This window comes from Streptomyces sp. NPDC039609 (genome assembly GCF_055596705.1).
The window spans coordinates 224,544-282,214 of the sequence record NZ_JBVIUJ010000003.1; the positions used below are offsets into that span (position 1 = coordinate 224,544).

General features: G+C 70.1%; 47 protein-coding genes (2 of these 47 cut by a window edge). 24 read left to right on the forward strand and 23 right to left on the reverse strand.

Going from position 1 to position 57,671, the window contains the following annotated elements:
• Positions 1–7, forward strand: the 3' end of a protein-coding gene (locus tag ACZ561_RS10185) for a hypothetical protein (RefSeq protein ID WP_470991906.1). The gene continues 245 nt to the left of window position 1, outside the view; the window shows 7 of its 252 coding nt (coding positions 246–252); its start codon lies off the left edge, out of view; its stop codon occupies positions 5–7.
• A 602-nt stretch (positions 8–609) separates the two neighbouring features.
• On the opposite strand, the gene ACZ561_RS10190 is transcribed toward ACZ561_RS10185, so the two are convergent.
• Positions 610–4,242 (reverse strand): CHAT domain-containing protein, encoded by a 3,633-nt coding sequence (locus tag ACZ561_RS10190; protein WP_470991909.1) that lies wholly within the window; start codon positions 4,240–4,242, stop codon positions 610–612.
• A gap of 286 nt (positions 4,243–4,528) precedes the next feature.
• Here ACZ561_RS10190 and ACZ561_RS10195 point away from each other — a divergent pair, with 286 nt between their 5' ends.
• From ACZ561_RS10195 to ACZ561_RS10205, 3 genes are all read left to right on the forward strand, one after another.
• Positions 4,529–4,867 carry a hypothetical protein gene (locus tag ACZ561_RS10195; RefSeq protein ID WP_470991912.1) on the forward strand — a complete coding sequence of 113 codons (339 nt, stop codon included), beginning with the start codon at positions 4,529–4,531 and terminating at the stop codon, positions 4,865–4,867.
• A complete protein-coding gene (locus ACZ561_RS10200; protein ID WP_470991915.1) occupies positions 4,867–5,787 on the forward strand; it encodes a hypothetical protein in 921 nt (306 codons plus the stop codon). Before ACZ561_RS10195 ends, ACZ561_RS10200 begins: the two co-directional genes overlap by 1 nt.
• A 372-nt stretch (positions 5,788–6,159) precedes the next feature.
• Positions 6,160–6,564, forward strand: coding sequence for an FKBP-type peptidyl-prolyl cis-trans isomerase (locus ACZ561_RS10205; RefSeq protein WP_470991918.1), 405 nt, complete (start codon positions 6,160–6,162; stop codon positions 6,562–6,564).
• Positions 6,565–7,236: 672 nt separating this feature from the next.
• Here the strand turns inward: ACZ561_RS10205 and ACZ561_RS10210 are convergent.
• The 9 genes from ACZ561_RS10210 to ACZ561_RS10250 all read right to left on the reverse strand — a co-directional run bounded on the left by ACZ561_RS10210 (position 7,237) and on the right by ACZ561_RS10250 (position 17,059).
• Positions 7,237–8,421: a M6 family metalloprotease domain-containing protein gene (locus ACZ561_RS10210; protein ID WP_470991921.1), complete on the reverse strand. Its 1,185-nt coding sequence runs from the start codon at positions 8,419–8,421 to the stop codon at positions 7,237–7,239.
• Positions 8,422–8,467: 46 nt separating this feature from the next.
• The gene (locus tag ACZ561_RS10215) at positions 8,468–9,730 is read right to left on the reverse strand and encodes an alpha/beta fold hydrolase (RefSeq protein WP_470991924.1); all 1,263 of its coding nucleotides are present in this window, start codon (positions 9,728–9,730) and stop codon (positions 8,468–8,470) included.
• A gap of 110 nt (positions 9,731–9,840) precedes the next feature.
• A complete protein-coding gene (locus ACZ561_RS10220) occupies positions 9,841–10,521 on the reverse strand; it encodes a GntR family transcriptional regulator (RefSeq protein WP_470991927.1) in 681 nt (226 codons plus the stop codon).
• Positions 10,522–10,576: 55 nt separating this feature from the next.
• Positions 10,577–11,950 (reverse strand): aldehyde dehydrogenase family protein, encoded by a 1,374-nt coding sequence (locus ACZ561_RS10225; RefSeq protein ID WP_470991930.1) that lies wholly within the window; start codon positions 11,948–11,950, stop codon positions 10,577–10,579.
• Complete coding sequence (locus tag ACZ561_RS10230; RefSeq protein WP_470991934.1) at positions 11,947–12,951, reverse strand: proline racemase family protein; 1,005 nt, start codon at positions 12,949–12,951, stop codon at positions 11,947–11,949. Before ACZ561_RS10230 ends, ACZ561_RS10225 begins: the two co-directional genes overlap by 4 nt.
• 113 nt (positions 12,952–13,064) lie before the next feature.
• Positions 13,065–13,973: a dihydrodipicolinate synthase family protein gene (locus tag ACZ561_RS10235; protein ID WP_470991937.1), complete on the reverse strand. Its 909-nt coding sequence runs from the start codon at positions 13,971–13,973 to the stop codon at positions 13,065–13,067.
• Between the two features lie 109 nt (positions 13,974–14,082).
• On the reverse strand, positions 14,083–15,561 hold the full coding sequence (locus ACZ561_RS10240; protein ID WP_470991940.1) for an FAD-dependent oxidoreductase: 1,479 nt from the start codon (positions 15,559–15,561) through the stop codon (positions 14,083–14,085).
• Positions 15,542–15,856, reverse strand: a complete 315-nt coding sequence (locus tag ACZ561_RS10245; protein ID WP_470991943.1) for a (2Fe-2S)-binding protein — start codon at positions 15,854–15,856, stop codon at positions 15,542–15,544. The genes ACZ561_RS10240 and ACZ561_RS10245 overlap by 20 nt, the downstream gene beginning before the upstream one ends.
• Before the next feature lie 45 nt (positions 15,857–15,901).
• Positions 15,902–17,059, reverse strand: a complete 1,158-nt coding sequence (locus ACZ561_RS10250; protein ID WP_470991946.1) for an NAD(P)/FAD-dependent oxidoreductase — start codon at positions 17,057–17,059, stop codon at positions 15,902–15,904.
• A 205-nt stretch (positions 17,060–17,264) separates the two neighbouring features.
• Here ACZ561_RS10250 and ACZ561_RS10255 point away from each other — a divergent pair, with 205 nt between their 5' ends.
• Genes ACZ561_RS10255 through ACZ561_RS10275 form a run of 5 tightly spaced genes read left to right on the forward strand, consistent with a single transcriptional unit; the run spans position 17,265 to position 22,902 of the window.
• On the forward strand, positions 17,265–19,016 hold the full coding sequence (locus ACZ561_RS10255; protein ID WP_470991948.1) for an ABC transporter substrate-binding protein: 1,752 nt from the start codon (positions 17,265–17,267) through the stop codon (positions 19,014–19,016).
• 13 nt (positions 19,017–19,029) lie between these two features.
• Positions 19,030–19,956, forward strand: coding sequence for an ABC transporter permease (locus tag ACZ561_RS10260; RefSeq protein WP_470991951.1), 927 nt, complete (start codon positions 19,030–19,032; stop codon positions 19,954–19,956).
• A complete protein-coding gene (locus ACZ561_RS10265; protein ID WP_470991954.1) occupies positions 19,953–20,939 on the forward strand; it encodes an ABC transporter permease in 987 nt (328 codons plus the stop codon). The genes ACZ561_RS10260 and ACZ561_RS10265 overlap by 4 nt, the downstream gene beginning before the upstream one ends.
• Positions 20,939–21,934 carry an ABC transporter ATP-binding protein gene (locus ACZ561_RS10270; RefSeq protein WP_470991957.1) on the forward strand — a complete coding sequence of 332 codons (996 nt, stop codon included), beginning with the start codon at positions 20,939–20,941 and terminating at the stop codon, positions 21,932–21,934. Before ACZ561_RS10265 ends, ACZ561_RS10270 begins: the two co-directional genes overlap by 1 nt.
• Positions 21,931–22,902 carry an ABC transporter ATP-binding protein gene (locus ACZ561_RS10275; protein ID WP_470991960.1) on the forward strand — a complete coding sequence of 324 codons (972 nt, stop codon included), beginning with the start codon at positions 21,931–21,933 and terminating at the stop codon, positions 22,900–22,902. The genes ACZ561_RS10270 and ACZ561_RS10275 overlap by 4 nt, the downstream gene beginning before the upstream one ends.
• A gap of 63 nt (positions 22,903–22,965) precedes the next feature.
• Here ACZ561_RS10275 and ACZ561_RS10280 read toward each other — a convergent pair whose 3' ends face one another.
• Entirely contained in the window at positions 22,966–24,159 is a 1,194-nt protein-coding gene (locus ACZ561_RS10280) for a metallopeptidase domain-containing protein (protein WP_470991961.1), read from the reverse strand.
• Between the two features lie 101 nt (positions 24,160–24,260).
• On the opposite strand from ACZ561_RS10280, the gene ACZ561_RS10285 reads away from it, so the two are divergent.
• From ACZ561_RS10285 to ACZ561_RS10300, 4 genes are all read left to right on the forward strand, one after another.
• Complete coding sequence (locus tag ACZ561_RS10285; protein WP_470991963.1) at positions 24,261–25,229, forward strand: LysR family transcriptional regulator; 969 nt, start codon at positions 24,261–24,263, stop codon at positions 25,227–25,229.
• A gap of 72 nt (positions 25,230–25,301) precedes the next feature.
• Positions 25,302–25,457, forward strand: a complete 156-nt coding sequence (locus tag ACZ561_RS10290) for a hypothetical protein (protein WP_470991966.1) — start codon at positions 25,302–25,304, stop codon at positions 25,455–25,457.
• Between the two features lie 528 nt (positions 25,458–25,985).
• The gene (locus ACZ561_RS10295; RefSeq protein ID WP_470992963.1) at positions 25,986–26,432 is read left to right on the forward strand and encodes an FAD:protein FMN transferase; all 447 of its coding nucleotides are present in this window, start codon (positions 25,986–25,988) and stop codon (positions 26,430–26,432) included.
• The gene (locus ACZ561_RS10300; protein WP_470991968.1) at positions 26,429–27,847 is read left to right on the forward strand and encodes a DUF2252 domain-containing protein; all 1,419 of its coding nucleotides are present in this window, start codon (positions 26,429–26,431) and stop codon (positions 27,845–27,847) included. The genes ACZ561_RS10295 and ACZ561_RS10300 overlap by 4 nt, the downstream gene beginning before the upstream one ends.
• Before the next feature lie 483 nt (positions 27,848–28,330).
• Here the strand turns inward: ACZ561_RS10300 and ACZ561_RS10305 are convergent, their stop codons facing one another.
• The 6 genes from ACZ561_RS10305 to ACZ561_RS10330 form a co-directional block, all read right to left on the reverse strand.
• Positions 28,331–28,660, reverse strand: a complete 330-nt coding sequence (locus ACZ561_RS10305) for a hypothetical protein (protein WP_470991970.1) — start codon at positions 28,658–28,660, stop codon at positions 28,331–28,333.
• 313 nt (positions 28,661–28,973) lie between these two features.
• On the reverse strand, positions 28,974–29,378 hold the full coding sequence (locus ACZ561_RS10310) for a DUF7144 family membrane protein (protein WP_470991973.1): 405 nt from the start codon (positions 29,376–29,378) through the stop codon (positions 28,974–28,976).
• A 262-nt stretch (positions 29,379–29,640) separates the two neighbouring features.
• Positions 29,641–29,922, reverse strand: a complete 282-nt coding sequence (locus ACZ561_RS10315) for an SHOCT domain-containing protein (protein WP_470991976.1) — start codon at positions 29,920–29,922, stop codon at positions 29,641–29,643.
• Between the two features lie 6 nt (positions 29,923–29,928).
• Entirely contained in the window at positions 29,929–30,360 is a 432-nt protein-coding gene (locus tag ACZ561_RS10320) for a DUF6325 family protein (RefSeq protein WP_470992966.1), read from the reverse strand.
• Positions 30,361–30,540: 180 nt separating this feature from the next.
• A complete protein-coding gene (locus ACZ561_RS10325; protein ID WP_470991979.1) occupies positions 30,541–31,896 on the reverse strand; it encodes a hypothetical protein in 1,356 nt (451 codons plus the stop codon).
• A gap of 144 nt (positions 31,897–32,040) precedes the next feature.
• Positions 32,041–32,460: an SRPBCC family protein gene (locus tag ACZ561_RS10330; RefSeq protein ID WP_470991981.1), complete on the reverse strand. Its 420-nt coding sequence runs from the start codon at positions 32,458–32,460 to the stop codon at positions 32,041–32,043.
• A 116-nt stretch (positions 32,461–32,576) separates the two neighbouring features.
• Here ACZ561_RS10330 and ACZ561_RS10335 point away from each other — a divergent pair, with 116 nt between their 5' ends.
• Together ACZ561_RS10335 and ACZ561_RS10340 are read left to right on the forward strand one after the other, a co-directional pair.
• A complete protein-coding gene (locus ACZ561_RS10335; protein WP_470991984.1) occupies positions 32,577–34,538 on the forward strand; it encodes a sulfatase-like hydrolase/transferase in 1,962 nt (653 codons plus the stop codon).
• Between the two features lie 415 nt (positions 34,539–34,953).
• A complete protein-coding gene (locus tag ACZ561_RS10340) occupies positions 34,954–35,331 on the forward strand; it encodes an FKBP-type peptidyl-prolyl cis-trans isomerase (protein ID WP_470991986.1) in 378 nt (125 codons plus the stop codon).
• A 236-nt stretch (positions 35,332–35,567) separates the two neighbouring features.
• Here ACZ561_RS10340 and ACZ561_RS10345 read toward each other — a convergent pair whose 3' ends face one another.
• The 3 genes from ACZ561_RS10345 to ACZ561_RS10355 form a co-directional block, all read right to left on the reverse strand.
• Positions 35,568–37,067, reverse strand: coding sequence for a DHA2 family efflux MFS transporter permease subunit (locus tag ACZ561_RS10345; protein WP_470991989.1), 1,500 nt, complete (start codon positions 37,065–37,067; stop codon positions 35,568–35,570).
• A gap of 277 nt (positions 37,068–37,344) precedes the next feature.
• A complete protein-coding gene (locus ACZ561_RS10350) occupies positions 37,345–39,516 on the reverse strand; it encodes a SpoIIE family protein phosphatase (protein ID WP_470991990.1) in 2,172 nt (723 codons plus the stop codon).
• Between the two features lie 458 nt (positions 39,517–39,974).
• Positions 39,975–40,388, reverse strand: coding sequence for a VOC family protein (locus ACZ561_RS10355; protein WP_470991992.1), 414 nt, complete (start codon positions 40,386–40,388; stop codon positions 39,975–39,977).
• Positions 40,389–41,054: 666 nt separating this feature from the next.
• Here ACZ561_RS10355 and ACZ561_RS10360 point away from each other — a divergent pair.
• Complete coding sequence (locus tag ACZ561_RS10360) at positions 41,055–41,420, forward strand: hypothetical protein (protein ID WP_470991994.1); 366 nt, start codon at positions 41,055–41,057, stop codon at positions 41,418–41,420.
• 26 nt (positions 41,421–41,446) lie between these two features.
• On the opposite strand, the gene ACZ561_RS10365 is transcribed toward ACZ561_RS10360, so the two are convergent.
• On the reverse strand, positions 41,447–42,445 hold the full coding sequence (locus tag ACZ561_RS10365) for a TrmB family transcriptional regulator (RefSeq protein ID WP_470991997.1): 999 nt from the start codon (positions 42,443–42,445) through the stop codon (positions 41,447–41,449).
• Positions 42,446–42,582: 137 nt separating this feature from the next.
• The gene (locus tag ACZ561_RS10370; RefSeq protein WP_470992000.1) at positions 42,583–46,317 is read right to left on the reverse strand and encodes a S8 family serine peptidase; all 3,735 of its coding nucleotides are present in this window, start codon (positions 46,315–46,317) and stop codon (positions 42,583–42,585) included.
• 317 nt (positions 46,318–46,634) lie between these two features.
• Between ACZ561_RS10370 and ACZ561_RS10375 the strand changes: the two genes are divergently transcribed.
• From ACZ561_RS10375 to ACZ561_RS10410, 8 genes are all read left to right on the forward strand, one after another.
• Complete coding sequence (locus tag ACZ561_RS10375) at positions 46,635–47,048, forward strand: DUF7144 family membrane protein (protein WP_470992002.1); 414 nt, start codon at positions 46,635–46,637, stop codon at positions 47,046–47,048.
• 18 nt (positions 47,049–47,066) lie between these two features.
• Positions 47,067–48,584 (forward strand): gluconokinase, GntK/IdnK-type, encoded by a 1,518-nt coding sequence (locus ACZ561_RS10380; protein ID WP_470992005.1) that lies wholly within the window; start codon positions 47,067–47,069, stop codon positions 48,582–48,584.
• Between the two features lie 32 nt (positions 48,585–48,616).
• Positions 48,617–49,534, forward strand: coding sequence for a cyclase family protein (locus ACZ561_RS10385; RefSeq protein WP_470992008.1), 918 nt, complete (start codon positions 48,617–48,619; stop codon positions 49,532–49,534).
• 148 nt (positions 49,535–49,682) lie between these two features.
• Complete coding sequence (locus ACZ561_RS10390) at positions 49,683–51,287, forward strand: GMC oxidoreductase (RefSeq protein ID WP_470992011.1); 1,605 nt, start codon at positions 49,683–49,685, stop codon at positions 51,285–51,287.
• A gap of 162 nt (positions 51,288–51,449) precedes the next feature.
• Complete coding sequence (locus ACZ561_RS10395) at positions 51,450–52,292, forward strand: SDR family oxidoreductase (protein ID WP_470992014.1); 843 nt, start codon at positions 51,450–51,452, stop codon at positions 52,290–52,292.
• A 36-nt stretch (positions 52,293–52,328) separates the two neighbouring features.
• Complete coding sequence (locus ACZ561_RS10400) at positions 52,329–53,807, forward strand: cytochrome ubiquinol oxidase subunit I (protein ID WP_470992016.1); 1,479 nt, start codon at positions 52,329–52,331, stop codon at positions 53,805–53,807.
• On the forward strand, positions 53,804–54,862 hold the full coding sequence (locus ACZ561_RS10405) for a cytochrome d ubiquinol oxidase subunit II (protein WP_470992018.1): 1,059 nt from the start codon (positions 53,804–53,806) through the stop codon (positions 54,860–54,862). The genes ACZ561_RS10400 and ACZ561_RS10405 overlap by 4 nt, the downstream gene beginning before the upstream one ends.
• A gap of 56 nt (positions 54,863–54,918) precedes the next feature.
• On the forward strand, positions 54,919–56,694 hold the full coding sequence (locus tag ACZ561_RS10410) for a cation:proton antiporter (protein ID WP_470992020.1): 1,776 nt from the start codon (positions 54,919–54,921) through the stop codon (positions 56,692–56,694).
• A 19-nt stretch (positions 56,695–56,713) separates the two neighbouring features.
• On the opposite strand, the gene ACZ561_RS10415 is transcribed toward ACZ561_RS10410, so the two are convergent.
• A protein-coding gene (locus ACZ561_RS10415) for a glycoside hydrolase family 15 protein (protein WP_470992023.1) crosses the window boundary here: on the reverse strand, positions 56,714–57,671 show its 3' portion. 890 nt of this gene lie beyond the right edge of the window; only the last 958 of its 1,848 coding nucleotides appear in the window; its start codon lies off the right edge, out of view; its stop codon occupies positions 56,714–56,716.

Below are 57,671 nucleotides of genomic sequence, written 5' to 3' on the forward strand. Positions count from 1 at the left end.
CCCGTAACCCACGACCAAGATCCGGGCCAGTCGCGGGCCAGCACTGGCCCACCGAAGGCGTATCCCTTCAGTTTGCCTGGTCAGGAGCTATGTGGCGCTTGTACCACCAGCACTCGAAGAACGTTTTGGTCAGCTACTCGCCGAAGCAGCTGGGCTTCTTCTAGCAGCACGACAGAAAGCGCCTGACCTGGGGTTTTCCCCGGGTCAGGAACCTTCTTGGAGCACCTGACCCTCCCCATGGGGGAGGCGTCGAAATACTCCTCTTCTTCCAGTTCATCCCACCCGTATCCCAGTCCTGACCAGCAGTTCCGGGCCATACACGGGCCAGATTGCGGCTCAGCCCTTGGGGCTGCTGTCCTCGCTGCGCCGGCTCCAGTCCTGCATCGACTCCTCGATGAGCCGGTGGGAATGCTCCTGAAGACCGTCCAGGAACTTGGCGTAGTACTGGAAAGGCACTTGGATGCTCTGGCCAGCCCGGCGCGCGCATTCGGCAGGATCCACGCCGGAGTGCAGCCAGAACGAGATCCCGGCATGCCGGAGGTCTCAAGCGGGCTCGGTCTGCGGCGTCGTGAGGCAAGGCGGACAAGGACCCGTGCCGGTCGCGGCGGTTCAGATACCGGTGTGGGTATGGGCGGCCCAGTAGGTGGGGGTCGCAGGGTAACGGTCCCGGAGGCGTCGTACGGCCTGGTGCAGGGCCTCGGCAGAGCGGCTGACGTCGGGCAGGTTGGTGCCGTCGTCGGTCAGGTGGCTGTAGAAGCTCTCGGCGATGTCCAGGGCAGCGTGGTCGACGACGCGCCACAGGGTGCCGATCACGTGGGGGTAGCCTGCGAGGTGGAAGGCACCGGTGATGTGGACGGCTTCGTCCGCGAGCCGAGGGCTGCTGATGGTGGTGTCACAGGCCGACAGGAAGGCGAGGCCACCCTTCAGGCGCACGGCGCCGATGTCGGTAACGGTCAGCGGAGCCGTCAAGTGGTCGTAGAGGGCAAGGCGGCTGCGGGCCGGATCGGTCCGCAGCGCCCAACCGTGGCAGGCAAAATGCGCCACCTGATGGTGGGGCAGTGCGGCGAGCACAGCCTCCCGTACAGGGCGGGGCATCAGGTGCGCGCCCGGAATCAGTGCCTCCAGGGTCGCGGCCTCGTCGCTCACCCCCTCCAGCGGCGGAATGTCAGGAGCATCGGGTACCGCCACGATCACCGTCGAGGCCCTGGCCTCGCTCGCCGGTTGGGTCGATTGCGCGCGGGCGTAGGCCAGGCCGCGGACCGTGGGGGTGTAGGACGAAACGACCCGGTCCATTACGGTCCGCGGCGCCGCCCCGTGAGCGTGATGGTCGGAAAGGAGGTCTGCGTGGTAGCCGGCGGCGTGCAGTGGGAGCCCGCTGAGGATCCCCACAGGGCACCACCACAGGCGCGGCCACGTGATGCCCTGTGGCGGGGCAGAGGTCATTCCCGCTGCGGTCAGAACCGGTTCGGTCACGGTGTCCCACAACCATGCGAGCACCTCCAGGATCTCGCCCTGCGCCGCCCTGCGGGACACAGGGTCGGTCTCCGGGTCGGCCGTGGCACGCTGAGCGTCCAGGAGCCTGTTGGTCTGGCCGACGGCGTCGTCCTGCGTGAATCGGTCGAGGGGAACAACGCGCACCGGGGCCGCTGGGTCGCCGGTGAGGATGAGGGCGTCGCTGCGGGAGGGGCTCGTGTAGACGAACACCACCGGCCCGTCGTGCGCCTGTGCCGTGAGCTCGTCGATGCCCGGAACGGTGAGGAAGTCCGCGAAACCGTCCACGGCCCGGATGCGGCCGATCAGGGCCTCCCACGCGCCCTGCGCGTCGCGACGGGCGTCAGCGAGATGTGTGCCTGTCCGGCCAGCCTGCCCCACCTGGACGGCGTCGTCGAGATACACAGCAGGCATGCCGACCGCATCGGTAGCCGCACGGCTGCGCTCGTCGAGGTCCTCTCGGCGGGCCCTCAGCGCCTCGAATTCCTTCGCCAGTTCGGGGGCTGTCTCCTGCAGCCGGGACAGGTCGGTGCTGCGGGCCCCGATCGTGTCGGCGACGAGCACCCCTCGCGTCTGCTCCAGCAGCTCGACCGCCCGCTCTGCGTGACCGGCAGCGAGCGCCGAAGCAGCCACCACCCCCGCCAACGCCACCACCTGGACCAGCTGATGCTCCTGGTCACTGCGGGTCAGAGAGCCGGGTGCGATCTGTGGCAGCAGAGCGGCCACCTCCTCCGCCGCCGCCAGTGCCTCCTGAACATCCAACGCATGACGGCTGCTCAAGATCGCAACCTCCCCGTAGGCACGGATGCGCAACCCGATCCCAGCGGCAGCACTCTCGCCCACCTGCCTGAGGCAGCGAACCGCTTCGGCCACCGGGCCAGACTCGCCGGCTTGCTCGGACAGCATCCGCAAACCGATTCCATGGTTGGCCAGGAGCACGGCACGGACCGGGGCGTCGACGGGGGTGACGGCGACCATGGCCCGCCCAAGGTCGACCGATTCGACCAGCGGCGCGATCTCCCCCGTCCGCTCGGACAACATCTGCAGGGCGACCGCGAGGTTCACGCCGGCAGTCGGGTTCGGGCTCCAGAAGGGGCCGGCGACCATGGCCCGCCCGGTGTCGACTGCTTCAACCAGCCACGCAGTCTCACCCGTCAGCCTGAACAGGCTGAGCAACGCGGCCACGAGGTTGTTCTGGTTCGAAGCGTGGCTGGGGTAGCCGATGGTGGCTGCGACCGCGGCCCGCCCGAAGTCGACCGCCTCGACAGCCCACTTGGCCTCGCGAGTCCGCCCGAGCAACCTCAGCAGGACGAGCACCATGGTGTTCAGGGCCACCCCGTGGTCCGGGTGACCGGGTGAGGTGGCGGCGACTGTGGCCCTCCCGACACCGACCGCCTCGACCAACAGCTCGGTCTCCCCCGTGCGCTCGAACAGCGCCCATAGGACAAGCGCGAGGACGTTGAGGGAATACACGTGTCCAGGATGGTCGGACGGGGTGGCGGCGAGCGCGGCCCGTCCGAGGTCGACCGCTTCGACCAGCGGCTCGGTCTCTCCCTTCCATTCCGACAGCCTGAACAGCGCGGATGCCAGATTGCTCCTGCTACGGGCGCATTCGGGATGGTCGGACGATGTGGCGTCGACCGTGACCCTCCCGGCACCGATCGCTCTGTCCAGCCAGTCGGTCTCCCCTGTCTGCTCGAACAGCATCCGCAGCGCGATGGCAAGGTCGTTCACACGTTCAATGAATTCGGGGTGGTCAGTGGGGAGGTCTGCGACCGAAGCCCGCCCCATCTCAACCGATTCGACCAGCAGCTCGAGCTGCCCGGTCCGCTCGAACGACCGGCGCAGGATGCCGGCATAGATGTTCAGGCTCGCAGCGTGGCCGGGGTGATCGTCGGGGGTGGCGTCGACCGCGGCCCGCGCGATGTCGAAGGCTTCGGCCAGCCGCTCGGTCTCCCCCGTCCGCTCGAACAGCATCCGCAGCCCGACGGCGAGACGATCCAGCCGATAGGACCGTTCGGGGTGGCCAGTGGGGGTGGCCTCGACCGCGGCCCGCGCGACGTCGACCGCTTCGACCAGCACCTCGATCTCCCCCGTCCGCTCGAACAACATGCGCAGCCCGAGGGCGAGGTTGCTCAGGCGGTCGGCGGCTCCGGGGTGGCCAGTGGGGGTGGCCTCGACCGCGGCCCGCCCGAGGTCGACCGCTTCGACCAGCACCTCTGTCTCCCCCGTCCGCTCGAACACCGTCTGCAACACGACCGCCAGATTGCTCAGATGCGCAGGGCGGTCGGGATGGGCGGCTGGACTGGCAGCCGTCAGACTGCGAAAGAGGGTGAGGGCCTGGAGCAGCAGGGTTAATTCTCCGGTGCGGCCATGGGCGCTGAGCAGTTCGGCGGCCTGGACCTGCATGCGCACGGCATCAAAGTCCGCTGGAGCCCCGTCGCCCAGTGCAAAGTGCCGGCGCAGGGGGCCCGGGACGGCGTCGGGTTGTTCACGATGGACGGGGGCGAGGAAGCGGGCGGCCTCAGTGAAGTCGTGTTGGGTCCGGCCGGGCCGGGCCTGGTGGCGGAGCCAGTGGAACATGCCGAGCAGGTACGCGGCGGTGAGGTCGGTATCAGGGTCCGTGGCCGCGGCTAGTTCCATGGCGTGGCGCAGCGCGTCATTGGTGAACAGGGCCTCCGCGCCTTGGGTGTCGGCAGCCTCATTGAGGTAGTGCTGGACGGCGGCGAGCGCCGCGTCGCGGTTGCGCATCCTGGATCCCCCGTTGTCGCGGACGGTCCCCGAACCGACGCGTTCCCGCCCTTCGCCCGGACAGCGTCGCGGGTGCGTTCAGACACGTGGCTCTTGTGCGGATCGTAGCCCGGTGGGCACCTTCCGCACCTACGCTTCTTACTCAGACGGCTCGTACCGAGGCGGTAGGGCCACGGGCCGCCAGGGCGGCGGCCCTTCATCCAATCGTTCTGGGGCGGTGGAAGCGATGCGTAGCGTGCGAAACCGGTGGGGTGTCCTGTGCGACCAGCTCAGTCGACACGACTCGATGAAGCAGGAGATCCGCAACGCCGGGGCAGGCAATGAGCTGGACGAGTTGCTGGCCATGCCGAGCGGGGGCACCGAAGTCGATGCGAAGCGCGCGAAGGCGCTCCTGGACGCGATCGATGACGCCTGCGCCCGCTACGGCTTGGCCGCGGTGACCGTCCGCAGCTACGGCGACGCGCAGCTCCCCGCGGGGTTCGGCTGGCCCCCGGCAACGGTGGAACAGGACAAGTGGATATGCCCGCAGGGCGTCTGCGGTCGGGTCGTCTTCTCTGAGGAGGCGCCAACGCCGCCGGCGTGCGCGGCGGGCGGCACCCCGATGACACCATTTCGGCTGCGTTGATGACCGGATTCCTGGCCGCGATCGGCACGAAGCTGGCGGACCGATGGGTACAGGGTCTGGTCCTGCCCGGTCTCCTCTGGGTCGCCACGCTCGCCGTCGCGGCGAGACTCGGCCAAGACCACCCGTTCGACGTGGACCGCCTGACCACTTGGCTGGATCGACTCGCGGCGCAGCCGACCGGACGCAGCTCCGCCACTGTTCTGCTCATGGCCACCGCAGTCCTTCTCGGCTCCAGCGCCGCCGGATTGGCGGCCGGAGCCCTCGGTGGCCTTCTTCAGCGCCTGTGGGGTGCCTCAGGTGCGCACCCTCCACTGGCCTGGGCCGTGCGCTGGCGGCGCCGCCGGCACATCACCGAGCGGGCACGGCGAGCGATCTCGCGGGCGGCCGACCCCCACCTACGCGGCGGGGCACTCGCCCGCGCCTTTGTCCGAGCCGTCGCCGCGCGTACGGAGCGCCGCCGGATGGCGTTGATCAGGGGAGGGCGCATGCCGGAGGCCCCTACGCGACCCACATGGATCGGCAACCGGTTCCAAAACGCCGCCACGCGTGCGCACACGCTCTACGACCTCGAACTGGAATTGGCCTGGCCACGGTTGTGGGCAGTGTTGCCCGACAGCCTTCGCGGCGATGTGACCGGTGCCCGCGACTCCTACACAACGGCCGCACGCTTGACCGCGTGGGGACTCCTGTACGGCGCGCTGGCCACAGGATGGTGGCCCGCCGCGCCGATCGGTGCCTGCCTCGTGGTCGCCGGCGTCGTACGGGCCCGCAGCAGTGCCGAAGTTCTCGCCAGCCTGATCGAGACCGCGGTCGATCTCCACGTGATCGATCTCGCTGACAAACTCGGTATCCCCGCCGGCGCACCACCGACCGTCGAGACGGGCCGAGCCATCTCCAGTCGGCTGCAAGGCCCCCTGTGACGGAGGTTCGTGATCTTGGCCGTGGTCCACCTTCTTGGTGAAGCGGTCCTGGTCGAGGCCCGCAGCAAACGCACCGACGTACCGTGCCCGGACTGCGGGACCGCCAGGAGGAGAGTGCACAGCACGTACGCACGCCGGTTCGCGGCCCCGGCCACGTGCTCGCAAGCGCGTCGGGGGGACCGGCTTCGCCACCTGTCGGCAGGGCCTCACTGCACGGCGTCACGTCGACGGCCAAGAGCTGCGAAAGATCATCACGTGTGGCCGGGGCTCCGGGGATCGGCATTCTCGGTAGCGTGACCTTCTGCTGCATGGAGTGTCCACGCGTCCGGCTGGTCCATGCGAGGGCTTCCGATGAAGAGCGAAGAGGCGGCAATGAGTGAACTGACGAAGCCCGAGGTCGACGTTCCGGAGGGTGACGCTCCCACCGAGCTGACCATGCGCGACCTGGTCGTCGGGGGCGGGCCCGAGGCGAAGCCGGGCATGGTGGTCAGGGTTCACTATGTCGGGGTCACCTTCGAGTCCGGGAAGGAGTTCGATTCCTCCTGGGACCGGGGCCAGCCGTTCAAGTTCGCCCTGGGCGGTGGCAGGGTCATCAAGGGCTGGGACCGGGGGGTGAGGGGGATGAAGGTCGGTGGCCGGCGCGAGATCATCGTTCCCCCGCGTCTCGGCTACGGCAAGCAGTCGCCCTCGCCGTTGATCCCGGCGGGCTCGACCCTGGTCTTCGTGGTGGACCTGCTCGAGTCGTACTCCGGCACAGCCGGGTGGAGCAACGCCTAGCGACCCTGACCGCTCCTCCCCTGCGCAGTGCTGCGTCGTCACCCTCTCCTCGCTTCCGCTTCCGCAGCGTCCGAACAGTTCCGCCGCCGCCGAAGCACTGCGTGAACGGGCCTCACTGGTTTCACGAGCCTCCACCGTTGTTCGTGAGGTGCAGCCAGACGGGGCTTTCAGGGCCGGCACGCTCCCAACTAGCAACAAGCGGCGGTGACCAGCAGGGGACGGCCGGCCCTTCGGCGATTGGTGTTGTCGTGGGTTCTCATGCGTCCACCGACGGCTACGGCCACGAAACAACAGCCCCCTCACTCCCCCACGACCAAGATCCGGGCCAGTTACGGGCCAACACCGCGCCACCGAAGGACAGTACCTTCATTTTGCCTGGTCAGGAGCAGTGTGGCCTGTGTACCACCAGCAGACGAAGAACATCCTCCAGAGTTACAGCCCCAAGAAGCTCGGGTTCTTCTGAGCGACCTCGGCGGGAGGCCGCGCCGTGAGGTGCTGAGGCGGCTGCTTGGTCGTAGGACGCGACCGCAAGAAAGGTAGGTGTTCCCAGAAGCTGTCAGGTCCTCAGATGACACCGACCGCCTGCTCCGGGCCTCGGCCGCCCGGCCGGGCGGACCTTGGAGGTCTCGCCGTCCGTGACCGGCCAGGGGAGCCTCGCAGGTCAGGGTCCTCTCAGGTGTTGCTGAGCCTGACCACATCCCCCGCCGGTCCGCCTGCGCGGACCGCGATCCGGACGCCGGTGTCCGGGTCGGTGAAGGTCTGGCCCGGCAGGAACGCCGCGAGGTCGAGCTGCGTGCAGCCGGCGGGCGGCGTCGTGGACGGGTTGGTGCGCATGACGCGCACCGGGCCCTCGCCGGTCGGGGTCGCGGAGTCGATCCGGTAGATGAGGACACCGCTGGAACAGGCGGAGTCGTCGTCTCGTTCGGGGCGGCGGGACTCGGCGACGTACGCCGTGGTCTCACCGGTGCGCAGTACGGCGATCTTGGTGCCTCCGGGGCGTTCCACGGGAGTCAGGCGTACGGTGCGGTGACCGGGGCCCGCGAGGCAGGCGACCTGTCGGTCACGAGTCCAGCCCAGCTTCCACGAGTGCCAGCCGAGGAACTGCGGGGCGGCCCCTGAGATGTCGCCCATGATGTCCCAGCCGCCCGCGTACTGGTGGGTGGGGCCGGTGAAGGAGTAGAGGTCGGGCAGGCCGAAGGTGTGGCCGGTCTCGTGGGCGACGACCTTGTGCCCCCAGCGCCACATGTCCTGACCGAAGGTCACGGCCCACTTGAGCCGGGTGCCGTCGGCGATCACACCGGGGGTGGCGGGGTCGTAGAGGTAGGTCGGGGAGAACGGAATCGCGGCCGCCGTCCGGGTGGGAACGATGTAGACCATGTCGTAGCGGGAGAAGTCCGCGTACGGGTCGGCGGCGGCGATCGCGTCGCGCACGTACTTCTCGTGGGCCTCGAAGGTGAGCCCGCGCGCGAAACCGTACGAGGTCGAGTCCGCCGGCATGCGGACCCACCGGTACAAGGAGGTGACGGAGAGGCGGAGGCGGCCGTAGCTGGCCGTGCGCATCCAGTCGGCGGCGGGGGCGAGATGGGCGGCGTACGGCTCGGTGGTGTCGGTGGCCGGTGCGTCGGGGAAGTCGACGTACACGGTGAGGACACGGCGGGTTCCGGTGGCCGGCTGGAACTGGACGCGGTCGGTGTCGTGACCTTCGTCCGTCCAGCCGGTCCGGCCGGGCAGCGCGCAGTCGGCGGACCGGAGTGGCGCGACGGACGAGGCGGTCGCGTGCGCCGCCGGCACGGTGATCAGGCACGGGGTGAGGGCGACGGCGGCGGCGAGGGAACGCAGGCGGGGCAGGGCGGACATGGCTCTCCTGTCGCGGGCGGAGGGAGGGGCAGAAGACGGCGAGGGGTTACGCGCGGCCTGCGGCCAGGTCCATCAGACGGGCGAGGACGCGTCCGCCGGAGCTGGAGACGCCGTCGTGTTCCCACTCGTTGGTGACCCAGACGCGGGTGGATCCGACCTCGCGTGCCGTGCGCAGCGAGAGGCCGGCGTCGACGTACATGTCGTCGTGGTAGACGATCGCGGCGAGCGGGATCGCGTTGGCGGCGAGGCGGTGCGGGTCGTAGAGGGGTGGCCAGTCGGTGCGGGCGGCCAGGAGGTCGGCGGCGTCGGCGAAGGGGCGAAGGCCCGTGATCTCGCGGAACATCCAGGGGTAGATCATCTCGCCGGTGAGCAGCAGGGGGTCGGCGTCCGCGGCGAACTCGCCGCATGTGGTGAGGGTTCGGGAGGCCGACCAGCCGGTGGGGCCGGAGCCCTGCCCGTACAGGGTCTCCTGCATGACGGCGAAGAGCGGGTTGTCGGTGAAGCCCGTCAGCGTCATGACCTGATGGAGGAAGGTGTCGGTCGGTGCGCCGTCCGGGTCGAGGGCTTCGTCGAGCAGCCAGTGCAGGCGCTCGAATCCGTCACCCATGCCGAGCAGGAGACCGAGCGTACGGAGGCGGTGCGGGGTGAGCCGGTCCCCGTTCGGCAGGCGGACGTCGCCGGCCGTGAGGAGGTCTGCGATCTTCCGCAGGCGGGGGGCGTCCTCGGGGTAGCGGGCGTAGAAGTCGAGGACCCGGTCGCGGACGCGGGGGTAGGTACGGGCGTAGACGTCGTCGGCGGTGGCGGTGAGGCCGGGCAGGCCGCCGGTGACATAGCAGGCCCGCAGGCCCTCGGGGGCCTGGGAGAGGTAGGTGAGGGTGATGAAGCCGCCGTAGCTCTGGCCGAGGGTCTCCCATGGGGCGTCTCCGCACAGTTGCCGGCGGATCAGTTCCGCGTCGGCGACGATCGCGTCGGCGCGGAAGCAGGACAGGTGGGCGGCGAGCCGGTCCGGGGAGTGCCGGGCGGCAAAGCGGGCGGTGACGGGGGTGGAGCGGCCGGTGCCACGCTGGTCGAGCAGCAGGACACGATGGGTCTTGAGCGCCTGGTCCAGCCAGCCGGGCGAACCGGTGGACGGACGCGGCGATTTGCCGCCCGGGCCGCCCTGGAGGTACAGCAGCCAGGGCAGTTCCGCGTTCGCACGGGCGGGGTCGACGACTTCGCGGGCGAAGACCTCGATCGTGGGGCCGCCGGGAGTCCTGTGGTCCAGGGGGACGGTGAACGTGTGGTCGACGGTGGCGTAGGCGGGGTTCATGGATCCCTTTCACGGCCGGGAGAAGGCCGAGCCAGTGGGATGTGACATTGCATAGCAGTGTGACGCCACGCCGCACGGCGGGGGAGCCCCCAGCCGCCCATAACCCCGTGCTATGCCTCGGCCGCCCCTTCACCCTTGGCCCACAGGGAACGGACATGACCCAGGTGCCGGGTCATGCACGCTTCCGCGCGCTCGGCGTCGCCGGCGAGCATGACGTCCAGGAGTTCCAGGTGTTCCTCGGCGGACGGGATGAGCTCGCCCCGCTCGTCAAGGGCCGTGAGGCCGTACAGGCGGGTCCGCTTGCGCAGGTCGCTCACGGTCTCGACGAGCCGTTCGTTGCCCGCGAGGCCGAGGAGCGCGAGGTGGAAGCGCCGGTCCGCCTCCAGGTAGCCGATGAGGTCGTGGTCGCGGGCGGCGCGCACGATCTCCTCGGCGAGCGGCCGCAACACCTCCAGCTCCTCACGGGCGGCGGTGCGCGTCACACGGCCGACCATCGGGATCTCGATGAGGGCCCGGATCTCCGTGTACTGGTCGAGGTCGCGCTCGTCGACCTCGGTGACGCGGAACCCCTTGTTGCGGACGGGCTCGACCAGACCCTCACGAGCCAGGTCGAGCATCGCCTCGCGAACGGGGGTGGCGGAGATGCCGAAGTCCTCGGCCAGGGTCGGCGCGGAGTACACCCCTCCAGGGCGCAGCTCCCCCGAGATGAGGGCGGCACGCAGGGCATGGGCGACCTGGTCGCGCAGCCGCTCCCGGGTGGCGTTGAGGTCGCGGCGGGTCAGGTGCCCCATGGCGGTGGTGATCCTTCCGTAAGGTCCGGACCACCACCGTACAATGTCACGTTGCTCAGACAGGTGACAGGGTGTAGGTCCGGCCGGACGTGTAGAACTCCAGAGCCGCGCGGCCCTGTTCGCGCGCCCCGAGGCTGGACGCCTTGGCGCCTCCGAAGGGGAGGTGGAAGTCGACGCCGGTGGACGGGGCGTTGATCCGGATCATCCCGGTGTCGAGCCCGTCGAGGGCACCCAGGGCCGTGCTCAGGTCAGCGGTGTGGACCGAGGTGACCAGGCCGTACGGCACGGAGTTGGCGATGCGCACCGCGTGGGCGAGGTCGTCGGCGGGCAGCAGGGCGGCCAGGGGACCGAAGACCTCCTCGCGCAGCAGCCTGTGCCCCGGGGAGACCTTCTCCACGAGCGTGGGCGCCGCGTACCAGCCAGGTCCTGGTGGCAGGGTGCCTCCGGCGAGTACGGACAGCCCCTTCCACGCCTCGGCGGCCTGGTCACGGGCCTGCTCGCCGATCAGCGGGCCGCAGACGGTCACGGGGTCCGACGGGTCGCCGACCGGCAGGGCCCGCAGTTCTTCGGCGAGCGCCTCGCGCAGGGAGGCGCGGGCGGCGCCGACGGTGATCACCCGGCTGGTGGCGGTGCACTTCTGCCCCGCGTAGCCGGCGACGGCGGCGGCGATGTGCCTCGCCGCCTGCTCGATATCGGCGTCCGGCAGGACGATCGCCGCGTTCAGGCCGCCCATCTCGGCCTGGACCGGGATGCCCCGGGCCGTCGCGGTGCGCGCGACGGCCTGCCCGACGGGGGTGGAGCCCGTGAAGGAGACCACGTCCGCGGCGGAGACGAGCGCGTTCCCCTCCGTCGCGCCTCCGGGCAGGACGGTGAACACGCCTGCGGGGACGGCATGGTGGACGATCTCGGCGAGGCGCTGCGCACAGGCGGTGGCCTCGGGGGCGGGCTTGAGGACGACCGTGTTGCCGACGGCGAGGGCCGGGGCTGCCTTCCAGGTCGGGATGGCGAAGGGAAAGTTCCAGGGCGTGATGAGCCCGGCCACTCCGTGCGGGCGGTGACGCGTCAGGAGGAGTCCGCTGCCGGCCGCGGGCTCGTACACGGCACCGACGGCCTCGTAGGGGGCCTGGGCGTAGTAGCGCCAGATCGCGGCGGCGCGCGCGATCTCGGCGCGGGCTTCCGTGAGGGGCTTGCCGACCTCACGGACGGCGAGCGCGGCCAGTTCGTCGGCCGCCGCTTCGAGTCCGGCGGCGACTGCGCCCAGGGCGGCGGCGCGGGCGGCAGCACCGGCGTGCAGCCAGCCCGGCTGGGCCGCGCGGGCACGCTCGACGGCGTCCGCGACCGCGAAGGCCCCGGGCGTCGGGATCTGCAGGAGCACGTCGGACGGGTCGGCCGGGTTGCTGGAGATGATGGTGGAAGAGGCGGTGGTCACAGGAGGAAGCCTCCGGGGAAGGGGTCGTCCGGGTCGAGGAAGTACTGGGCGGTGCCAGTGATCCACGCGCGGCCGGTCACCGTCGGGACGACGGCGGGCAGGCCGCCGACCTCGGTCTCGGCGGTCAGCCGGCCGGTGAAGCGGGTGCCGATGAAGGATTCGTTGACGAAGTCGGTGTCGAACGGCAGCTCGCCGCGTGCGTGGAGCTGGGCCATGCGGGCCGAGGTGCCGGTGCCGCACGGCGACCGGTCGAACCAGCCGGGGTGGATGGCCATGGCGTGCCGGGAGTGGCGGGCGTCGGAGCCGGGGGCGGCGAGGTAGACGTGCTTGACCCCGGCGATCTCCGGCCTCTCCGGGTGGACCGGCCGCTCGGGCGAGGCGTTGATCGCCTGCATGATCGCGAGTCCGGCCGCGAGGAGGTCGTCCTTGCGGTCGCGGTCGAACGGCAGACCGAGGTCGTCCAGGTGGACGAAGGCGTAGAAGTTGCCGCCGAAGGCCAGGTCGCAGGTCACCGTCCCGTGTCCGGGGACCGTGACCTTGCGGTCCAGGCCGACGCAGAATGCGGGCACGTTGGTGAGGGTGACGGACTTCGCCGCGCCGTCCTCCACCTGGACGTCGACGGCCACCAGTCCGGCCGGGGTGTCCAGCCGGACCGTGGTGACCGGTTCGGTGACCGGCACCATGCCGGTCTCGACGAGGACGGTGGCGACGCCGATGGTGCCGTGGCCGCACATGGGGAGAACTCCGGAGACCTCGATGTAGAGGACTCCGTAGTCGGCGTCGGGCCGGGTGGGCGGCTGGAGGATCGCGCCGCTCATCGCGGCGTGCCCGCGCGGCTCGTACATCAGGAGCGTGCGGAGATGGTCCAGGTGCTCGATGAAGTGCAGCCTGCGCTCGGCCATGGTGGCGCCGGGGATCACCCCGACTCCCCCGGTGATCACACGGGTGGGCATGCCCTCGGTGTGCGAGTCGACGGCGTGGAAGACATGACGCGTACGCATGGACTTCCTTTCGGGCGTTGGGCGGACAGGTCGGAGGAACGGTCCCCGGCCGGCCATGGAGGCCGGCGGGGGTCCGCCGGGCGGGCCGCTCCAACGGCCCTGAGCGGTGGCCGTCAGCGGTGGCCGTCAGCGACGGCCTTCTCGGTGGCGATCCGCACTCCGGCCTCCGTGGCGCCGGTGAGCGGGAGCCGGGGCGGGCGTGTGGGGCCTCCTCGACGGCCGGCGATGTCCATGGAAAGCTTGATCGACTGCACGAACTCGGTCTTCGAGTCCCAGCGCAGCAGCGAGTGCAGGGACTTGTACAGCGGCAGGGCGGTGGCGAGATCACCCGCGACCGCGGCACGGTACAGCTCGGCGCAGCTCGCGGGGAAGGCGTTGGGGTAGCCGGCGATCCACCCGACCGCGCCCGCCAGCGCCAGCTCCAGCAGAACGTCGTCGGCGCCGATCAGGAGGTCGAGTTCCGGGGCGAGCTCTGCGAGCTCGTAGGCCCTGCGGACGTCGCCACTGAACTCCTTCACGGCCACGATGCTGCCTTCGGCGTGCAGACGAGCAAGCAGACCGGGAGTGAGGTCGACCTTGGTGTCGATGGGGTTGTTGTACGCGACGACCGGGATGCCGGCGCCGGCGACCTCCGCGTAGTGCGCGCTCACCGCCTGCTCGTCGGCGCGGTAGGCGTTCGGCGGCAGGAGAAGGACCGAGCCGCAGCCGGCCTCGGCGGCCTGTTCGGCCCAGCGCCTGGACTCGGTGCTGCCGTAGGCGGCCACGCCGGGCATGACCCGCGCGCCGTCGCCCGCCGCCTCGACGGCGGTACGGACGACCTGGGCGCGCTCGTCGTCGGTGAGGGTCTGGTACTCGCCGAGTGAGCCGTTGGGTACGACGCCGTCGCAGCCGTTGGCGATCAGCCAGGACACGTGCTCGGCGTAGGCGTCGTGGTCGACGGACAGGTCCTCGCGGAAGGGGAGGGTGGTGGCGACCATGATGCCGCGCCAGGGACGTGCGCTGTTCCAGCCGGTGGTGGTCATATCGGTCAGAACCTCTCGATAGTGTGTGACATATCACTGGGCCTCGCGAGGAACCCGGGGATCCTCGACGAACTGCTGACCCAAGGGCTTTGGCTTACGGGGCTCCGGCCTACGGGGCCTGGCCCTGCACGCCCCCGGGTGCCGTGTTCTCGTCGGGCGTCGGGAGCGCGGCGAGCGCGGCGAGCGGAACCGGCACGGCGAACGGGCGCCGCTCCGCGGGGGGTTCGCCCCGGCCGTCGTCGGCCGCCAGGCAGGCGACGGCCGTCCCGCACATCCGCCCCTGGCACCAGCCCATGCCGGCCCGGGTGAGCAGCTTGACCGTCCGTGAGTCCCGCGCCCCGAGGTCGGCGACCGCCGCGCGGATCCGCCCCGCGGTGACCTCCTCGCAGCGGCAGACGTCCGTGGCGTCGTCGAGCCACGCGCTCCAGCCGGGGCCGGGGGCGTGGGCGGCGGCCATGACGTCGGCGAAGGCGCGCATGCGGTCCCGGCGGCGACTGAGTCCCGCGAACCGCGCCGTACCGACCCCCCGCCCGCCGCACAGTCGCGCGGCCACCGCCCGCCCGGCCAGCTCTCCTTCGGCGCGAGCCAGTTCGGCTCCGCCCACGCCTCCGGTCTCCCCCGCTGCCCACAGGCCGCGGACGGAGGTCTCCTGAAGGTCGTCCAGAGCGAGCCCCAGTGTGCCGTCCGGCAGAACGCGGGTGGCGCAGCCGAGCGACGTGGCCAGCTCGATCTGGGGCACGAGCCCGTGCCCGACGGCGAGCGCGTCGCAGACGATCCGGCGGCCGGTCCCCCTCACGGGCCGCCAGTCGCGGTCCAGGCGCGTGACGGTGACGCCTTCGACGCGGTCGGTGCCGTGGACCTCGGTGACCGCGCTGCGCGGCCGTACGCGGACGCGGTGGCGGAGCAGGGCGGCGCCGTGGACCAAGCCCTCGACGGCCTTCTGGGGGTTGGTCAGGAGTACCCGGGGGTGACGGGCGTACCGCAGATATCCGGATGCCTCCACCACTGCCGGCACCCGCGCGCCGGCCGCTGCCAGCGACGATGCGACGGCGAGCAGCAGGGGGCCGCTGCCCGCCACCACGACGCGCCGACCGGGCAGGACCAGGCCGGACTTGAGCATGGCCTGGGCCCCTCCGGCGCCCACGACGCCGGGCAGCGTCCATCCGGGGAAGGGCAGTTGACGCTCGTACGCGCCGGTGGCGAGCAGCAGCGCACGGGCTCGCACCCGGACCGGTCGTTCCGCGGTGCCGTCGGCGCAGGTGACGGCGTGCACCGACCAGAAGCCGTCGGCCTCCCGCACGACGGACCACACATGGTGCCCGGTGAGGTGGACGACACCGCTCGCCGCCAAGCGGCGTCGCAGGTCGGTGAAGGCGGACCAGTCGTGGTGCAACGCCTCGGGCCGCACCGGTCCCAGGGCCGGTGCGGGATGCCGGTAGAACTGACCACCGGGCTGGGAGGAGGAGTCCAGCAAGGTGACGGAGAGGCCGAGTTCAGCGGCGGTCACAGCGCCGGCGAGTCCGGCGGAACCCGCTCCGATGACCACGAGGTCGTCAGGGCCGGACGGTTCAGTCACCGAGTCGGTCATGACCGTGTCCTTCCTGGGTGGTGATCACGTCGCCGGGCTGGGCGGGGACCAGGCAGGCCCGACGGTTGGGCTGTCCGTTGACGGTGGCGAGGCAGTCGTAGCACTGGCCGATGCCGCAGAACACGCCGCGTGGCTGGCCGCGGCCGCGGGTGGTGCGCCAGGCCAGGATGTCGGCGCCCCACAAGGCGGCGGCGACTGTCTGGCCGGGCAGGACGGCGACGGGGCGCCCGTCGAAGGTGATCTCGAAGGACGGATCGGGCTGTGCGCCGACCAGGTCGGCGGGGGTACGGGCCATGGGGCCTCCTCTCGGGGTGTGTGGGCGCGCGAAGGGGGCGCGGGCTCATGGCGGGGGCGGGTCGAACCGTTCCGGTCTGAATGGCCTTATGTCGAGGGGCGGTTCACCGCCGGTCAGGCAGGCGGCGATGATCAGCCCGGTCGCCGGCGCCAGCCCAATCCCCGCCCCTTCGTGTCCACACGCGTGCAGCAGCCCGGGAACCCGCGGGTCGGGTCCGATCGCCGGCAGATGATCCGGAAGGTACGGGCGGAAGCCCGCGTAGGTCCGGATCGCGCGGACCCCCGCGAGGACCGGGAAGAGTTCGGTGGCCCCGGCTGCGAGGCGGCGCAGGACCTCGGTGGACAGCGTCCGGTCGAAGCCGACGCGCTCCCGGCTCGCGCCGATCAGGACCGGACCCGCCGGGGTGCCCTCGACCACGGCCGAGGTCTGCAGCGCCGGCGACCCACTGGCCACGTCCGCGACATAGTCGGCCGCGTATACCTTGTGGCGCACCACACGCGGCAGCGGCTCGGTGACCAGGACGAAACCCCGGCGGGGCAGCACGGGCAGTTCCACCCCCGCGAGCCGCGCGAGTTCGCCGCCCCAGGTCCCGGCGGCGTTCACCACGTACGGCGCATGGATCTCCCCGGCCGCCGTCCGCACCCCGCGCACCTCCCCGGCAGAGCCGGTGAGCAGGCCGACGACCTCTTCGCCGAGCCGGACACACACCCGCTCTCCTGCCGCGCGCAGCAGGTGAGCGGCGGCGAGCGCGGGCATGACCTGGGCGTCCTGCGGATAGAGGAAGCCGCCGGGCAGGCCGGGGGCCAGGTGGGGCTCCAGGTCGCGGATGCCGTTCGCCGACACCTCCTGGGCGGTGACGCCCGCCTTCTCCTGTCCGGCCGCGAAGTCACGCAGGGCTCGCAGCCCGGCCCCACCGGAGGCGACCACGAGGCCGCCCTTGGCCTCGTACTCGATCTCCTCCGGCAGGAGTCCGGCGAGGTCGCTCCACAACCCGGCGGAGAGCAGAGCGAGTTCGAGCTCGGGGCCCGGCTCCTTGTCGGAGACCAGAAGGTTGCCCTCCCCTGCACCGGTCGTACCGCCGGCGACGGAGCCGCGGTCGACGACGGTGACGGTGAGGCCGGCGCGAGCGGCGTAGAAGGCGCAGGCCGCACCGATCACGCCGGCACCGATGACGATGACATCCGAGCTGTTTCTCGTGAGCACGTCAGTAATATTTCACATTGCACAGCGCCTGCCAAGAGTCCCCACCCAAAGACGGGGCAGACCGCGCCTCCACGCGACAGTCATCATGGCCACGAATAGGTAACGGCGACCTTGACGCCTTGTCAGTGCAATTTCACATTACTATGTTACCGGTCACATTCCAGCCGCTCGATGGCTGTCCGACTGCTCTCGGAGTGACCCACTGATGGACAAGCGCACATACACCGCCCTCGCCACCGCCCTGGTCGCCACCCTCGCCCTCGGCGTCACCGCCTGCTCCGGGGACGGCAAGACCGGCGGCGCCCGGCCCGGCAAGAACCCGGTGACCGCCAACAACGGCACGGTGGTCGGCGGGACCCCGCAGAAGGGCGGCACCCTGACCGTCCTGTCCAACCAGGACTTCACCCACCTCGACCCCGCCCGCAACTGGGTGATGGGCGACATGGACTTCGGCACCCGGCTGCTCTACCGCACCCTCATCACATACAAGGCCGAACCGGGTCCCGAGGGCGGCGAGCTGATACCCGATCTGGCCGAGGACCTCGGCACCTCCTCCAACGGGGCGAAGACGTGGACCTTCCGCCTGAAGAAGGGCCTGAAGTACGAGGACGGCACGCCCGTCACCGCCCAGGACGTCAAGTACAACGTCGAACGGTCCTTCTCGCCCGATCTGCCCGGCGGCCCCGACTACGCCGCCCGCTACCTCGCCGGCGCCGAGGGCTACCAGGGCCCGGCCCAGGGCAAGCACCTCGACTCGATCAAGACCCCCGACGACCACACGATCGTCTTCGAACTGCGCAAGCCCTTCGCCGAGTTCCCCTACGCCACGGTCCTGCCCACCTTCGCCCCCGTGCCCAAGGCCCAGGACAAGGGGACGCAGTACGACAACCGCCCGTTCTCCTCCGGGCCGTACAAGATCGAGTCGTACGCCCGCGACAAGCAGCTCGTACTGGTGCGCAACACCCACTGGGATCCGGCGAAGGACCAGGTCCGCAAGGCGTACCCGGACCGGATCGTGGTGACCATGGGGCTGAAGGCCAACCAGATCGACGACCGGCTCATCGCGAGTTCAGGGGCGGACGCGTCGACGGTGTCCTGGGGCAAGTTGCGTCCGGAGTCCACCCCGAAGGTGCTCACCAAGCCCGACGTCAAGGCGCGCCTGCTCGCCGAGTCCACCAACTGCACCGAGATGGTGCAGATGCACACCGGCCGTGCGCCCTTCGACGACGTCAAGGTCCGCCAGGCCGTGCAGTACGCGCTCGACCGGGAGGCCGTCCTCACCGCCTCCGGCGGCCCGGCCCTCAACGACCCGGCCTCCGCCCTGATGCCCGGCTCCCTCTTCGACGGCGGCAAGCAACCCGACACGCTCAAGATCCCGCTGACCGGTGACGTCGCGAAGGCCAAGCAGCTCCTGAAGGAGGCCGGCAAGCCCGACGGCTTCTCCACCAGCATCACCGTCTCCAACGGAGACAAGGGGGTGGCCGAGGCGGTCCAGCAGTCCCTCGGCCGCGCCGGCATCAAGGTCACGATCGAGACCGTCGACCCGTCCGCCTTCTACGACACCATCGGCGACACCAAGAACCGCACCGATCTCGTCTACACCGGCTGGTGCCCGGACTACCCCTCCGGCTCGACCTTCCTGCCGTTCGTCTTCGACGGCCGCTACATCAAGGAGAAGGGCAACTCCGGCAACCACTCGCTCTTCCGCGACGAACCCACCATGAAGCGGATGGACGAGATCGCCGCCCTGGCCGACGCGAAGCAGGCCGACACGGCGTGGCAGGAACTCGACGGTCAGATCCTCGCCAAGGCCCCGACGGCTCCCGCCGTGGTCGAGCGCATGCCGCTGCTCCTCGGCACCAACGTCGCCGGAGCCTTCGGCCACACCTCCTTCGGCGGGCAGATCGACTACGCGACGATCGGTCTGAAGAACCCGGCCTCGTCGAGCGGGAACTGAGGGTCAGCCGATCATGCCCACCCTTTCCCCGCCCCGGCGCGCGGGCAGCGGTCCCTGGCAGCTCGCCCGCGCCGAGCTGCGCCGCCGCCCCTCCGTGAAGATCTCCCTCGCCGTGATCACGCTCTTCGTCGTCATGGCCGTGGCCGCCCCGCTGCTCAGCGCCCTGGGCGGCTGGGGCCCCGACGAGTTCGACAAGACGGCCGTCGACCCCTACCTCGGCGGCCTCCCGATCGGCCCGCTCGGCGGGATCAGCGCCGACCACTGGCTCGGCGTCGAACCCGTCACCGGCCGTGACCTGTTCGCCCGGATCGTGCACGGCGCCCAGGTGTCCCTGCTCATCGCCTTCGCCGCCACCGCGATCGTCGTGGTCGCCGGGGTGGCGGCCGGGATCGCGGCCGGCTACTTCGGCGGCCGCACCGACACGGTGCTCTCCCGCCTGATGGACCTGACCATGTCCTTCCCCTCCCTCATCTTCATGATCGCCATGATGTCGGTGGCCCGGGACGTGAACCGGATCGTGCTTATGACCCTGGTCATCGGCCTCTTCGGCTGGCCCGGCATCGCCCGCGTCGTCCGCGGCCAAACACTCTCGCTCAAGCACCGCGAGTACGTCGACGCCGCCCGCGTCGGCGGCTCGGGGCCCTGGCGCATCCTCACCCGGGACATCCTCCCGGGCGTCGCCGGGCCTGTCATCGCCTACACGACCCTGATCATCCCGGGGATGATCGCCACCGAAGCGGCCCTCAGCTACCTGGGCGTCGGCGTCCGTCCCCCCACGCCGTCATGGGGGCAGATGATCGCCGAGAGCGTCGCCTACTACGACACGGACCCCACGTACTTCGTCCTGCCGAGTCTCTGTCTCTTCCTCACCGTGCTCGCGTTCACGCTGCTGGGCGACGCGCTGCGCGACATCCTCGACCCGAGAGGAGGCCGGACGTGATCCTCTACCTCGCCCGCCGGCTGCTCGGCGTCGTGGGCGTCCTCGTCGCCATCGCCGCCGTCACCTTCACCATCTTCTACGTCCTGCCCTCCGACCCGGCCGCCGCGGCCTGCGGAAAGTCGTGCAGCGCGGAGCGCCTGGAGGCGATCCGTGCCCACATGGGCTTGGACGCCCCCCTCTGGCGGCAGTTCGCCGACTTCGTCACCGGCGTCTTCACCGGCCGCACCATGGGCAGCGGTCAGTACGCCCTGCACTGCGACTTCCCCTGCCTCGGCTACTCGTACGAGAACAGCCAGGCCGTCTGGGACCTCCTCGTCGACCGGCTCCCGGTCTCCGCCTCGCTCGCCCTCGGCGCCGCCGTGATCTGGCTGCTCCTCGGACTCTCCGCGGGCGTCGCGGCGGCCCTGCGCAAGGACACCCTGACCGACCGGGTCCTCATGGTCGGCGCGGTCGCCGCCGCCTCCCTGCCGGTCTACTTCACCTCGGTCATGCTGATCTACGGGCTGATCCGGCTGGCCGGGCTGCTGCCCTATCCCGCGTACACGCCCTTCGGCTCCGATCCGCTCGGCTGGGCCTCGAACCTGCTGTTGCCCTGGCTCGCGCTCGCCATCCTGTATGCCGCGATGTACGCACGGCAGAGCCGGAGTTCGATGATCGAGACCATGGCGGAGCCGTACATCCGCACCGCCCGCGCCAAGGGCCTGCCGCGGCGCACCGTCGTCGTCAAGCACGGTCTGAGGGCCGGGATGACGCCGATCCTGACCATCTTCGGCATGGATCTCGGTGGCCTGCTCGCGGGCGCCGTCATTACCGAGTCCATCTTCGGGCTTCCGGGCATCGGGCGGCTCTTCTACGGCGCGCTGTCCACCGGCGACCAGCCGGTCATCCTCGGCGTCACCCTGCTTGCCGCCACGTTCATCGTCGTCGCCAACCTGGCCGTCGACCTGCTGTACGCCGTCGTCGACCCGCGAGTGAGGTACTGATGACCGCCCTGTTGTCCGTGCGGGACCTCACCGTCACCTTCCCGACCCCGCGCGGCCCCGTCCGGGCCGTGGACGCCCTCTCCTTCGACGTCCCGCGTGGCCGCACCCTCGGCATCGTCGGCGAGTCCGGCTCCGGCAAATCCGTGACCTCGCTCGCCGTACTCGGCCTGCACACCGGCGCCGAGGTCACCGGCTCCGTCACCCTGGCCGACCAGGAACTCGTCGGGCTGCCCGAGCGCGAGCTGAACCGGCTGCGCGGCCGGAGAATGGCGATGATCTTCCAGGACCCGCTCTCCAGCCTGCACCCGTACTACACCGTCGGCGAGCAGATCGCCGAGCACCACCGGGTGCACTTCGGCTCCCGCCGGAGAGGGGCACGCGAGCGGGCCATCGAGGCGCTCGCCGAGGTCGGCATCCCGGAGCCGCGCCGCCGGGCCGGGGAGTACCCGCACCAGTTCTCGGGCGGGATGCGCCAGCGCGTGATGATCGCCATGGCGCTCGCCTGCGAACCGGAGCTCCTCATCGCCGACGAGCCGACCACCGCGCTCGACGTCACCGTCCAGGCCCAGATCCTGGAACTGATCGCCCGGATCCAACAGGAACGCGGGCTCGCCGTCGTCATGATCACCCACGACCTCGGGGTCGTGGCCCGGGTGGCCCACGACGTCCTGGTGATGTACGGGGGCAGAGCCGCCGAACAGGCCCCGGTGGACGAGCTGTTCGCCGCACCGGCCCACCCGTACACCCGAGGACTGCTCGACTCCCTGCCGCGCCTCGACGACCACGACGACACCCCGCTGCGTGCGATCCCTGGCAGTCCGCCGTCTCTCCTCGCCCCGGCTCCGGGCTGCGCGTTCGCCCCACGCTGTCCACGAGCCGCGACCGCGCCCGCCGACGAGCGCTCCCGCTGCGAGACCGAGCGCCCCGCGCTCGGCGGACCGGCCGGGCGTCCGGTCGTCTGCCACTTCCCCGCGTACGAAGGCGTCGCCCCATGAAGAACGAACCCCTCCTGTCCGTACGGGAGCTGACGACCACCTACCCCGGGCGGCGGCGCGCCGCCCCGATCCGGGCCGTGGACGGCGTCAGCTTCGACATCGCCGCCGGCGAGACGCTGGGCCTGGTGGGAGAGTCCGGCTGCGGCAAGTCCACCACCGGGCGCACGATCGTGCGCCTCCTGGAGCCGTCCGCGGGCTCCGTCCGCTACGACGGCCGTGACATCGGCCATCTGTCGCAGGGCGAGCTGAAGCCGCTCCGCAAGGACCTCCAGATGGTCTTCCAGGACCCGCACTCCTCCCTCAACCCGCGGCAGACGGTGGCCCGCATCATCTCCGACCCGCTGCTGGTGCACGGCAGTTCGGCCGCCGAGGCGCGAGCGAGGGCGGCGGAGCTGATGGAACTGGTCGGCCTCATCCCGGAACACATCGACCGCTACCCGCACGAGTTCTCGGGCGGCCAGGCCCAGCGCATCGGCATCGCCCGCGCCCTGGCCACCAGCCCCCGGCTCGTCGTCGCCGACGAGCCCGTCTCCGCCCTCGACGTCTCCGTCCAGGCCCAGATCGTCAACCTGATGGAGCGCCTCCAGCGCGAACTCGGCCTCGCCTACCTGTTCATCGCCCACGACCTCTCCGTCGTCAAGCGCGTCTGCGACCGGGTCGCCGTGATGTACCTGGGCCGGATCGTCGAGATCGGCGACAAGGAACAGGTGTACGCCGCCCCCGCGCACCCCTACACGCGGGCCCTGCTCTCCGCCGTCCCGGTGCCCGACCCGGTCGCCGAGCGGACCCGGGAGCGGATCACCCTGCTCGGCGACCCCCCGAGCCCGGCCGCCCCCCCGCCCGGCTGCTCCTTCCACCCGCGCTGCCCGAAGGCGCAGGCGATCTGCCGCACCGAAGTCCCCTTGCTGCGGATCGCCGCCCCGGGCGAGCCCCGCCAGGTCGCCTGCCACTTCCCCGAGAGCCCCTGAACGCCGGGCACGCGGGGGCGACCCGGGACGGATCGTCCCGGGTCGCACCCGTCACTCATGGGGCTACCACTTGGTGACGCGGACGGTCTCCCCGTACCCGTCGGCGCCCAACACCTCGATGCGGACGCCGGCGGTCGCGTCGGTGAACGACTCCCCCACCCAGAAGGGGGCGTCGTCCAGGGGACGGCAGCCGACGGCCGGAACGGCGTTCGGCTTCGCGTCGACGACACGGACCGGCCCCTGACCGGTCGGGACGGAGGCGTCCACCTTGTAGACCAGCGCGCCCGTCGAGCAGGCACCGCCGTCCGCCTGTACCGCCCGTCTCGACTCCACGACGTACGCGGTACCGGGGCCGGTGCGGATCACCGCCATCTTCGTTCCGCTGCCATACTCGACGGCGGTGAGGTACACGGTGTCGCTACCCGCCGAAGTCCGGCACACGACCTGGCTGTCCGTGGTCCAGCCGAACTTCCAGGAGTGCCAGGCGAAGAACTGCGAGCCTCGTCCGCCGATGAGCCCCATGACGTCCCAGCCCGCGACGAAGCGATGGGCATCGGTGCCCGTGAAACCGTACAAATCGGGCAGTCCGAAGGCATGGCCGGTCTCGTGGGCCACCAGCTTGGGCCCCCAGTGCCACATGTCCTGACCGAAGGTGACAGCCCATTTGAGCAGCGTTCCGTCGGCCCGGACGCCCGCCGTCCCGGGATCATGGACGTACGTGGGCGTGAAGGAGATCGCCGCGGCGTTCCGCGTCGCGACGACGTACAGCATCTCGTAGCGCGAGAAGTCCACGTACGGGTCGGCGGCCGCGACCGCGTCCTTGAGGTACGCCTCGTGGGTCTCGTGTGTCAGCCCGCGCGCGAACCCGTAGTCGGTGGACTCGCGCGGCATCCGCACCCACTGCTGGTGCTGGGTGATGGCGAGCCATGCCTTGCCGTACGAGGCGTTCCACAGCCAGTCGGCCCCCGGCGTGAGCTGGGCGGCGTCATCTGCCGGACCTTCGGTCGCGGGGGCGTCGGGGAAGTCGACGAAGATCATGCCGACGCGAACGGTGCCGGCCGGGCGCTTGAAGACGGACCAGTCCGTGTCGTGCCCCTCGTCCGTCCAGCCGGTGGTGCCGTCCAGGGCACAGGCGGAGACGGGATCCGTGGCCCCACGTGCCATCGGAGCGGTGCCGGGCAGGAGCAGCAGCAGTACCGCGAGCAGGGGCGCCGCGAACAGGGCGCGAACGGGCAGGAACGTGGGGCGGACTCTCACGTGATCACGACCTTCTGGGTGGATGGCGTGTGACATTTCACATAGCTTGCGGTTGTCGCGAGGGTGTCCGGAAGCTGTCGTCGGTCCATAACATCCGCGCCATGGATCTGGAGGTACGCCATCTCCGAGTGGTGTGCGCGATCGCCGAGGCCGGCAGCCTCACGCGCGCAGCCGCCTCGCTCGGCATGACCCAGCCCGGGCTCAGCGCCCAACTGCGCCGTATCGAGGCCATGCTGGGCGGAGTCCTGTTCCACCGAAGACAGGAGGGGGCCGTCGCCACGCCCTTCGGAGAGCTGGTGCTCGACCGGGCCCGCTCCGTCCTCCCCGGTATAGACGGCCTGATCGCCGACACCGCCCGCGCGGCCCGCCGGATGTCGGCCTGCGACCGTGTCCGCATCGGCTCGGTCGGTGCGCCCCTCCTCGGTCAACTCGTCCTGGCCGTCAAGGCCGTACTACCGGACGCCCAGGTGACGACGCGCTGCCAGCACTCCCCCGTCACACTCCTCGACGAACTGGCGGCGGACCGGCTGGAGGCGGCCGTACTCGGCGACCACCCCGACCAGCGGCTGCCACAGCGCGACGGCGTGACGCTCCACCCCCTCGCCACCGAACCGGTCTTCGCCCTGCTGCCCGCCGCTCACCCGCTGGCAAGGCTGGAAGAGGTCCCGCTCACCGCCCTCCTGGACGAGGACTGGGCCGTGCCCCGTCCCGACGGCGACCGGACCCGCGAGTACTGGTCGTCGATCTGCGCGGCGGCCGGGCGGCACCCGTTCGCCCCGTACGAGGCCGAGGGCCGCCCGCTCATCGAGCTGGTCCGCGCGGGCCTGGCGGTCAGCCTCTGCCAGGCCACCTTCATCGAGGTCCCAGGCACCGCCGTACGCCCCCTGGCCGGCAACCCCCTGTGGTACCGGCACGTCCTGGCCTGGCACACGGACGGCCCGCTCGCTCCCCACGGCGACGACATCCTCCACCAGGTCGCCGCCGGCCACCGGGGCACGTGCGCCGCCGCCCCCGCTTACGCGCGCTGGCGCGCCCGACATCCGCAAGCGACTGGCCCTGGGGCTACCTGAGTTCACTGTCGGCCGCGACAAGGACCGACGAGAGGACACGGCCGCCGGATACGACATGGCCAACATGACGGGATGAGCGACGACACGTACGACGACTCCACCCCGAACCGGTCAGGTGCCTCGCGGTCCGGGAGACCCCTGTCGCTGAGCACGCTCAGGTGGGCGACCCGGTGGGAGACGCTCGCCATTCTCGCAGTGCTCCTCCTCTGCGTCTTCGCGTTCGCCTAGCCTGCCCGCCAGCGATCGCGACCGTGCCGCAGGAAGCATGAGGCGTGATCCATCGGCCACCGCTGACCGACCAAGATCCGGGTACGCGGACCAACTGCCTGCAGCTTGGCCGAATCATGGCCGTTTCCGCTGGTCAACGCCCACGCGAGGCGTGTACCACCAGCACTCGAAGAACATTCTTTGCAGCTACTCCCCCAAGGCGCTTGGGCTCTTCTAGAGGACCGGCCCGAGGCCGGCGGGCCCCCGGCGGCACGCCGAACCGGTGATCGGCACCGTGGTCTCCTTCACCTGCGCCACCGTCCGACGCCCGGGCTGCAGACCGGCGCTGGACAGGGCCGTGGCGCTGCTGCACGAGGTCGACCGGGAGTTCTCCCCGTTCCTCCCGGACAGCGCCGTCAGCCTGGGGCGCGGGGAGTCAAGCCAAGCAAGCACCACTCCCGCCGTACGCCGCGTGCTGGAACTGTGCGACCTCGCGCACGGCAGTACCGGGGCGCCTTCGACGCCTGGACCGACGGCCGGGCCCTATCCGTGCGGCCTGGTGAAGGGCTGGCCGCCGAGCGGGCGTGGCGGCTGCTGCGGGAGGCCGGCGCCACCGACGCGTGCCTGAACGCGGGCGGCGATGTACGGGTCGGCGGCACGCCGGGATCCGCCGGCGTGTGGCGCACCGAGATTGCCGACCCCAGGCGCCCCGGGCGGCTGAGGTCGGTGGTGGCGAGACGGGACCACGCGATCGCCGCCTCGGGGACGACGGAGCGAGGCGTGCACATCCTCGACCGCGGCACCGCGTGCGCGGCTCCCCTACGACCAGTCGAGTCCGGCAGGACATGGGCTTCGACCTCCTGCCCCGTTGCGCTGTCCCCGACCTCCGGGAGCGGACCGGACGGGCGCCGGTCTCCGCACCGGCCTAGAGTTGGGACGGGGAGATCCGGAACGCAACGCGTGTACCTCGTCCGAGGACGGAGGACATCCCGATGACCGACGACACCGGGTCCCTTCAGGGCCACCCTCGTCCGAGCCCACGTGAGCGCGCTGCGGTCGGCAAGGCCGCCCGCGCCCGGGTGCCTCGGTCGAGCCACGCCGAGTACTCCCCCTCGCAGCGTCGGGTCGATCCGCTGGAGATCCTCGAGAGGCAGGCGACCGCGAGGGTCCAGGAGCTGGTGCCGATCCGCCGCAGCCGGATGACGGAGTCACCGTTCCGCTACTACCGGGGCGCGGCCGCGCCCATGGCGGCCGACCTCGCCAACACCCCCGTCACCGGCATCAGGGCCCAGCTCTGCGGCGACGCGCACGTGCTGAACTTCGGGCTCTTCGCCTCTCCCGAGCGCCACCTCGTCTTCGACGTGAACGACTTCGACGAGACCCTGCCAGGCCCCTGGGAGTGGGACGTCAAGCGGCTTGCGGCCAGCCTGGCCATCGCCGGCCGGGAGAACGGCTTCACCGACCAGGAGCGCGCGGACATCACATCGGCCGCGGTGCGCTCGTACCGCGAGTGGATCCGGACCTTCGCGGGCATGCACAACCTCGACGTCTGGTACGTCCAGACCCAGACGGAACGGATCGAGGCCCTCGTGGCCGACCAGCTCGGGAAGGGCAAGCGCAGGAAGCTCTCGAAAGTCCTGGAGAAGGCCCGCGGCCGGGACAACATCCAGGCGTTCGAGAAGCTCACCGGCATCGTCGACGGGGAGCGCCGGATCATCCCCGCCCCGCCGCTCATCGTGCCGATCGGCGACCTGCTCCCCAATGTCGAGCGCGCCGCCCTGGAGCACGAGATCCGCGAGCTGATCGACCGGTACGCGGGCACGCTGCGGCCGGACCACCGGCAGCTCCTCTCGCAGTTCCGTCTGGTCGACATGGCGCGCAAGGTGGTCGGCGTGGGCAGTGTGGGCACCCGCTGCTGGATCATCCTCATGCTCGGCAGGGACGAGGAGGATCCGCTGCTCATCCAGGTGAAGGAGGCCGAGCGGTCGGTACTCGCCGAGTACGCCGGAGAGAGCGAGTACGACAACCAGGGGCAGCGCGTGGTCGCCGGACAGCGGCTGATGCAGGCCGCCAGCGACATCTTCCTAGGCTGGGAGCGCGCCACCGGCATCGACGGCCGCGAGCGGGACTTCTACGTCCGGCAGTTGCGGGACTGGAAGGGCAGCATCGACACCGCGGTGATGCTGCCTGAAGGCGTGCGGATTCTCGGCGAGCTGTGCGGATTCTCGCTGGCCCGGGCTCACGCGCGGTCGGGTGACCGGATCGCCATCGCGGCCTACCTGGGCGGCGGCGACTCGTTCGACCGGGCGTTGACCGACTTCGCGGAGAGCTACGCGGACCAGAACGAGCACGACCACGAGGCTCTGGTCGAGGCGGTCCGCTCCGGTCGGCTCGTCGCGGAAGCCGCGTGAACCAGTTGTGCCTGGATAGAGTGTGAACGAGTTGCGCCTGGAAAGATCCTGACGGTTGGTCAGACATTCTCGGCACGAGGATGCATTCGTCGGGTGCTGCTCCAGGATCTCGACGATCGTGCGGTGGAGCCGCTGGCGTCTCCCGCGTGCCGCTGGCGTCTCCCGCGTGAAGATCCCGGCGTGCAGGGATGCCTGTGGCGACCGTGCCCCAGCCGAGCCGAACAGGCCCACCACCATCACCACCCCAACGCCGCCCTGGCCACTCGGCCGACAAGCAGAGATACCGGGGACGCCGGGGTGGTTCAGCGCGCTACCTGCGTGGAAGCCGAGTCCTGCGGATCCGGCTGCATGACACCTGCCTGCGGGCGCTGCGCACGCGTGTCACCGGCACAGCTCCGTGGCGGTCCGTCCCGTCGCCCAGCCACAGACATCTCCGGCGGCGGAGACCTTGACTCACAGGCCTTCTCAGGCGCCCGGACACGGTCAGGAGTACCAGTCGGCCTCCGTCGGCCGCGCCCGCCGGGGCACCTCCCGGGCGGCCATGGGCCTGCGTTCGCCACCCGCGAGCAAGGTGCTTGCCGGATCGCCGCCGAGAGTGCCCGGGAGCGTCACCTCGACCTCGATGACGCGAGGCGGGTCGGTGGGCAGGATCGTGGTCATCACCGTCTTCTGGGCGTGGTGGCCATGGGCGCGGGCGGCGGCGACCTGCTTCCCGTCCACGAGGAGCTCCAGCTCCCGCCTCCCGCCCATCCGCAAGCCCACGGTGACCGAGCAGCCGGCATGCTCGCAATGAAAGTGATACTCGCGGCCCATGATCGCCTCCCTGAAGCGCCTGGCAATAAGGCCCCTTCCCCTCATCGTGGCACCGGATGGTGGCTGCGTCAGCCCTGGATCCCGCTCCCCGGTCGTCACCGCTACGCCACCTCTCCCAACAAATGGCGGGTTGACCGTCGGCCACACCTCACGTCGTGCTTCACGGGCTCTCGGCCGCCCTCGCCGGGAGATGCGACCGCTGTCCGAGAGGACCCCATCGTCGACTGGCGGCGGCCCACCCATACGGAGACCCGCGGGTGCCGCAGGCTCGGCCCGCCGGCTCGAACCGCGACGTGAAGGCGGCGGCCTGATCTCAGTGCTCCGAAGGACTGGGGGCCGCGCACAGTGCCCAGATGACGAAGGCGTCGATGGCGATCAACACGATCGCCCAGAACGGCTGGTACGGCAGCCAGAGGAAGTTCGCGATCATGCCGAGACCCGCCAGGAACACACCGACGACCCTGGCCCAGGTGGCGCCCTGGAACAGTGCCAGTCCGGCGAGAACGATCACGATCCCCAGGATCAGATGGATCCAGCCCCATCCCGTGAGGTTGAACTGGAAGACGTAGTTTCGGGTGGCCACGAACACATCGTCGTTGGCAATGGCGGCGATGCCCGAGAAGATGGCCATCAGGCCACCGAAGATCATCATGACTGCAGCGAAAACCAGCCAGCCGCTTCCGCGCTTCGCCGCGCCGCCGGTACGGGCGGCGCTCATCTGACTCGTCATGACCGCTCCATCGTGTGGGAGGTCCGCATGGACCGGACGGGTTCCGTTCGGCCGATCGGGTCACTTCCAACATCGCTCTCCACGGCCCGCTGCGCATCTCGGAGCCGTCCGGCGCCAAAACACCGAACGGCTTCTGGAGAGTGGCCGACCCAGGCGTCAGCAGACCATCCCACGTTTCGGCTGCCGTACACCTGTGGCCACGAACAGCGCCGTGACGGCGGGCGCCCCGTCGTGCTCCCCCACGTCCGCGTCAGCCGAGGATCTTGCGCTTCTGTGCTTCGAACCCCGCTTCTGTCAGCACACCTTGGGCTTTCAACTCACCCAGCTCCTTGAGCTTGTCGATGGTGCTGGTCATCTCGTCAGGAGGCGGTGCCGGCGGTGCCGGAGCGGCTGCCTGGGGCTGTTGCGGCTGCTGCTGAGCGTCCTGCTCCGCCCATCGGCCCGCCTGCCTCCGTGACACACGGTTGGACACCGCTGTGGCGGTTCCGGCGACCGCGGCTGTGCGCGCGACGCCACGAAGAAGTCCTGGCATGTTCGATCATCTCCCAGATGGTGTGCCCGCGGCCTCGGCGGCTTCGAGGGAGGCCAGCAGGGCCTGGACGGGGATGCGGCCGTTCGCCACGAGTCGCGCACCGCTGCGCCTCATGGCCTGGGCGAAGGGGGCGGCCCAGACGTTCTCGTACACGAGGATGCCGGCCGAATTCCCCGGCTCCAGAGCGGCACCGGCTTCGTCGATGTCCTCCTGGTCCAGCAGCCCCGACGAGGCGCCCTCGAAGACGGAGAGGTCCATCTCGTCACCGAGATCTCTCAATTCCGCGCCGACGACCGACCCGTCTTCGTCCTTGCGGACGAAGACGAGGTCAAGGATGCGAATGACGCCTCGGTCGACGAGGTCGAGGAGAAGGGGGAAGCCCTCACCCGTCATCCGGTTGCCGGGGAACTCGACGATCAGGTAGTCGACGGGCCCCATCTCTTCCGGATCAGCAAGCTCTTCACTCACGGCCACTCCTCACGAGCGGGTAGAGGTCAGGGGCTGGGCCCGGCCGCTGATGGCGGGCGATGCCGGCCGTCGGTACAGCGACGGGAGAGCCCTCCCCGCCAGTCCAACACCCCGCCCGCTCCCTCGCACATTCTGTGGGGCGAACCGTCCTCAGCTGGTCGGCTGCACCGGCGGAACGCCGGTCGACCGTGTGCCTTCTTCCTCCGGGGTCCCCGCGAGAAATTCCACCAGGGCCATCACGAGGAGCCACACCACTACGATGCCGACGATGACCAGGGCCGTCGGGTAGCTCCACAGAATGGACGTCAGTACGGCCAGTCCCACCAGGACCCAGGTGATCCACTTGCGGTGGCGCCGGATGAACGGCCCGACCGGGCCCGTGCGCATACCCGCGCGGTCGGCGGTGGCGCGGACGGAGCCGATGCCGGAGTGCCACGCCTGCCGTACGAACGTCGCCCGTCGGCCCCGACCGCTCAGCCAGGCAGCCAGCGCGACCACCACGCCGACCGTCACCGCCATACGGACCGTGGTGCGCATGTAGCGCGTGAGCGTGTCGTAGACGGACTCGGCGGCGGGCTGCGAGACGGTGTCCGGGAGCGCGTTCAGGTACGCCACGCGGAAGACGGTCAGGCCACCGGCGAGCAGCAGCATGGCGAAGGCGAAGGCGAGTGCGGCGACCACGAGAACGCGGCGGCGGTGGGTGGACAGCAGGACCCCGGCGGCGATGAGCAGCACGGAGAGCACGGGCAGCCAGAACCCGGCCATCTGCAGGATCTTGAAGTACGTCTTGACCTTGCCGATGTCGTCGGCGCGCAGCACCGTGAAGTCGGTGTGCACTTCGGGGATCTTGGCGGCCGCGGTCATTCCGTCGTCGATGAGGCGCTGTTTGACCTGGTCGACGACCGGGCCGAGGTCGACGGTGACCGAGTCGTTGTTGATCTTCACCGCGCCGCCGCCGCTGCCTGTCAGGGCTTTGTCGACGGCCGCGTGGATCCGGCGGTTGGCCTCGGTCCAGAAGTCCTCGAAGGAGTCGGAGGAGACGATCTCCTGCGTCTTGTCGTGGACGAAGCTGCGCACGGCGTTCTCCAGTGCGTCGCCGAGTTTCCCGAGTGCCTTCTCGGCGAGCGGCCGGTCAGCGGGCGCGACGCCCTCCAGCAGGGTCGGCAGGTCGATGTGTTCCATCACCGCGTTGGTGACCCGGTTCGCGGCGGCCGCCTGGATGTCGGGGTCGGAGGCGAGCGGGGCGACGGTGTCGACGTAGCGGTCGGTGTCGCCGATCTCGTCCGCGGTCCAGGCCGCGACAGCGGCCAGCGGGGCGAGGATGCAGCCGATGATGATGAGCAGCGCGGAGAAGAAGGACCGCCACCGGTGATGAGGCGCGCGGGCCGCCTTGTCGGCCTCCAGAGTGGTGACACGGTCCCGTAGGCGCTCCAGCTCGGAGCGCCCGTCGCCGGCGCTCGACGCGACCGGTTCCCCGCCGGGGCCCGCTGATCCGTCGTTCGGCATGGCGCGACCTCTCGTATGCCTGTGGGTTCGATGCCAGCAGAACCCTGACCGCGGCCATGCGCGAACTCTCGGGGACCGTCGGAGTGACCGGCGGACGCGGCACTCAGTCCGCCTGTGGCGTGCCGGCCAGGGCGAGGTCCGGGATCAGTTCCCGACATGGATCTGGATGGCGCGCATGGCACGCCGCTGCACCAGCCTGATGACCGGCCTGGTCGCCCGCATCAGCGGGGTGGCCGGTGGGCGGGCCTCGATGGCCATCGTCCAGGTGAGGCGCAAGCCGGCGGGTGCGGGCTCGATGAGCCAGTCCTCTGCGGCGTGGCGGAGGCCGGGCAGAGAGACCGCGAAGGTGCTGAACGTATACCGCCGTCCCTCGTCCCAGCGGAAGAACCGCTCACGGGCGGAGAGCACGCGCAGCACCGTGACCTCGCGTACCGCACCGACGCCGAAAGGGCGCGAAGAAACCCAGCGCAGGCCGGTGAAACCCGGTACCCAGCGGACCCATGCGTCGCCGGTCAGGACCTCCCAGATCCGCGCGGGAGGAGCCGTGATCTCCACAGAATGCACGTATCGAAAAGGCGCGGACTCCAGGAAAGCGTCTCCACGCTCGACGAGCGGATACCAGTGCGGGGCCATGGCCGATGCTCTTCCGAATCAGGTGAGGGCTTTAAGGGGGGCTACGCATGCGGGAGGCCCTGCCGTGGTGGGAATATGGCGGAGTCTGCGGCTTCACGCTCGAGCCGCCCCTCCATGGCCACCCGTCTCGCACCGGAAATGCACGCGGCTTCGAGCGCTTCTACGGATTCCTCGGCGGCGACACGAACCAGTGGTATCCGGAGCTCGTGTACGACAACCATCAGGTCGAGCCCCCCGGCTCGCCGGAACAGGGCTACCACCTCACCCCGGACCTGGTGGACAAGGCGATGCTCTTCATCTCCGACGCCAAGCAGGTCGCTCCGGACAAGCCGTTCTTCCTCCACTTCTGCCCCGGTGCCACCCACGCGCCGCACCACGTACCTCGGGAGTGGGCCGACCGCTACCGGGGCCGGTTCGACGACGGCTGGGACGCCTACCGCGAGGTGACGTTCGCCAACCAGAAGAGGCTCGGCGTGGTCCCCTCGGACGCGGTGCTCTCGCGCCATGACCCGGACGTTCCGGAATGGAGCTCCCTGTCCCCGGACGCCCGACGTCTCGCCGCCCGCATGATGGAGGTCTACGCCGGATTCCTCTCCCACACCGACCACCAGATCGGACGGCTGCTGGACTTCCTCCAGGAGACCGGTGAATTCGACAACACACTGATCATGGTCGTCTCCGACAACGGAGCCAGCGCGGAGGGCGGCGTCACCGGCACCACCAACGAGGCGCAGTTCTTCAACAACGCTCCCGAGCCGCTCGAGGACAGCATCAAGGGGATCGACGAGCTGGGCGGCCCGACCATGTTCAACCACTACCCGTGGGGCTGGACATGGGCGGGCAACACCCCGTTCCGTCGCTGGAAGAGGGAGACCTACCGCGGCGGCGCCAGCGACCCGTTCCTCGTCCACTGGCCCCTCGGCATCACGTCGCGAGGTGAGGTACGCACCCAGTACGCACACCTCGTGGACATCGTCCCCACGGTGCTGGACGTCCTCGGGATCGAACCGCCCGACACCATCAAGGGCGTCACCCAATCCCCCCTGCACGGTGTCAGCTTCGCCCACACCTTCGACGACCCGGCCGCACCGACGCGCCACCGCACCCAGTACTTCGAGATGCTCGGACACCGTGCCATCGATCACGACGGATGGCGCGCCGTATGCCCCTGGCCCGGCCCGTCCTTCACCGAGGCACGCCAGCCGTTCGGCACACCCATCGGTTCGGAGACCCTCTCGGAACTGGATGCCCACTCCTGGGAGCTGTACCACATCGACGAGGACCACTTCGCGGAGACGCGTGACGTCGCCGCCGACCACCACGACAAGACCATCGAGCTGATCTCCCTGTGGTACGTCGAGGCCGGCAAGTACGGCGTGCTGCCCATCGACGGCAGCGCCCTCGCGCGGATGACCGTCGAACGGCCGACGATCGCCAAAGCACGGACCAGCTACACCTTCCGGCCCGGCACCCAGTCCCTGCCGCCCTCCGTCGCCCCCAGGGTGCTCAACCGTCCGCACAGCATCACCGCCGACGCGGAGATCCCCGGCGACGGCGCCGAAGGCGTCCTGATGAGCCAGGGCTCGATGGCCGGCGGCTGGAGCTTCTACATCAAGGACGGCAAGCTGACGTATGTGCACAACTACCTGCGGCGAGGCTTCTACACGGTGACCTCGACGGACCCGGTGCCGACAGGCCGCCACGAGCTGCGCTTCGAGTTCGAACCGACGGGCAAGCCCGACCTCGCCGCCGGCAAGGGCACACCGGGGCGCGCCCAGCTCTACATCGATCGGCGCCTGGTGGGAGAGGCGGACTTCCCGGTGACCACTCCCATCATGTTCAACCCCGGCGGCCTGACATGCGGCGCCAATCCCGGCCAGCCGGTCACACCCGACTATCAGGCACCGTTCCGTTTCAGCGGCACGATCCACACGGTGACCATCGACCTGTCGGGCGAACTCATCGTCGATGCGGACAGTGAGATGCGCATGCACATGGCCCGGCAGTAGACGGAGGTTGCCCAAGCCCATCCACGGTCGCGGAGATCTGCGGGTTCGTCGCGCCTCGCAGCACCCGACGGGGAGTCGTGGTCGCCTCCCGCCTGCATCCGTGGCCGAGGGAGCCGCCAGCCGCGTGCCCTCACCTTGCGCCACGTCCACCGACCGCAGCGGGCACGGACCTGCCCCTCACCGGCTGTCCCCGACTCGCTCCGACTGCGCTTCGGTCAACCGGTCAACCGGGCCTCGTCTTGGCTGTACCGAGGACGAAGCACTCCAGTCACACCGAGCGCCGCGCTCCGTCGGGTTTGCCGCACTTCGGTCGATCAGCGTTCTCGGTAGCCTCATCGTCTACCGCATGGGAGTCACCATGCGCCCGGTTCGTCCGTACGAGGGCTTCCGGCGGAGAGAAATGAGGCGGCAGGAAATGAGTGAACCGACGAAGCCCGAGATCGACCTTCCGGAGGGTGACGCTCCCCCCGAGCTGACCATCCGGGACCTCGTCGTCGGGGACGGGCCCGAGGCGAAGCCGGGCAGGGTTGTCCAGGTTCACTACGTCGGGGTCACCTTCGAGTCCGGGAAGGAGTTCGACGCCTCTTGGGACCGGGGTCGGCCGTTCAAGTTCGCCCTGGGCGGCGGCAGGGTCATCAAGGGTTGGGACCGGGGAGTCAGGGGAATGAAGGTCGGTGGTCGGCGCGAGATCATCGTGCCCCCACGCCTCGGCTACGGCAACCAGTCCCCCTCGCCGTTGATCCCGGCGGGTTCCACGCTCGTCTTCGTGGTGGACCTGCTCTCCGTCGTCTGAGGAAGACCGTCTGCTGCCCGGCCTCTCCGTTCGCACGAAGGCCGGACAGCACCTGGTCGGCCTCACGCGTGGGCTCGGATCCGCAGGACCCGGCCCCAGGATCACCGCCGAAACCCCGGCCACACCGCGCCCCTGGCCCACCTCGCGGTGACCGATCGGGGCTCCGACCTGGCTGTGCCGGCCCCGGGTGCCGACGTCGATCACGCCGACACCCCTTCACCGAGAACTCCAGACCGCTAGGTGGGCGTGTGGACGGTTTTGTCCGTCGCGGTGCCGTCCTCGTCCTGGGTCTCCGGCGCAGCAGGCTGTTGCGGAGCGGGCGGGGTGCGCACCAGCAGCGCGACCAGCACGGCCAGAGTGCCGAGCACGGCGCCGATGCCGAATCCCCACCGGATGCCCGCGGCCAGGGCGCCTGTGGGATCGGCGCCATCGGCTGCTGCCGAGGCTGCGTGTCCCGACATGACACTGATGACCAGGGCGGTGCCGGCGCCGGCCGCGACCTGTTGGAGCGAGCCCAGGATGGCGGAGCCGTGGGGGTAGAGGTGCGGCGGCAGTACGGACAGGCCGGAGGTGAAGACGGGGGTGAAGACGAACGCCATGCCGGCACTCAGGGCCACGTGCAGGGCGAGCACCAGCCACGGCGAGGTCTGTTCACCCGTGAAGGCGAACAGCGCGAGGCAGAGCGCTGTGAGTACGGCTCCGGGTACGACCAGGCGCGGTGCGCCGAGCCGGTCGTAGAGCTTGCCGACCTGCGGTCCGAGCAGGCCCATGGTCAGGCCGCCGGGGATGAGGAGCAGCCCGGTCTGCAGTGAGGTCAGGCCGCACACCTCCTGCAGATACATCGGCAGCAGGATGAACGCGCCCATGAGCGCCATGAAGGACAGGCACATCAGGGCGAGTGCCACGGAGAAGTGACGGAATGTCAGCGCACGCAGGTCCAGCAGCGGGGTGGACGAGCGCTGCAGTGCCAGCTGTCGCCATACGAACAGGCCCACCAGCACGGCGCCGGCCAGGGCCGTGGCCGCCGGAGGCACGGGGGCGTGGGCCGCGTTCCCGGCACCGAGCTCGCTCAGGCCGTAGACCAGGGCGCCGAAGCCCGCTGCCGCCAGAGGGACGGACAACCAGTCGATCGGGCCGGCCTGCGGCTCGCCGATGTTGACCAGTTTGCGCCGACCGAACAGGGCCATGGCTCCGGCGATGGGAAGCACCGCCAGGAACAGCAGGCGCCACGTCCCCAGCTGCAGCAGCACACCGGAGACCGCAGGGCCGAGGGCGGGTGCGACGGAGATGACGAGGGTGATGTTGCCCATGACACGGCCGCGGTCGTGCGGGGGCACGAGGGTCATCAGCGTCGTCATGAGCAGCGGCATCATGACGGCGGTACCGCTGGCCTGGATCACACGGGCGGCCAGCAGCACGGGGAAGGCGGGCGCGGCCGCGGCCAGAGCCGTGCCGGCGAGGAACAGTGCCATGGCCAGGCCGAAGGCGGTCCGAGTCGTCACGCGTTGGAGGAACCATCCCGTCACCGGGATGACGACGGCCATGGTGAGCATGAATGCCGTGGACAGCCACCCTGCGGCTGCCGCACTGACCTCGAACTCGCGCATGAGCCGCGGGATCGCGTTGACCATGATCGTCTCGTTCAGCAGGACGACGAACGTGGAGAGCACGAGAATCCGCAGCACCGCGGTGACGCGGGCCGGCGAGAGGGTGGGCGTTTCGTGTGGTGCGAGCATGGCGCCTTCCGTCATCTGAATGTCCTCCGCACGTGGCAAGCCACACCGACAGACCGGGGCGCCGGGAAGAACTCATCGGTACTCCCCGATCCTGCCGGTACCGCCGCCCAACCTCAAACCTTTTTTCGGACCCGGTACGGCCGAGGCATGGCTTCCGGAGCAGCCCGGTGCCGAGATCCACGCCGCCGGCAGCAGACGCACGCGTCCCGCCGGCACCTGGACCGCTTCCTTCCGCCACGCTGTCCTCGACGCTTCGGTGGTCTACGGATCCTGACGGTCAGGCCTCGGTAGCGTGTCCGGAAGCCGGAGCCGTTGTGAGGATTCGTTCGGCCCAGAGCGTCTTGCCTCGCCCAGAGGGTCTCACGCCCCAGCGCTGGGTGAGCTGGGCGGTGATGAACAGGCCCCGGCCGTTCTCGTCCGTGTCCAGGGCGCGCCGCAGGTGGGGGCTGGCGCTGCTGTCGTCGGTGACCTCGCACACGAGCGAACTGTCGCGGATGAGACGCAGCCGGATCGGCCCCTCCGCGTAGCGTACGGAGTTGGTGACCAGCTCGCTGACCACGAGTGCGGTGTCGTCGACGACCTCCTGGGCCAGTCCCCACTCCGCGAGTTGGTTCACGGCTCGCTCGCGGGCCCGCCCAACGCTCTCCGGGGTGTTGGGAAACGTCCAGGCCTTCGTCCGGGAGTCGTCCAAGGTCCGCGTGCGGGCAAGCAACAGGTAGGCGTCGCGAGGGGGCTGTTGGGGCGCGAGGGCCTCCGCACACGTGTCGCATGCGGCTTGAAGACTGGTCCGCGGTACGGCGAACAGGTCGCTCAGCAGGCTCAGCAACGATTGGCCGGCACCACCGACGGAGCCGGTCAGCAGCTCGAAGTTGTAGATCAGCAACGTGCTGCCCTCGGGCAGGGCGCGCTCGGTGAGCGCGTAGTGCGCGAGACCTCGGCCCAGCGGAGGCCCTGTCGCGACATCGAGCAGTTCGACGTCTCCGCCCGGATGCACCAGGACCGGTGGAGGGTGTCCCGCACTCGCCGCGGTGCACAGGCGGGAGACGGGGTCGTAGACGAGACAGAGGCAGGTCGCCGGCGCTGCGTCACCGATGTCGGATCCGGCCGCGTCCGAGAGGGTGCTGGGGCGACTCGCGAGGTCGTGGAGGCGTTGGAGGATCTCGTCCGGCGGCATGTCCAGGTCGGCCAGCACCTCGATCGCCGCGCGAACCTCGCTCATCGCCGCCGGCCCCGATGTCCCGGACGTGGTGTCCCCGGCGACGACGGCGACCCGGGATCCGGAAAGAGGGATGGCGTCGAACCAGCCACCACCTGTGCCGGCCGGCAGATGGGTGTGGGCGAGTTCGACGGCCGTGTCGACAGATGCCTGAACGTGGGCGAAACCGCCGGACAGGATGCGGGCCGCCGAGCGCTCACGCCCGTAGAGGCGGGCGTTGTCCAGGCATTGGCCCGCATGCGCGGTGAGCTGCCGCGCGAGTGCCAGATCCCGGTGGTCGAACGGGGTGGGGTTGCGCCACCGGTAGAAGCAGGCCAAGCCGAGCACCCCACCCCGCGCTCGGATCGGAACCAACAGCATCGAGTGCGCCCCCGCGCTCAGGATCCGGGCATCACGCCGGCGTGCGGGGTCGAGCCAGCGGGCGTCCGGGCGCAGTCGTCGGAGGAGCTTGGGGGCCAAGGTGTCCAGAACCGTGCGGTGGGGCGTGCCGGGTGGGTATACGTCGACCTCTCCGACCACGGGGACGCCCTGATGGTCCGGTCCGGCGACCGAGCGGTACCCGGCCCTTCGAACGGTGGGATTCCGATCGAGAGCGTCCGCGGTCGGAGCCCTGCCGCGCAGGACCTCGTCGTAGACGTCGACGGTCACCGTGTCGGCCAGGGCCGGGCAGGCGACCTCGCAGAACTCTGCCGCCGTACGAAAGACGTCGAGCGTGGTACCGATCCGTGCGGCCGCTTCGTTCAGCAGTCGCACCTCCGCTTCCGCCCGCCACCGGGCGGTGACGTCGGTCAGCGCGGCGGCCAGCCCCAGCACGGTGCCGTCGGCCCGCTGCAGGCGGAAGGCGGACGCCGAGGCGACCGCCTCGATCGCAGGGTCACGTCGGTCACGGACACGGATGGTCAGATCGAGCTCAGGCCTGCCGGTTTCCAGTACCCGCCGAGCCGCCCGCTCCACGCCTGCCGGGTCGGTGATGTCGAAGGACCTCAGGATCTCCGGCAGCGAGCGGCCGAGCAACCGGTCGACCGGGAACTCCCGCATCAGCCGAGCGGCCGTATTCACCCGCACCAGACGCAGCTCCCGGTCGTACACGTGCAGGCCCACGGGCGACTGGGAGAACAGCGCGTCCAGTACGGCGTCCCCCAGCCCCTCGAGGGCGGACCGGGTGTCCGGATGTTCCTCACCAACCACTGTGAACGCCCATTCGACGAGACGGTGGACTGCGCCGACTTCCATGCAACGCCGACAACGCTCACCCGGCCACCCGACCGCCTGCCACGGCGATGGAGTGGCGGGATGGCTCACCGGCCGGTCAAGCCCATCGAGCCCGGGGTCGTCCAGCCACTCCCCGGATCACGTCCGGGCTCTCAACCTCTCGTCTCTTCGGTGAATCGCAGCACGGAAATCGGCTCAGGGCGTCTCCCGGACGGCCGGTGGCAGCGCGGGATCGTCCGGCTCGCACAGCGGGTGACGCACCACGCGCTCGACCGCACCCATGGGCGGCGGGGCGGCCGAGTCTTCCGCTCTCACCGATTCGGGGCGCGGACGGCGGCGACGGTCCTGCCGTCACCAAAACCGTCGCACGACCAACGGGCAGGTGTACGAACCCCGGGACACGGCGGGGGCGCGCACACGACACGCGGACCGCCCCGGGCCGTCGGCACGCCGCCGGCGCGCGGTCGCCCTTGTCCGGATCAGGCCTGCTCACTGATGTTGACCATCCATGTGATGCCGAACCTGTCCGTGCACATACCGAACACGTCACCCCACATCTGCTTCTCCAGAGGTACGGAGACGGTGCCTTCGGCGGCGAGCTTCTCCCAGTAGCCCCTGAGCTCGTCCGCGTCGTCGCCGCTCAGGCTCACGGCGATGTTGGTCCCGGCCTTGTGCTCCATGCCTGGCGGCACGTCGGCACCCATCAGAGTCAACCCGCCGGAGGTCTCGAGCATGCCGTGCATGATCTTGTCGTCGTATCCGGGCGGCACTTCGGAGCCGAACTCGCCGTAACCGCTGAGCCTGAGATCGCCGCCCAGGACACTCTTGTAGAACTCCATGGCCTGCCGCGCGTCGCCGGAGAAGCTGATGTACGGGTTGAGACGAGATGCCACGAGATGCTCCTTCAGGACAATGAGATGGGCACGGGCATAATAGGGTCGTAACGGTTGAAATTGGACGAGCCGCGAGTTCCGGTCGCCCGTCCGGTCCGCAAACGGCGTTCGACCCAACCCGAGCGAAGGTCTCGCCGCCACGACACGGACGGCCCACCGGAGCCGGGCTGCCCAGGCGGACCGTACTGCGACTGGCACACAGCGAAGTCCCCCTCCACCCCGGCCCGGCCCGGCGCTCCAGGATTCGAACTCGCAGACGAACCCTGGGATGATCGGCATCCCCTGCGTTCGGTCAAGGAGAAGGACGGCCGGCTGGGGCACATCGAGTTACGGCACGCGGGCGGCACCGTCCACCACGGAGGCGTCCGTGCCGAGGAGGGACCGCCCTGACCTCGACGACCTGGATGCTGCGGGACAGTGGTCCGGCTCGCCAGGTCGTGGTCACCGACTCGTGCTGATGCGTGCGGGCGCGGCCCCGTCCTCTGCCCGGTCTCTTGGGCGGCTACGCCGAGGAGGAGGGGTACGGCGTCGCCGGCGCGGGCAGCCGGTACGCCCTGCTGAGGAGGGGTACGGCGACGCCGGCGCGGGCAGCCGGTACGCCCTGCTGCGGTGGGTGCTCCCCGATGCCTGGGCGCCGCCCGCCGCCCTGCTCGCTCTTGCCGTGGCGTGGCGTCGGTCCTCGTCGTCCTGCGCGGAGATCCCGAACGCCCCTGGCAGGGTGCGCTGGTGACCGCGGGGACGGCTTTCCTGCTCCTGACCCCCGGCTACTCCTGGTACGCCCTGCTACTCGTCGCGCTGGTGGCGCGCGACGGCCGTTGCGAATGGTCCGGCGTAGCCCTCGCCGGCGCCGTCGCCTACCTCGCGGGTCCGGTCGCCGGGGTGGGCGCCGTGACGGCGGCGTACAGCGCGGCGGGGCTCGCGGTGGGCGCCGGCGGGTGGAATCGGCGGCGCTCCGCATCGCGCGGGGTGTACGCGGAAGCAAGGTCGGGTGGGGCCTCGGTCGGCGACACCGCTCCTCGGACCGGCGGCTGAATCGGGGCGACGCCGTCGCTTGCCGGTCACGTTCTAAGGGGCTCCGCCCAGCCGTTGCGCACCGCGCAGGCGCCCAGCTGCATCCTGGTCTGGACGCCGGCCATGTCCATGAGACGACGCAGGCGCCGATGCAGCGTGCGCGGTGACAGACCGAGTTGTGTCGCGGCCGTCAGGTCCGTCAGGCCGGCCAGGAGCAGCGCGAGGATCCTGCGGTCGAGCTCGGTCAGGCCTTGCGGACCGACCTCGACGGTGGATTCGGATTCCCCGACCGTGGCCGACAGCGCGAGCGGATGGGCGGTGTGCCATACCGTCTCGAACAGAGCGTCCAGCGCGTCCAGCAGACCGCTGCGGTGCAGCAGCACGGCGCCGGGCTCCCCGTCCGGTGTGACTGCGAGCGGGACAAGACCGAGGTCGGCGTCGGCCAGCACGAGCTTCATCGGCAGCTGGTCGGCGACACGGAGTTGCACGCCCTTCCGCAAGGAATCGATCGCGTCGTCGATGATGCCCGGCTCTGCCAGCACGGCCCGGTCCAGCACCGCCCGGAACCGCACGCCGCGGCCGATGGCCACGGGTTCGGCCGTGTTCTCGTCGGGCGGCAGGGCGACGAACGGTGCGGTGATGAAGGATCGGACCTCAGTACGTGCCGCTTGCTGCACCTGGAGGAAGCGATGACGGATGGCGTCGACACCCGTGACGACCTCGATCAGGTCGTTGATGCTGTTCCCGGTCATCGCCGCGCGGTGTTCCTCGGCGAATGTCACCAGGGCGTGCTCGGCCATACGCAGCCCGTCCCGGCGCTGACTGATGAGAGCGCCGAGCGCCATCGCCGGCGGCGCGGCGGTGAACCGGTCGTCCGCCGACCTCGTCACCAGGCCCCACTGGACCAGACGGGACAAGGCCTCGTCGATGTGGGCATGCGGGAGGACGACCTGGTCGGAGAGGAGGATCGCGGTGGAGTTCGGCCGTCCGAGCAGCGCCCGGTAGACACGCTCGTCATCGGGTTCGAGGCCCAGAACATCCAACATCGGCGACCGACTCTCTTCCGCTTGCCGCAGCGGGGAGAGTATGCGCCACGGCGGCATACCTTGAATAGTCCCTGGTGGGAGCGGGTGCGAGGGGAAGGGCCCCGGGGAGTCGCCTCCCCGGGGCCCGACAGTGCTGTTCATCGCAGGCCGTACGCCCGGGTGATCTCGTTCTTGACGCTGAAGCCGCTGTCCGTCTCGGCACTCGCGCGGACCGAGATGAAGCCGCCGGGCTTCTTGGCCGTCCTGAACGAACCCGTCCAATAGCCGTCGACACCCTTGGTCACGGCCACCTTTTGCCAGGTCGCGCCGTCGTCGTACGAGACGTCCAGCTTCACGGTGGTGACGGTGCCCGGCAGGGAGCCGAGGCCCATCGACACCGGCTTGAGCGCGATCTCCTGGGTCGCGTTGGCCTTGACGTCGCCGTGCAGGTCCGACTCCAGCTTGTAGTCCAGGTTCAGCACCGAGAACGGCTCGAAGAACTCCGAGTCGACGGTGTCGGACATGAACGTCCACTCGGTATGAGTGCGCGTCGACAGCCGGAAGAGATCACCGGGCCGCTCGGCGTCGAGGACGGCGCGGTAGGGCAGGTTGCCCGCCGGCACCTCCACCCACTGCATGTCCGTGCTGGACGGGTTGTCGTGGATCAGCGTGTCGCCCTGGAAGACCTGCAGGTGGGTCGGCGTCTCACCCCACGGCAGGAAACCACCCAACCGCATGGTGTCGTCGGCTGAGGCCCACGCCTGCACATTCCAGGTCATGTGGTTCTGCCAGCGGGAGTTGTACACGCCGAAGGACTCGCTCTGGCCGGGCCGGGTCGCCGGAGCGAACCAGTCCAGCCGGGTGGTGCTGCCCTTGGTGTACGTATTGTCGCCCGAAACCATCACCCACGGCAGGGTTCCGTCGACGCCCTGCGCGTGGAATTCCCTCCAGACCTGGCCCGGGGTCACCCACTCGGTGCGGGTGCCCGGGTGCCACTCGCCCTCGGGGAAGTTGAACGACGGGCTGAGCGTGAAGTCGGACCGGTACCCCTCCGCCGCCCGGCCGACCGTGGCCGAGTAGTAGCGGGCATCGATCCGGGCGAGGTCACCCTGGGTCGGCTTGTAGACCAGGGCCCGGTCCGGAACCTGGCCGGGGTACTCCCGGGTGAGGTCGTAGACGAACGGCGTGTACTCGGTCTGCTTCACGGTCAGCTTGAAGATGCCGGCCTTGGCCGTCGCGATGAGGGCCTTGCCCGCGTCGCGGTGCACGGTGGCCACCGGGATGGCCGACTCGCCGACGTACTCCATCAGGGCACCGACACCGTCGTTGACCACGATCAGCGCCTTCGCACCGGCAACGACCGCGGCCTCGGTGCGTTCCTGGGGCGAGACCTCGCCGCTGCGCTCGATGACGACGATCTTGCCCTTGGCCTTGACCTTCTCGTACGCGGCTGCCGCGCCGTTGCCCGCGTAGACGGCGCCCAACGTGTCCGTGACGGTGCCCAGGGCGCTGCCTGCCTGCACCTGCGCCTCGAACCGGAGCCGGCCGCCCAGTGTGCTCAGGCTGAGTTGCGGCTCGCCCTTGCGCCAGCGGGTCGTCAGCATGAACTCGCCCTGCTTCATGGGCTCCGTCGGCGCGACGTAGACGTCGTCGTACGTCGGCGGCAGCACGTACGCGCTGCGATAGTCCATGAACGGGTCGAGGCCCTTGTAGTGGACGTTGAAATCGACCTTGCGCTGGCGGTCCTCGGTGCGCTGTGGCGCCTCGGTCTGCAACAGTCGTGCCTTGCTCGCGTCGAGCACCACGTCCGCGGCGCCGTCCTTGAGCACGGTCTCCGGGTCGACGAGCACGGCCAGACCCGATCGGTCCGCCTTCTCGCCGGCCACGTCGAGGTAGGCCGCGACGGTGTAGTGGCCGGGTGCCATGCGCATGGTGGTCGAGCCGTGGACGTAGACCTGCCACGGCCAGAAGTCGCCGGCCAGGTTGATCGTGACCCAGCCGGTGGCGGGCTTGCCGCTCCGGTCGAGCAGCTTGATGTTCAGGTCGTACCGCTCCTCCTCCTTGAGCAGCGCCACGGATGTGCGGGTCACCGGCTGCCCGGTGGCATTGTCGGTGGCTACCACGTGGCCGGCGTGCCGCCCGGCCGAGGCGGCTCGGGGGTCGCCGGTCACCGGCACGGCGGCGGTACCGCGCGCCGGGACCGTGACCGTAGTGGCTCCCAGGGTGAACGGGCCGCTGTCGTCGGTCAGCGCGAGGTTGAGCGTGACGGCGGCGGAACCGGTGTTGGTGAAGGTCAGGTCCTTGGTGACGGCGCCGTCGCTCGGCTCGTGCGGCCATGTGTAGTTGCCCAAGAAGAGCGATCCTGTGCCGCGGACCGTGCTGCGCACGGCGGCGGCGACGTCGAGGCGGCCGGTGCCGACCTCGTACGGCGAGTATCCGCCGTCCAGGCCCTTCGCGGTGCTCATCAGGTGTTCCTTGAGCTGAGCGCCGGTCCAGTCCGGGTGCTGCTGGGCCAGGATCGCCGCCGCGCCGGCCACATGCGGGGTGGCCATCGAGGTGCCGCTGATGGTGCGGTAGAAGCCCTCACCACCGCCGGTCATCTCCTGCGAGCGGGCCGCGGTGATGTCCACGCCCGGCGCCGCGATGTCCGGTTTCATGCCGCCGGAGTGGGCCAGCGGGCCGGTGCTGGAGAAGGACGCGAGCCGGTCCTGCTTGTCCGTGGCGGCCACGGTCAGCGCAGAGGCGGCCGCACCCGGGGCGGAGATGCTCTCCGGGCCCGAGTTGCCGGCGGCTATGACGAACAGCGTGCCGTACTGGGCGGAGAGCGCGTCGACCGTCTGCGACATCGGGTCGCTGCCGTCCGTGGGGTAGGAATCGCCGAGGCTCATGTTGACGACGTCCGCACCGGACTCGGCGGCCCACTGCATGCCGGCGATGACCCAGGAGTCCTGGCCGGAGCCCTCCGCGCCGCCGAGCACCTTGCCGACATACAGGTCGGCGCCGGGTGCGACGCCCTTGCCGTCCCCTCCGGAGGCAGCGCCCGAACCGACGATCGTGCCGGCCACATGTGTGCCGTGCCCGTTGACGTCGGTGATGGCCTCGCCAGGCACGAAGCTCGCCGTGCCGTCGATCAGACCCGCGAAGTCGGGATGGTTCGCGTCGATGCCGGTGTCGAGCACCGCGACCTTGACGCCCTTGCCGTTGTACCCGGCCGCCCAGGCCTCGGGCGCGCCGATCAGCGGCACGCTCTCCTTGAGACTGGCCTTCACGCGACCGTCGAGCCACAGCTTTTCGACACCCTCGCCCAACGTGGCGCTGCCCTGCGGGGCGACGGAGGTCCAGAAGGTACGGGCCTGCCGCTTCTCCGTGCTGAGCACCGCACCTCGAATGCCCTTGAGCTTGCGGGTCAGCTTGCTGCCGCGGGGAGCCGTCGGCTCGGCCGCCGCGCGGGACTTCGGCCCGGCATACGTCGCGATCAGCGGCACTGCGGCCGACTTCGCGTCGTCGTACCCCATCTCGATCAGGTCGGTGACGTTGAACAGCCGCCGGTCCAGCCTGTCCGTCCCCAGCAGTGGCGCAGCCTCGTCCGGGATGACGAACAAGTCACCTTTGACCTCCTGGAACTTCACGCCGCCGACGGCACTGTCCGGCCGGTCGACGTCGGCGATCTGCTTGCCGTCGGCCGTTGTGGTGACCGTGACGACGTCGCCGGTGACCAGGGTGACCTTGTGGGTCGCCGAGGACTTGGCGGGAACGGTGGGCTTGCTCGGAGCGGCTTGTGCGGGTGCCTGCAGCACCGCGAGGCCCGACGCCAGCAGGGGCACAGCGGTGGCTGCCGAGAGCAGCCGCCAGCGCCTGCGCCGGAAGGCGGAAGCATGAGAGGGGGAGTCCATGCCATGGGTCTATCGACCGGTGAACGCCGTCGTGAAGGCCTCACGACGGCAAGTCCTCGCCATGGCAAAGGCTTGTCAGCGGTGAAGGGTGGGATTCCGGACGGAACACGACGACCCCGGTGGGAGTCGTCGTGCGCCATCCCTTGCCGCTGACATGCGGAGGTGGCCCTTCCAGCGGCGCTTGAGGTCGCGGCGACACCGGTCTTCTCTCCCTGCCGACGTGCGCCCGGGGGACGACGGGGGTCAGATTGGATGTATGCGGTCCACCGGACGGAGACGCCTCGGCGGACCGGTAGGACGACATGGAGGAGCCTGGCATGACGACCCACGCGAGCTCACCCGGTCGGCGAGAGAACATGCACAGCAGCGGTTGGCTGGTGTTCGCCGCCGTCATCATGATCTTCAGCGGCATCATGACGCTGCTCGGAGGCATTTCTGCCATCGCCAAGGACGACGTCTTCCTGGTCACTCGTAACTACGTCTACGAACTCAACCTCACCGGCTGGGGCTGGATCCACCTCATCCTGGGCATCCTCATCGCGCTCACCGGCGCCGCCCTGTTCACAGGCGCCACGTGGGCCAGGATCGTCGGCGTGGGGCTGGCGGGCCTCAGCATGATCGCCAACTTCATGTGGCTTCCCTACACGCCGTGGTGGGCGCTGTTGCTCATCGCCATCGACGCCCTCGTCATCTGGGGGTTGTGCGTCGCTCCACGGCCGATGAAGGACTGACGGCCGGGACCGGCGCCCGTGGCCGAAACAGCGCCAGAGTCGCTGCCGCGGATAGTGCTCGTCGCCGGCGTCGCCGGGTCGGGCAAGTCGACGGTGGGGCGTCTACTGGCCGAGCGACTGGGCTGGGCGTACCGGGACGCGGACGAGTTCCACTCCGAGGCCGACCGCGCCAAGATGGCCGCCGGTCATGCCCTGACGGACAGCGACCGGGGGCCCTGGCTCGAAGCCATCGGCGCATGGATGGACCGTGAGATCGCGGCCGGTCGCCCGGCCGTCATGACCTGCTCCGCTCTCAAGCGCGACTACCGGGACAGGCTGCTGGCGGGGCGCCCCCAAGCCCGTCTCGTCTACCTGCACGGATCGCGTGATCTCCTTCGCTCCCGGCTGGCCGCCCGGCACGGTCACTTCTTTCCGGCGGACCTCTTGGACAGCCAGCTCGCGGACCTGCAGGAGCCGGGGCCCGACGAACACCCGCTGGTGGTGGAGATCGACCAGACTCCGGAGGCGATCGTCACGGCGGTTCTCTCGCTCCTGCGCCGGGAATCCGCCTCCGGGGGGCTGTCGGCTGGATCCGTCACGGAACGAGCCGTCGTCCATGAGGAGCCTTCGATGACCCCCAGCCCCACGGGCACGCAGTGGCGGTTGACCCGCGACGGACAGAGCGCCGTGGTCGCCCAGCTGGGCGGCGCCCTGGGCGCCTACGTCGTGAACGGCCGAGCGCTCCTCGACGGGTTCTCCGCCGAGTCCGCCATCACGGGCGGGCGGGGGCAGCTGCTCATTCCCTGGCCGAACCGCGTGGGCGGCGGACACTACCGCTTCGGCGGCCGGGAGTACCAACTTCCCCTGACCGAACCGGAGAAGGACAGCGCGATCCATGGGCTGCTTCGCTGGTCCCTGTGGAGACTGCTGGCCCGTACCGACGACGCGCTCCGGGTCGGCACGACGCTCTGCCCTCAGCCCGGATATCCCTTCCTCCTCGACGTCTGCGCGGAGTACCGGCTCGGCCCCGCCGGGCTCGAGACCGCCGTCTTCGCCACCAACGCCGGCACGGGTCCGGCACCCTACGGAGTCGGCCAGCACCCCTATCTGACCATCGGGACCGACTTCGTCGACACCGCGCTGCTGACCGTTCCCGCCCGGTACGTACTCCGTACCGACGACCAGGGGCTGCCGATCGGCCAGGAGTCCGTCGACGGGACCGCGTACGACTTCCGCGCCGCCCGCCCGATCGGCGATCTGCGGCTGGACACGGCCTTCACCGGACTCGACCGCAGCCCCGACGGCCGGGCCGTCGTACGCCTGGCGGATCCGTCCGGGCTGCGGGGCGTCGATCTGTGGCTCGGCGACGGCACCCGGTGCGTACAGGTCTACACGGGCGACACACTGGCCGAACCGGAACGACGGCGGCGCGGTGTCGCCGTGGAGGCCATGTCCTGTCCGCCGGACGCGTTTCGCACCGGTACGGATCTCACGGTCCTCGAGCCGGGCGCGACACACGTGCTCCGGTGGGGTCTCAGCCCATGGGGGTCGCCGTGACCCCGACCCCGCGGCCTCCGGTCGTACCCGGCATGAGCGCGCACGACTTCCGCGTGCTCTACGAGCGACTGCGGCGCAGTGTGCCCCGGTCGGCCCCGGACGGTCGGCCCGGCGCCCTGCGCCATGCGACGCCCGAGCGTGTGCTGGCAGCCGTCGGGGAAGTCCGCCTCGGACGTACGGTGTCGCTGGCCGCTCCGATCGAGACCGTACCGGGCCCCGACGACCCCGAGCCGGCCAGGCACCGGATGACCGGACCCGCCCCGGGTGAACTCGGCGCGGACGGGCTGCGCTTCGCCACCGACCGCTTCGCCATGAACGTGCACGGGGACGCGGACAGCCATCTCGACGCCCTGTGCCACGTGGTGTTCGACGGGGAGTTGTACGGAGGGGTGTCGGCGAGCAGTGTGACGCCCGAGGGGGCCCGCGCGCTCTCCGTGGGCCTGGCGGCCGACGGCATCGTCGGTCGGGGCGTGCTGCTGGACATCCCCCGGCTGCGTGGCGTGCGCTGGCTGGAACCGGGCGACAGTGTGACCTCGGACGATCTGACGGCGGCCGAGGCCGCGCAGGGGGTTCGCGTCGGCCCGGGCGACCTGCTGTTCGTCCGAGTGGGGCACCGCCTCCGCCGTACGGAACTGGGAGCGTGGAACGCGGCGGAGGCTCGGACCGGCCTCCACCCGGCCGCCGTGGAGTTCCTGGCCGAGCGGAAGGTGGCGGTCCTGGGTGGGGACGGCAACAACGACACCGCACCCAGCGCCGTGGAGGACCTCGCCTTCCCGGTACATGTCCTCGCCGTCCACGCCCTCGGCATCCATCTGATGGACTACCTGCAGTTCGAGGACCTGGTTCCGGTCTGCGCGCTGGCAGGACGCTGGAGCTTCCTGTGTGTGGTGGCCCCCCTACGGCTGCCCGGAGCCACTGGCTCGCCGGTCAACCCGATCGCGGTGCTGTGAGCCGGGTACGGCCAGTGCCCTCGGGTCGCCGTTCGCCGGGAGGGCGGCTACGTTCGTCGAGGTGGGGAACGCAGGGTCTCCGCCGTCCGGGTGGGGACAAAGGGTCTGCGTGGCGCGGAGCGACAGGCCCTGGCGCCAGGGCAGGACCATGAGCGCAAGGACGGTGGTCGCCGTGGGCGACGCTCCCCACTATGACGTCATCATCATCGGTACGGGCGCCGGCGGCGGCACTCTCGCCCATCGGCTCGCCCCGTCCGGCAAGCGGGTACTGCTCGTCGAACGCGGCGACTACCTGCCGCGTGAGCGGGACAACTGGGACTCGACGGCCGTGTTCGTCAAGGGCAAGTACCGGGCCCCGGAGTTCTGGCTGGACAAGAACGGCGACGAGTTCCCGCCCGAGGTCAACTACTACGTCGGCGGAAACACGAAGTTCTACGGCGCCGCCCTGTTCCGGCTGCGGCCCGAGGACTTCGGCGAGCTCCGCCATCACGGCGGCCTCTCTCCCGCCTGGCCGATCCGGTACGAGGATCTGGAGCCGTACTACACGCAGGCCGAGCACCTGTACCTCGTGCACGGACGGCACGGCGAGGATCCCGGCGAGGGTCCGGTGAGCGCCCAGTACGCCCATCCACCCGTGGAGCACGAGCCGCGCATCCAGCAGTTGAGCGACGACCTCGAGAAGCGTGGTCTGCACCCCTTCCACCTGCCGATCGGCGTCAATCTCAGCCAGGAGAAGGGCGGGCGGGCCACCCACTCCAGTGTCTGCATCCGATGCAACCGGGTGGACGGCTTTCCGTGTCTGGTACGCGGCAAGTCCGACGCCGAGGTGATCTGCGTGGAGCCGGCTCTGCGGCATCCCAACGTCGAGATGGTCACGAACACGCAGGTGGTCCGCTTGGAGACCGATGCGCGTGGACGCAGTGTCAGCGCGGTCGTCGGCCGGCTGCCGGACGGCTCGGAGGTCCGGTACACGGCGGATGTGGTGGTCGTGTCCTGTGGGGCGGTCAACTCCGCGGCGCTGCTGCTGGCCTCGGCGAACGAGCACCATCCCAACGGGCTGGCGAACAGCTCCGACGTGGTCGGGCGCTTCTACATGCGGCACAACAACCTGGCGCTGATGGCGGTGTCGAAGGAACCCAACGACACCCAGTTCCAGAAGACCCTGGCCCTGCACGACTGGTACCTCCGTGCGGACGACTGGGACTTCCCGCTGGGCGGCATCCAGATGCTGGGCAAGTCGGACGCCGAGCAGATCCACGGCGAGGCCCCGCGGTGGGCCGGCGCGGTCGCACCGGACATGCCGTTCGAGGTGCTGGCGCATCACGCCGTCGACTTCTGGTTGTGCGGTGAGGACCTGCCGCTTGCCGACAACCGGGTCACCCTCGACGGCGACGGCCGCATCCACCTCGCTCTCGACGAGAAGAACAACGTCGAAGGCCTGAAGCGGCTGAGGCACAAGCTTCAGGGAATGCTCGGCCACTTGGGCATGCACGAGCACCACCTGCTGTCCCACAGCATCTATCTGCACAAGGGCATGCCGATCGGTGCGACCGCGCACCAGGCGGGCACCGTGCGCTTCGGCACCGACCCCGCCACCTCCGCCCTGGACGTCGACTGCAAGGCCCACGAGCTCGACAACCTTTACGTCGTCGACACGAGCTTCTTCCCGAGCATCGGCGCGGTCAACCCGTCCTTGACGGCCATCGCCAATGCCCTGCGGGTCGGCGACCACCTCCTGGAGCGGCTGGGCTGAGACCGGCGCCCGCTGGACCGATCGGACGAAGATGTTCGGCCCAACGGCTCAACGGCCGTTCTCTCTGCATGCCGACCACCTCGGCCGGTGATTGCGTGACCTCCGTGCCCGCCCCGGCAACAGCCCGCGGGACACTGCCACGCAGCGAGGAGGCAGGGCGTCATGGGTTCCACCATGGAGGAAGCACCGCAGAGCGTGATCCCCACACATCTGCTGCGAGGCCAGAAGGCACTGGTCACCGGAGCCAATTCGGGCATCGGCAAGGCCACGGCCATCGGCCTGGGGCGAGCCGGCGCCGACGTGGTCGTGAACTACGTGGCGGGCCGTGAGGCTGCCGAGGAAGTGGTCGAGGAGATCACCTCCTTCGGGGTGCGCGCGGCGGCCTACGAGGCGGACGTGTCCCAGGAGGACCAGGTCACGGCCATGATGGACCGGATGGTCAAGGAGTTCGGGACCATCGACGTCCTGGTCGCCAACGCGGGACTGCAGCGGGACGCCCGACTCACCGACATGACCCTCGCCCAGTGGCAGAAGGTCATCGACGTCAATCTCACCGGTCAGTTCCTGTGCGCCCGGGAAGCGGTCAAGGAATTCCGGCGCCGCGGCGTGGTCCCCGAGGTGTCCCGCTCGGCCGGGAAGATCATCTGTATGAGTTCGGTGCACCAGATCATCCCTTGGTCGGGCCACGTCAACTACGCGTCCTCCAAGGGCGGTGTGCAGATGATGATGCAGACCCTGGCCCAGGAGCTCGCACCGGAGAAGATCCGGGTGAACGCGGTCGCCCCTGGGGCGATCAAGACGCCGATCAACCGCGACGCCTGGGAGACACCCGAGGCCCGGGAGGACCTCCTGAGGCTCATCCCGTACGACCGGATCGGGGACCCCGAGGACATCGCCCACGCCGTGGTCGCACTCGCCTCCGACCTCATGGACTACGTGGTGGGAACCACCCTGTACGTCGACGGCGGGATGACCCTCTTCCCGGGCTTCGCCACCGGCGGCTGATCCGCTCCCGGACGGTCACGAACAGCGAAGGCGTGTATGTCCACCTCGTTTCATCTGCTGACGGATGCCCCGGCCCAACTCCTGCCCGCCCGGGAACTCATGGCCTTCACCCTGGCGTCCCACATCATCCTGGTTCCCCTGGGCGTGGCCTTCCCCTTCATCACCCTGGTCATGCACTACCGGGGGCTGCGCCGCAAGGACGCCACGGCGCTGCTCCTGGCGCGGCGCTGGTCGGCCGTCATGGCGGTGCAGTTCGCGCTCGGTATCGTCACCGGCACGGTGCTCTCCTTCGAGTTCGGCCTGCTCTGGCCGGGGCTCATGGGCAGGTGGGGTGATGTCTTCGGCATCGGATTCGGTGTCGAGGCCTGGGCGTTCTTCCTGGAGGCCGTCCTCATCGCCATCTATCTGTACGGATGGCGGCGGCTGAAGCCCCGTACGCACTTCCTGCTCGGGCTGCCCCTCCCGGCCACCGCGCTCCTCGGGGCGTTCGGCATCCTGGCGGCCAACTCCTGGATGAACACACCGCAGGGCTTCTCTCTGGACTCCGAGGGCAACCCGGTCGACGTGAACGTCTGGAAAGCGATCTTCACACCGATGTTCGGACCGCAGTACTGGCACTTCGTCGTGGCGATGGTGCTCACCGCGGGCTTCATGGTGTCCGGGGTCTACGCCATGGGCTGGCTGCGCGGCCGCCGGGACCACTACCACCGGCTCGGTTTCGCCGTTCCCTTCACCATCGCGGCCGTGGCCGCTCCGGTGCAGTTCGTCCTGGGCGACTCCATCGCCCGGTCGGTGTTCCACAAGCAGCCGGTGAAGTTCGCCGCGCTGGAGATCGTCTGGGAGACCGACACCCGCGTACCGGAGTACCTCTTCGGACGCCTGCACGAGGACGGGACCGTCTCGGGCGGCATCAAGATCCCGCTGCTCGACTCCGTCCTGGCCGGGTTCAGTCCGAACACCAAGGTGGTGGGACTGACCTCCGTCCCGGCGGACCAGCGCCCCACGGCCACTCAGGCGACCATCGCCCACTGGGCCTTCGACCTCATGGTCGTGATCGGCTCCGTACTGGTGCTGCTCGCCCTCTGGTACGGACTGGTCTGGCTGCGGCACCGCCGGCTTCCCGCGTCGAAGTGGTTCTACCGCTCGGCGGCCTGCGCGGGCGTCGCCTCCGTCGTGGCCGTCGAGTGCGGTTGGATCGCCACCGAGGTGGGACGCCAGCCCTGGATCGTCTACCAGAACATGCGGGTCGCCGAGGCCGTGACCTCGACCCGCTCCACCACCCTGTGGATCATGCTGGGCGTGGTGATGGCGGTGTACGTGTTCCTCTTCGGCTCGTTCCTCGTCATCCTGCTCAAGATGCGCACGCGCTGGCGGCTCGCCGACGAGCAACGGGCCGCGGGAGGTGCGGTCCACGCGCCGGAGGCGGACACCCCCTACGGGCCACGGGAGACCGTCCCCGCGGGCGACACCCCCGCCGGCGGCGGAGCCGCCCGGGCCGAGGACGGCCGCCCATGACCGCCGACCTCATCGCCGTGGTACTCCTCCTCGCCGTGGCCGCGTACGCCTGCGGGGGCGGCACGGACTACGGGGCCGGCTTCTGGGATCTGACCGCCGGGGGCGCGGAACGCGGAAAGCGGCCCCGATGGCTCATCGACCACGCCATGGCCCCCGTGTGGGAGGTCAACAACGTCTGGCTGATCTTCGTCCTCATCATCATGTGGACCGGCTTCCCCACCCTGTTCCAGACCGTGTTCTCCGCGATGTGGCTCCCGCTGGCACTGGCCGCCGTGGGCCTGGTCCTGCGCGGCGCCGGCTTCGCGTTCCGCAAGCCCTCCCGGCGGCTCGTCGGCCGACGGCTGTACGGTGCCATGTTCGCCGTGGCCTCGGTCGTCACGCCGTTCTTCCTCGGTGCCGCCGTCGGCGGAGTCGCTTCGGGGAGGGCGGCGCCCGGTACCGAGGCCTCGGTGGACGCCTGGGCCAACCCCACCTCTCTGATGTTCGGGCTGGTCGCCATCGCGACCACGGCCTTCCTCGGCGCGGTGTTCCTCACGGCGGACGCCCGTCGGTTCGACGCGCCCGATCTGGTCGGCTACTTCCGGCTGCGGGCGCTGAGTGCTCTCGCCGTGCTCACCGTCCTGGCCGTGATCACCGGGTTCGTCACCCATGAGGACTCCCCACACGTGTGGCGCGGACTCACGCACGGCCTGGGGCTGCTCTTCGTCGTCGTGGCCGGGGTGGCCGCGCTCATGACGGCCTGGCTGCTCCTGCGGACGCCGAGCGCCTGGGTGCGCGTCACGGCGGTGGGGGTCGTCGCCTCCGCCGTCATCTCCTGGGGCATGGCCCAGCGCCCCTACCTGATCCCCACGTCGCTGACGGTGGCCGACGCCGCGGGCGCACCCGCCACGCTGACGTGGCTGGCGGTCGTCACCCTGGTGGCCCTGGTGCTCGTCATGCCGGCCGTCGCCCTCCTCTACTGGCTGGACACCCACGGTGAGCTGGAGGAGCTCACCGAGGCCGAGCTGCGCAGAGGGAGCGGCGCGGACGGTGAGGGTGCGCCTCCCGGCGGCTGACCGCCCGGCCCGCTCGACATCCCCCTCGCGCCCGGACTCCGACGAAGGAAGCCGCTGTGACCGACGACGAGATCCTTCTCGGACTCGCCCTGACGGTGGTGCTCGCCACCGGCTCGCAGATCCTGGCGAGCAAGCTGCGCCTCCCGGCCCTGATCATCCTGCTTCCGGTCGGGTTCGCCGCCGGCGCGATCACGGATGTCATCCATCCGGACAAGTTGCTGGGGCCTGCCTTCTCCGCCCTGGTGTCGCTGTCCGTCTCGGTGATCCTCTACGACGCAGGTCTGGGGCTCGACCTGCGCAAGCTCAAGGGCCACACCCGGGGCATCGTGGGACGACTCCTGGTGTACGGCGTGCTGCTGACGTTCCTGGTCACGGCAGCGGTGTCACCTGCGATGTTCGACATGCCCCTCCGGGTGGCATCGATGCTCGGCGTGATCCTCGTCGTCTCGGGCCCCACCGTCGTGGGTCCGCTGCTCGACTTCGTGCGGCCGACGGACAAGGTGCGGCGCATCCTGATCTGGGAGGGGACGCTGACCGACCCGATCGGCGGCATCCTCGGTGCGCTCGCCTTCCACGCCATCGCCACGACGCACAAGGTCGACATCGGCCGGGGTTACCAACTGGGCCAGTTCGCGATCAGCCTGGCCGTCGGGCTGGTCGGCGGGGCCGTGGGAACAGCACTGCTCTGGTTCACCCTGCGGACACTCCGGCTCGGCGAGACCCTCGGCACGCTCGCCCAACTCGCCGCCGTGATCGCCGTGTCGGCGGGCTGCGACATCGTGCGGGACGACACGGGTCTCATCGCCGCGATCGTCGTGGGACTGGCCGTCGCCAACATCCGCGGCTTCGACATGCCCGCTCGGCGTCCCTTCTTCGAGACCCTGGTCCAGCTGATCATCGGGCTGCTGTTCGTCTCCATCTCCTCCACCGTCACCCCGGCGTCCTTGGTGCCGGTGCTTCTTCCCGCGCTCGCCCTCATCGCGATCCTCGTCCTGGTGGTGCGGCCGGTGGTGGCTTACGCCGCGACGGCGCGCTCGGGTCTCGCCCGAGGGGAGCGGGCGTTCATCGGCTGGATGGACCCCCGCGGCATCGTCGCGGCGGCCACGGCATCGACCTTCTCCGCCAGCCTGGTCGACAAGGGGGTGAGCGGGGCAGCGAGGATCCTTCCCGTCACGTTTCTGGTGATCGTGGGAACGGTTCTGCTCTACTCGCTGACGGCGGCGCCCATGGCCAGACGGCTGGGCGTCGTCAAACCTGCGGGCAAACGCATCCTCCTGGTGGGCGGGGAGCCGTGGGTGGTCGACCTGGGACGAGCTCTGCGCGCCGCGGGACTGGACGTGCTGATGTGGGCGGGACTCGACGAGGAGCGGGAACGGATCAAGGAGACGGGGATCGACCTGGCCAAGGGTGATCTGCTGGCCACGGCCATCAACCCCGGGGCGCGGCTGGAGGGAGTGACGGCCGTGTTCCTGGCCACCGACGACGACGACTTCAACGCGCTCGCCTCGGTCGTGATGCAGGACAACGTCGAGGGGCCCGTCTACCGGGTCGGACCACCGCACGACAGCCATGGAGTGGTCGCTCCGTACACCGGCGGCGACATCCTCTTCGGCCCTTCCCTCGTCCGTCACGTCCTGGCAGAGCGATACGAGCGGGGCGCCCGGTTCGTGGTACAGCCCGCCTCCGCCCCGTTGCCGCCGGAGCACGAGACTCTCTTCGTGGTGCGGGCCGACCAACGGCTGGACCCGGTCACCGAGAGGCAGGAGGCCGTCCCCCAGGAGGGTGACACCGTCGTTCTCCTGGGTTCCGCCCCGGCCACCGCCGGACAGTGAACCCCGGACGTCGCTGCGACTACCTCCCGCTCCTGGGCGGCCCGTTGAGCTTCGAGTCCAGGGTGATCGCCGCGTCGATCAGGGCCAAGTGCGTGAAGGCCTGGGGGAAGTTGCCCAGCTGCCGTCCCGTCAGGCCGATCTCTTCGGAGAACAGGCCCAGGTGGTTGGCGTAGGTGAGCATCTTCTCCAGCACCAGTCTGGCCATGTCAATGCGTCCGGCCCGCGCCAGGGCGTCGACGTACATGAACGTACAGAGGGAGAACGTTCCCTCGGAGCCGCGCAGTCCGTCGGGTGACGCCTCGGGGTTGTAGCGGTAGACCAGGCTGTCGCTGACCAGCTCACGATCCATCGCGTCCAACGTCGACTTCCACATCGGATCGTCCGGCGTGATGAACCCGACCGTCGGCATGCGCAGCAACGCCGAGTCGAGCACGTCGTCGCCGTAATGCTGCACGAAAGCCTGCTTCTTCGGGTCCCATCCCCGGCTGAGCACCTGCGCGTAGATCTCGTCACGCGCGTCCACCCAGCGGCCACCGGCCGCGGGGCGGCCGTCGTCCTGGGCGATCCGCAGGGCGCGGTCGAAGGCGACCCAGGACATCACGCGGCCGTACGTGAAGTCCTTCCGGCCGCCCCGGGTCTCCCACAGCCCTTCCCCGGGCTGGTCCCAGTGGTCGACCAGCCAGTCGAGAAGTGTGTGCAGTGCGGTCCAGCCCCTGTTGTCGAGATGGAGGCCGTGCTGGTGCGCGAAGTAGATGCTGTCCAGCGCCTCACCGTAGATGTCCAGTTGCAGCTGGCTCGCCGCCCCGTTGCCGATGCGGACCGGCGCGGAGCCGCAGTACCCCTCCCAATGCTCCAGAGTCTCCTCGACCAGGTCGGAGGAGCCGTCGACGCGATACATGATGTTCAGTGGCCCGGTGCCGTTTCCTTGTCCGGCTTCTTCCTTCACCCGGTCGTGCAGCCATCTGATGAACGCAGCC

Coding starts and splice junctions, on each gene's coding strand:
- ACZ561_RS10190 (WP_470991909.1), bottom strand. CDS start 4,242: ATGCGCAACCGCGACGCGGCGCTCGCCGCCGTCCAGCACTACCTCAAT.
- ACZ561_RS10195 (WP_470991912.1), top strand. CDS start 4,529: ATGAAGCAGGAGATCCGCAACGCCGGGGCAGGCAATGAGCTGGACGAG.
- ACZ561_RS10200 (WP_470991915.1), top strand. CDS start 4,867: ATGACCGGATTCCTGGCCGCGATCGGCACGAAGCTGGCGGACCGATGG.
- ACZ561_RS10205 (WP_470991918.1), top strand. CDS start 6,160: ATGAGTGAACTGACGAAGCCCGAGGTCGACGTTCCGGAGGGTGACGCT.
- ACZ561_RS10210 (WP_470991921.1), bottom strand. CDS start 8,421: ATGTCCGCCCTGCCCCGCCTGCGTTCCCTCGCCGCCGCCGTCGCCCTC.
- ACZ561_RS10215 (WP_470991924.1), bottom strand. CDS start 9,730: ATGAACCCCGCCTACGCCACCGTCGACCACACGTTCACCGTCCCCCTG.
- ACZ561_RS10220 (WP_470991927.1), bottom strand. CDS start 10,521: ATGGGGCACCTGACCCGCCGCGACCTCAACGCCACCCGGGAGCGGCTG.
- ACZ561_RS10230 (WP_470991934.1), bottom strand. CDS start 12,951: ATGCGTACGCGTCATGTCTTCCACGCCGTCGACTCGCACACCGAGGGC.
- ACZ561_RS10235 (WP_470991937.1), bottom strand. CDS start 13,973: ATGACCACCACCGGCTGGAACAGCGCACGTCCCTGGCGCGGCATCATG.
- ACZ561_RS10240 (WP_470991940.1), bottom strand. CDS start 15,561: ATGACCGACTCGGTGACTGAACCGTCCGGCCCTGACGACCTCGTGGTC.
- ACZ561_RS10245 (WP_470991943.1), bottom strand. CDS start 15,856: ATGGCCCGTACCCCCGCCGACCTGGTCGGCGCACAGCCCGATCCGTCC.
- ACZ561_RS10255 (WP_470991948.1), top strand. CDS start 17,265: ATGGACAAGCGCACATACACCGCCCTCGCCACCGCCCTGGTCGCCACC.
- ACZ561_RS10260 (WP_470991951.1), top strand. CDS start 19,030: ATGCCCACCCTTTCCCCGCCCCGGCGCGCGGGCAGCGGTCCCTGGCAG.
- ACZ561_RS10270 (WP_470991957.1), top strand. CDS start 20,939: ATGACCGCCCTGTTGTCCGTGCGGGACCTCACCGTCACCTTCCCGACC.
- ACZ561_RS10275 (WP_470991960.1), top strand. CDS start 21,931: ATGAAGAACGAACCCCTCCTGTCCGTACGGGAGCTGACGACCACCTAC.
- ACZ561_RS10285 (WP_470991963.1), top strand. CDS start 24,261: ATGGATCTGGAGGTACGCCATCTCCGAGTGGTGTGCGCGATCGCCGAG.
- ACZ561_RS10290 (WP_470991966.1), top strand. CDS start 25,302: ATGAGCGACGACACGTACGACGACTCCACCCCGAACCGGTCAGGTGCC.
- ACZ561_RS10300 (WP_470991968.1), top strand. CDS start 26,429: ATGACCGACGACACCGGGTCCCTTCAGGGCCACCCTCGTCCGAGCCCA.
- ACZ561_RS10305 (WP_470991970.1), bottom strand. CDS start 28,660: ATGGGCCGCGAGTATCACTTTCATTGCGAGCATGCCGGCTGCTCGGTC.
- ACZ561_RS10310 (WP_470991973.1), bottom strand. CDS start 29,378: ATGAGCGCCGCCCGTACCGGCGGCGCGGCGAAGCGCGGAAGCGGCTGG.
- ACZ561_RS10315 (WP_470991976.1), bottom strand. CDS start 29,922: ATGCCAGGACTTCTTCGTGGCGTCGCGCGCACAGCCGCGGTCGCCGGA.
- ACZ561_RS10320 (WP_470992966.1), bottom strand. CDS start 30,360: ATGGGGCCCGTCGACTACCTGATCGTCGAGTTCCCCGGCAACCGGATG.
- ACZ561_RS10325 (WP_470991979.1), bottom strand. CDS start 31,896: ATGCCGAACGACGGATCAGCGGGCCCCGGCGGGGAACCGGTCGCGTCG.
- ACZ561_RS10335 (WP_470991984.1), top strand. CDS start 32,577: ATGCGGGAGGCCCTGCCGTGGTGGGAATATGGCGGAGTCTGCGGCTTC.
- ACZ561_RS10340 (WP_470991986.1), top strand. CDS start 34,954: ATGAGTGAACCGACGAAGCCCGAGATCGACCTTCCGGAGGGTGACGCT.
- ACZ561_RS10345 (WP_470991989.1), bottom strand. CDS start 37,067: ATGCTCGCACCACACGAAACGCCCACCCTCTCGCCGGCCCGCGTCACC.
- ACZ561_RS10350 (WP_470991990.1), bottom strand. CDS start 39,516: ATGGAAGTCGGCGCAGTCCACCGTCTCGTCGAATGGGCGTTCACAGTG.
- ACZ561_RS10365 (WP_470991997.1), bottom strand. CDS start 42,445: ATGTTGGATGTTCTGGGCCTCGAACCCGATGACGAGCGTGTCTACCGG.
- ACZ561_RS10370 (WP_470992000.1), bottom strand. CDS start 46,317: ATGGACTCCCCCTCTCATGCTTCCGCCTTCCGGCGCAGGCGCTGGCGG.
- ACZ561_RS10375 (WP_470992002.1), top strand. CDS start 46,635: ATGACGACCCACGCGAGCTCACCCGGTCGGCGAGAGAACATGCACAGC.
- ACZ561_RS10385 (WP_470992008.1), top strand. CDS start 48,617: ATGAGCGCGCACGACTTCCGCGTGCTCTACGAGCGACTGCGGCGCAGT.
- ACZ561_RS10390 (WP_470992011.1), top strand. CDS start 49,683: ATGAGCGCAAGGACGGTGGTCGCCGTGGGCGACGCTCCCCACTATGAC.
- ACZ561_RS10395 (WP_470992014.1), top strand. CDS start 51,450: ATGGGTTCCACCATGGAGGAAGCACCGCAGAGCGTGATCCCCACACAT.
- ACZ561_RS10400 (WP_470992016.1), top strand. CDS start 52,329: ATGTCCACCTCGTTTCATCTGCTGACGGATGCCCCGGCCCAACTCCTG.
- ACZ561_RS10405 (WP_470992018.1), top strand. CDS start 53,804: ATGACCGCCGACCTCATCGCCGTGGTACTCCTCCTCGCCGTGGCCGCG.